The sequence below is a fragment of the Prevotella sp. P6B1 genome, from assembly GCF_000702825.1.
In the GTDB taxonomy this organism is placed as follows: domain Bacteria; phylum Bacteroidota; class Bacteroidia; order Bacteroidales; family Bacteroidaceae; genus Prevotella.
The window spans coordinates 1-57,671 of record NZ_JNKF01000001.1 but is presented as its reverse complement, the minus strand read 5'-3'; the positions used below and the strand labels follow the sequence as shown (position 1 = coordinate 57,671).

The window sequence follows — 57,671 nt, the reverse complement described above, 5'->3', positions numbered from 1 at the left end:
ACAGGCCACACTTAAATACCAACTCACTGATGCACAGTCGATAAAACTCAATTATACCACCAGTATCAATCGTCCTGGCATCTCTTATCTGAATCCAGCTGTAAATGTGTCACCTGCATTCATCAGTCAGGGCAATCCACAACTCTCCAGCTCGCACACGCAGCGCATCAGTTTTATCTATACTTATATCATGCCTAACCTAACGTTGCAGTTGGCTCCCGGTTATAACGCCTATAGCAGCGGCATCAGCCAGATAGTTACGGTTAAGGATGATATTCGCTATTCTACTTACAACAATATCCTGACTTATCGACGTTTTTCGGTTGAACAATATGTGCAGTGGAAACCCTTTGATGCCACCACATTTGTATTCAACAATAACGCGCGCTACGAACATTACGAGAATCCGAATCCAGGCTATCGCAATCACGGTTGGAGCGATAACTATAGCCTCAGTTTGCAGCAGCGCCTCCCCCTCAAACTGCGCCTCAGTTTAAGCGCCTATGGCAAATTAGGGCATAGCCCATCCAGTGTCTATAGCGTAGAGCACAGCTATTTCGACTATTATGCCTCGCTACAGCGCTCATTCCTCAAGGGCGATCGCCTTACCGTTCGCTTCACTGCTAATGCACCATTCAATAAGTATTGGTATATGGAGGCCGAAACTGTAAATGGCGACTTCACAGGCATCGAACGTTCGTGGAATCGAAATCGTTCGTTCTCTATCTCAGCCTCTTGGCGTTTCGGTTCGCTCAAATCAAGTGTTAAGAAGACCGAGCATTCCATCGAAAACAGCGACGTAGTTGGTGGCATTAGCAAAAGTAACTAACTGATTATGAAGAAGTTCCTGTTCTTATCATTTGGAGCGTTTGTGGCGTTGATGGTATACATGTCGAACTGTAGCGGCTGCGATGACCAACCATTGGCCGAAAAGCTGGAACGAGCGATGACACTGACCCGGATGGTGGTATATCATGATGATGATTACGATTATACCATCAAGTATCCGATGTTTTTCGAACCAACCGACGATTCACTGATGGAGAAAGGCAGCTGCAGGTTCAGCTTCTGGCAGGACAGCATTGAGATTGTGCAGTCGGCCTTCGTTCAACCTAATACCGATTCGCTCAGCATTGATCAAGCAACCAGCAAATACGCCGCCGAACTCTATGCCACTCACCAACATAAAGGCAAGAACTTCTTTATTCTTTCCGGCTCGTTGCATAGCGATACAGGCCAGATTACCGGGCGGCGCTTTTATGCTAAGTTTGTGCGCCACCGTAAACTCTGGTTTGTACAAACCCTTACGTATCCTGAAGATTGCGAGCGCTCTCTAAACAGACTGCTGAAAGAGATAGATGCCTGGCAGGTTTGGGAATGAGAATACAAAAAAATCCCGAGGAAATAAATCCTCGGGACACTGATGTCATAATAAATAATGATGCCTTACAGCAGTTATTAATTGTTATGATTTAAATGCTTGCATTGTTGATTATGCCTCAGCAGGAGTTTCCTCCTCTGCCTCAACCTCAGCCTCAACAGCCTCAGCCTGATCAGCAGCAGCCTTCTTGGCGTCAGCAGCAGCCTTGATAGCAGCCTCTGCATCAGCAGCAGCCTGCAACTCAGCAGCGTTCTCAGCAACTACCTTTACAGGGAGCTCAACGATTACCTCCTTGTGGAAGTGTACCAGAGCTACATAGTCACCAATCTTCTTGGCGTCCTTCATGGTGATGATCTTACGATCAACCTCCTTACCGAGCTTAGCGAGCTCCTCAGCTACCTGAGCAGCACCTACAGAACCATAGAGCTGACCTGTAACACTAACCTTAGCAGCAATCTCGAGGGCAACACCATTCAACTGAGCAGCCTTCTCCTCAGCAGCGGCCTTCTGGGCAGCCAGCTTGTGAGCCTGCTGCTTCAGGTTCTCTGCGAGAATCTTCTTAGCTGAAGGACTGGCGATAACACCCTTACCCTGAGGGATGAGGTAGTTACGGCCATAGCCTGACTTTACATTCACGATATCGTTCTTGAATCCCAGACCGATAATATCTTCTTTCAGTATAATTTCCATAATCTTGCGTCCTCCTCTTTAATTATTTCATCAAATCGGTTACGTAAGGCAGCAGTGCGATCTGGCGGGCACGCTTAACGGCCTGAGCCACACGACGCTGATACTTCAGAGATGTTCCAGTGATGCGGCGGGGAAGAATCTTACCCTGCTCGTTGAGGAACTTCTTCAGGAACTCGGGATCCTTGTAGTCGATGTACTTGATACCGCTCTTCTTGAAACGGCAATACTTCTTCTTCTTTGTATCGATAGAAGGAGCTGTCAAATAACGGATTTCACTCTGTTCTGCCATAGTTTAAGCCTCCTCTTTTTTACCAAGCTTTGCACGACGCTTCTCGGCGTACTCAACTGCATACTTGTCAAGTTTAACTGTCTGGAAACGAATCACCTTCTCGTCACGACGGAAAGCAGTCTCCAATGTCTTAATCACTTCTGGCTCAGCCTTGAACTCTACCAGGCAGTAGAAACCTGTAGACTTCTTCTGAATAGCATAAGCCATCTTCTTCAATCCCCAGGCCTCTTCATTGATGATCTCTGCACCCTTATCGGTCAGGACCTTCTTGAATTTTGCGGCCGTTTCCTTCATCTGTTCATCAGACAAAACGGGAGTTAAAATGAAAACGGTTTCGTATTGATTCATACTACGTTAAAAAATAAATTATTAATTAATATTTTGCTTAAAGCGGGTGCAAAGGTACAAATATTAATTGAGAATTGTCAATTCGGAATTGACAGCCACCAGTTATTTAAGAATATTTAATACTTTTCACCTTTTTTCTGCTGTCTAACATGAAAAACCGCTCCTAAAATAATGATTATCAGTCCAGTAAGTAACACCAGATTATAGCGTGTAAAACCTATCAGGAAACTGACAATCAAAAGGAGAGCACCAGTTAAAACCAGTGCTACTCCCAAATATGTATTAATCAGACTTTTCTTCACAGCTATGATTTACTCGTCTTCTACCTCAGGGGTAATCAGCTTGTAACCCTTACCGTGAATGTTAATAATCTCAATCTGAGGATCGTCCTTGAGATGCTTACGCAACTTGGTGATATAAACATCCATTGAGCGTGCATTAAAGTAGTTGTCGTCGATCCAAATGGTCTTCAAAGCAAAGTCGCGCTGCAGAATCTCATTTGAATGACTACAGAGCAGAGCCAGCAATTCATTCTCCTTGGTAGTAAGCTTAGTCTGTTTCTCACCAATCTGGAGCAACTGCTTCTGCGTATCGAATGTAAACTGCCCCAGACGATATACCGTAGACTCACGACTCTTCTTACCCTTAGTACGGCGCAGAATAGCCTCAATACGGAATACGAGCTCCTCCATAGAGAAGGGTTTGGTGATATAATCATCGGCACCCAGTTTGAAGCCCTCAAGAATATCCTCTTTGAGTGTTTTAGCAGTCAGGAAGATAATGGGCACATCGGTATTAGCGGCACGAATCTCCTGAGCAAGTGTGAATCCATCCTTCTTAGGCATCATCACATCGAGCACACAGATGTCGAATTTTGTCTTGAGGAAAGCCTTGAAACCAGCTTCACCATCAGCACAAAGTTCTGCAACAAAGCCCTTGGCCTGCAAATACTCACGAAGCAGCATTCCGAGGTTCTCATCGTCCTCGCAAAGCAAGATTTTCAGTTTGTCGTCGTTCATCATAATTCTGTTTTTATGAGTTAAAAAATAATTTTATTGTTCGTCTTCTTTTAATATGGGTAGCGACACTGTAAAAGTGGTTCCCTTACCCAATTCGCTTTCGCATTTGATTTCGCCCTCGTGCAGAGTGATAATCTTCTTAACGTAAGCCAAACCTAAGCCAAAGCCCTTGACATCGTGGACATTTCCCGTATGAACACGATAGAACTTGTCGAAGATCTTCTTTACATTCTCCTTTTTAATACCCAGGCCTGTGTCGCGAATAGAGAAACACAAACGGTCCTTATCGTTCCAAGTCTTAATATAGATATCTATCGGCTCTTCGGGTTTGCGATACTTCACTGCATTATCCATCAGATTGGTAATCGCATTCTGGAAATGAACCTCGTCCACATAGATTGCCGAATCAACAGCCTCAATTTCGGTATAGATCTTACCCCCAGTATGCTCTACACGCAGCGAGAAACTGGATGCAATATTCTCTATCATCTCGTTCAGATCGAGTTCCTTTTTCTTGAAAACGATACTCTTCTTATCAAACATCGACATCTGGAGCACTTTCTCTACAAGGAAGCGTAGACGCTTTGATTCATCTGTAATGACACCACTCAGGTGTTTGGTCATCTGCTCCGACTTAGTCACGCTCTCGTCGTTCATCATCTGGGCTGCCAGTGAAATAGACGCAATAGGTGTCTTCAGTTCGTGGGTCATATTGTTAATGAAATCGTTCTTAATCTCAGTGAGGCGCTTCTGGCGGAAGATTACCACAATAGTAAAGAGGAACGTGAGCAACAATACCACCGTAAATACCATAGCTGGTATCATGAAACGCACACTCGAGAAGATATAAGAGCTCATATCCGGGAAGTGGATTTTCACCACGCCCATCTTAGACGATGGGTCATTGCGGAATAAAGTCTGTTTGTAAACATACTCCTCGCCCTCGGCCGAATATTCTGGACAGCGATATACCTCTCGTCCGTCAGATGTCTCAACACGAAAATGATAAGGTATATTGATACCGTTATTGAGCAATTCAGTACGAATATCCTGATCGAGCAACTTGAAGTTAATTCGCTCTTTCAGTGGCTTATCACTGGCGGTATATAGGATATTGTAAACTACTTCGTCGAGCAACGCCTTCTGATATACATAGCGATTACGCACGATTTCCTGCAATGACTTAGAGGCTTCGGAGATACTGTTCTTGTCAGTACGGAGAATCATGGCCTTAGGCACATTGGCCGGACGAATAGCAAAGGTCTTCAGCTCAAAACTGGAATAAACAGTACCATCATCGGCTGCCACAGCAAACTGATGCGCATGTTTAATAGTTCCATCAAGACCATCAACCATCACAGAATCCTGTCGAATAGCCTTACGTTCTGTCTCCTTGACATCCTTCTCAAGATAGCGTAACGTCTCATTCATCTCAAGATTTCGCGATGCTTGATAGAGGCTTCGATTAACCGACTCATCAAACTGTTCTTTCTTCATTTTCGCCATCTCTTCGATATACGAAATCTGAAGGTAGAGCAGCCCTACAAATGAGAGTCCCATTATAATTGCTATAATCCAAATCGTTCTTTTCTTCATAACAACTGCAAAGATAAGCGATTTCTTAATACAGAGGTCCAAATGTGTTAATTATTTGTTGTGTATTTCACAAAATTAACAAGTTTGCGATTTTTTAGTTGCGACATTTTAACTAAGACAAAAGAATCCCCACTATCAAAATAGCGGGGATTCCAACTTAAAATATGGCGTGAAGATTAATCCTCATCCTTCATCTCTTCCTCATGCTGCTTGATGAGTGCCTGCTGGATATCGTTTGGCACGAGCTCGTAGCTGGAGAAGCTGGTAGAGAACGAAGCACGACCACCAGTGAGCGAGCTCAGGGCGATAGAATAGCTTGACAGCTCCTTGAGAGGAATCTTGGCACTGAGCTTCTGATAGCCAGCCTCTGAGTCCATACCCATGATGATGGCACGACGGCCCTGGAGGTCGCTCATCACATCACCCATATAGTCGCCAGGAACGAGCACTTCAAGATCATAGATTGGCTCAAGCACCTTTGGACCAGCCTCCTTGAAGGCTGCAGAGAAGGCATTACGTGCAGCCAGCATGAACGAGAGCTCGTTAGAGTCAACGGGGTGCATCTTACCATCATAGACGATGACACGCACGTCGCGGGCATACGAGCCAGTGAGCGGACCCTGCTCCATGCGCTCCATCACACCCTTGAGGATGGCTGGCATGAAACGCATATCGATAGCGCCACCAACCACTGAGTTGATGAAGACCAATTTGCCACCCCAGTCGAGGTTGATCTCCTCCTTACCCTTGATATTCATCTTGAACTCCTGACCGTTGATCTTGAACGATGTAGGATCGGGCATGCCCTCGGTATAAGGCTCGACGATGAGGTGCACCTCACCGAACTGACCGGCACCACCCGACTGTTTCTTATGACGATAGTCTGCACGGGCCATCTTGGTGATGGTTTCACGATAAGGAATCTTTGGCTCGATATATTCAATCTGGATCTTCTCGTTGTTCTCCATACGCCACTTCAAGGTACGCAGGTGGAACTCTCCCTGACCATGAACAATAATCTGGCGCAATTCCTTAGACTGCTCAACAACCCATGTAGGATCCTCCTGACGCATCTTCTGAAGAGCGGTCATCATCTTCTCTGTCTCACTCTCGTTGACAGCCTTAATGGCACGAGAGAACTTAGAGTTAGGATACTTAATGAAGTTGAACTTATTCTCTACATCCTTGCCATTCAGAGTGTTTCCAGTCTTTACATCCTTCAGCTTAACAGTACAGCCAATATCACCAGCTACGAGCTGATCAACCTGAATACGGTTAGCGCCAGCACAAGCGTAGATAGTACCCATACGCTCCTTAGAACCACGATCAGCATTGGTAAGATCGTCACCGCTCTTAACCACACCACTCATAACCTTAAAGTAAGATACCTCACCAATATGTGGCTCAACACCTGTCTTGAAGAAATAGAGCGATGTAGGCGCACTTGCATCAGCAGGTACATCCTGACCGGCAGCATTCTGAATAACAGGCATGTCGCTTACGAATGGAACCACATTACCCAGGAACTCCATCAGACGGCGAACACCCATATCCTTACCTGCACAAACACAGAACACTGGATAAATGCTACGAGTAACCATACCCTTGCGGATACCCTCACGCATCTCGTCTTCGCTCAGATCCTCGCTCTCGAAGAATTTCTCCATCAAGGTATCGTCACCAGCGGCAGCGGCCTCAACCAGCTTCGCCTTCATTTCCTTAGCCTTCTCCAACTGGTCAGCTGGAATATCCTCAATGATGGGAGCACCACCCTCGGGCTTCCAAGAGTACTTCTTCATCAGAAGCACATCAATCACAGCATTGAAACCAGGACCTGTGGCTATTGGATACTGAACTGGGACACAGTTAGGACCATAGATATCCTTGAGCTGATTCAGAATCTGATCAAAGTCGCAATTCTCGCGATCCAACTGGTTTACCAGGAAGATAACGGGTTTCTTCAACTTCTCTGTATTGCGGAAAGCATTCATCGTTCCTACCTCTGGACCATACTGGCCATTAATAAGAATAACAGCCTGGTCTGTGACGTTCATTGCAGTGATTGAGCCACCTACGAAGTCGTCAGAACCTGGACAGTCAATGATGTTGAGCTTCTTATTGTTCCATTCAACGTGAAAAACTGTCGAGAACACTGAGTAACCATATTCCTGTTCTACTGGGAAATAGTCGCTAACAGTGTTTTTCTGCTCTACTGAGCCACGACGTTTGATAATACCTGCTTCATAAAGCATACTTTCGGCAAGAGTGGTCTTGCCGCTACCCGCACTGCCAATAAGTGCAATGTTTTTGATTTCGTTAGTCTGATATACCTTCATATCTTTTTTGGTTTTTAGGTGAATACTTATTATCGGGCACTAAATTAGGTATTTTTTGAGAAAACACCAAAAGAATCTTTCAAATATTAAACTAAATTAGTATTTTTGCAAGCAAAATAACCCAAAAATGGCAGGATTATACATTCATATTCCTTTTTGTAGCAGTCGGTGCATCTATTGCGGCTTCTATTCTACCACGGGGCTGGATCTCCGCGAAGCATATACACAAGCCGTATGCAAGGAGATTGAGATGAGAAAAACGAGTACTCCTATCAGTACGATATATATTGGCGGAGGCACTCCCAGCCAGTTATCAATTGACCAATTGAAGAAGATTCTTGATACAATATATATATATAATAAGGTGGAACCTGATGCCGAAGTAACTATCGAGATGAATCCCGACGACGTAAAAGCAGAGACAATTACAGGATTACAACAGCTCCCCATCAACCGTATCAGTATGGGGGCACAGACATTCAACAACGAACGACTCAAATTTCTGTGCCGCCGCCACACAGCCTCGCAGGTTCGACAAGCCGTCGAAACACTTCGCCAGGCAGGAGAGCGGAATATCAGTATCGACTTGATGTACGGTTTTCCCCATCAAACCATCAATGAGTGGGAAAATGACATAGAACAAGCTTTAGAACTTGGCGTTGAGCATATATCTACCTATTGTCTGATGTACGAAGAAGGCACCCCACTCTACCGGCTACTGGAGCAAGGCAAAGTCTCAGAGATTGACGAGGAACTTGAACGACAGATGTATTATATGCTATTAGAGAAACTGGAAGTTGCGGGCTATGAGCATTACGAGATTTCCAACTTTGCCCGTCCTGGGTATCGTTCACGTCACAATAGCAGCTATTGGCAAGGTGTCCCCTATATCGGCATAGGAGCAGCTGCACATTCGTACGATATCCAGACACGTAGTTGGAACGTGGCTGATATCCATAAGTATATCGAAGGTATAGAGCAAGGCAAACGCGTATTTGAAATGGAGACACTCGATGAAGATACGCAATATAACGATACTATCACGGTAGCACTACGAACAAGCGACGGTTTAGATATCAGCACCTTATCCGATGGCCAAAGAGAATTTTGTCTCACCAACGCCCAACGCCATTTAGATGCAGGACTGCTCAAGCTCATCGACAAAAAGTTATCGCTCACAAAAGAGGGACTCTTTGTAAGCGATATGATTATGAGTGACTTGATGATCGTCTAATGCTTATAACACTTAATTGTAAAATAGTAATAGGCCACAAGCAATGGATAACCTATATAATACAAGGTGGTTATGCTGAATACGACATAGAGTACAGCACATACTGCTGCTAGTCCCACCAAATAGAGGATAGCCTCACCAAGTGAGAGGATTCGCGTTACATCATCCACTGTAGCTATCGAAACAATAACCAGCGCCCAGACCGACGAGATAAACACCCCCAGCCAGAATGGTAGTGCAAAGGGATTTAGCGATGGATGATAGTAGAAGTGCCGCCACGTTTCCGGTCCAAAAAGTTGTATACTACTATAGAGCACAGCCGATGAAGCTATTAGCAGACACAATAGCGAAGGATAGAATGACGGTATATCATTGAAATGTACAATCTTACATCCCTTTCTCATTAAGCGACGCAAGCCATAAGCTGCACCTGTGAGAACACAGAAGGCCATAAACACCAAGAGGTGGATATTAGAGAAAGTATCGATAAACTGACTGATAGGATCATCAGGCGAAACCTTGGCAAGCAGCTCGTTCTCATGCACCCATCCGAAGGTCAATTGATCACGTGCTACTTTCACCCACACAGAGTCAATGGTATCAGAAGGAACAGTCTTGATATCTGCTACCACCAGATGCTCATGGCGACGCAACGTGATTGAGTCTTTCTTCATCTCTTCGCCAATTGACTCAATTTCAATGCTCACAACATCTGGTACCGACATATCCTCTGGCTGTTGTTCAACAACCACCAGTGAATCACCCGTCACCACAAAATTATAGTTCTGCGTATAATGATGGGTGGTATAGAACGATATGGAGTCGAGCTGTTTTTCTGTGAGATCCCAAGCATCGGGCGTAATAGGTCCACGATTATAGCAGGAAGTTGTGAATAATGAATAGTTAACAGCAAATAGTGACAAGAGCAATACTCTCATCAATCTTCGCAGAATCGTATTATAATTTCTCAAACTATTCACTATTCTTTATTCACTAGCAATGACGTTCATCTGGCAACGCTTACAATCAAATTCCAAACGGAATCGACGACCATCACCCAATACCAAAGAAAGAGGTTCGCGCCATGTAGGACGCTTACCACCACGTTTCACACAGTAACCCAATGAGTAGCGAATACAATGACGACACTGCATAATAGGTCCATCGCCACCTTTCAGTTCATAAGCAGACAATTCATTAGTACCATAGAACATGGCACTTTGGTGATTGGATATATTATTAAGATAACTCAATTCTTTCACACCAGGATTTACACGGACTACTGGACGCTTCACCTTATGGTGTGGCTGTACAAGAGCCTCGATCAACTGACGACGCATATTAGCCAATTGACTGTTAGGAATGAAATAATTGAAATCATCAGGCACTATCACCTCTTTGCAATCGTAGATAGTATCACCTAACTTAGAGAGTTGACGAACCAGATTCTCACGAGGCGATTTCTGTGCCAACTGATGCTCTGCCGGGAAACGCAACGTTATCTTATCTGCACTCAGCTCATAGCCATCATCCACAGCATGCAAAGTGATGCTGATAGGCTGTTTACGTGTAGCACTGGGTTTAGAAAGAATACGTTCAAACTCCTGGTCGTTATTACGATAAAGCGACATTCCTGGGCGCAATCCTGCAGGCATCTTGAAAGGATAGATTCTATTACCAACCACCCGGTTAGCACGAAAACCTTCAAATTGTCTGTTTTGATTCAAGAAACATAAGCCATCGCCGTTGGCAAAGCTGGCAGTTCCTGCTACATTAAAACTATCGTGACGGATTTCCTTCACCTTCCCCACAAACTCACCGACAGCTTTAGGCGTATCAAACGAGGCTATATCTGGCTGTCGTCCATTCATAAAGTATGTGGTGTAGCCGCGATTAAACGTACGATTTAGATTTGGTGTAAACGTATATTCGCAATGTCCCTTCGACGCACGACAATACTGATCGGCATGCTTACGGATATAGGTATTAAGGCGTTCGCTATAGGCAGCGGTTACGTTCTTCACATAAGCCACATCCTTCAGGCGTCCTTCGATTTTGAACGACACTGCACCTGCCTCAATGAGTTTATCAAGATTCTCGCTCTGATTCATATCCTTGAGCGAAAGCAGGTAACGCTCATGTTCAATCTCTATTCCATCAGCATCGACGAGCGAGAAACGCATACGGCAAAACTGAGCGCACTCACCACGATTGGCGCTACGCTGGAAACAATACTGCGAAGCATAACAAATGCCCGAATAGCTGACACATAATGCACCATGTACAAATACTTCGAGTTCCATATCAGGAACCTCACGATGGATGTCCGCTATCTCTTCTGCGGAAAGCTCACGCGCAAGGACAGCACGCGAGAACCCTACTTGTTGCAACCAGCGTACCTTGTCGGCTGTGCGGTTATCGGTCTGCGTAGAGGCATGAATCTCAAAAGGCTTATCCTGCATAAACTGCAGCAAGCCCATATCCTGAACCAAGATGGCATCAACACCAATCTCAGCCAACTGGTTAATCAGTTTTTGTGCCTCATCAAGTTCATGATCATAGACAATGGTATTGAGCGTTACATAGATTTTGGCACCAAACTGATGCGCATAATCACATAATTCCCGGATGTCATCAACGCTATTACCCACAGCCGCACGGGCACCGAATTTAGGTGCACCAATATAAACAGCATCGGCACCATGATCGATGGCAGCGATACCACATGCCAGATTTTTGGCAGGAGCTAACAATTCTAATGCTGTCACTTAGCTTACTTGATTTCTTCGATATTATACGGTGTTTCCTGATAAACATAGTAGTTTATCCAGTTGTTATACAACAGATTGGCATGTGCACGCCAGGTTACTACTGGGGCATTATCAGGATTATCATCGCGATAGTAATTCTTAGGCATATCCACATCGTCGCGGATACCACGGTCGCGCTTATACTCGTTATCGAGTGTATTTGGCGCATATTCCAAGTGTCCGGTAATATAGAACTCACGACCACCACGCGCCATCACCATGCTGACACCACTCTCAGGCGATTCGGCCAAAAGTGTAAGTTCTGGATTTGCCAATACGTCCTCACGATGAATCTCGGTATGACGGCTATGAGGCATCATAAACACATCGTCGAACCCACGGAAGATGGGCAGTTTTGTATCAACAGGTGTTTGTGGGAAGATGCCGAACATCTTCTTTTCTAAAGGGTACTTGGGCACACCATAATGGTAATAAAGGCCAGCCTGAGCAGCCCAACAGATATATAAGGTACTGGTGACGTGGGTTTTGGCCCATGTAAAGATATCGGTAATCTCGTCCCAATAGGTTACGTCTTCAAAGTCCATCGTCTCTACTGGCGCACCTGTAATAATCATACCATCAAACTTCTCGTTACGCATTGATTCAAAGTCACGATAGAACATCATCATGTGCTCTATCGGCGTATTCTTGGGGGTATGACTTTTTAATTTCATAAAGTTTATTTCCATCTGCAAAGGTGTATTCGACAGCAGTCGCACCAAATCTGTCTCCGTAGTAATCTTCAGAGGCATCAGATTCAATATAACAATCTTAAGCGGACGGATATCCTGAGTTGTGGCCCGCGAGTTATCCATAACAAAGATATTCTCGTTCTTAAGAATATCTATGGCGGGCAGTCTGTCTGGTAATCTTAGTGGCATTTCTTTTTCTTCCTATTCAACATTTTAAAATTGCACAATACAACATGACACATTATCCAAGCCTCCTGCAGCAACAGCAGCATCACATAGGTTGTTGGCATCAGAACCAGTAGAAAGGAGCGTGGTAATGATTGAATCCGGCAACATATCGGTCAATCCGTCACTACACAACAGATACAAATCCCCTTCCTTTACATCCGCAGTCATCTTCACAATATCCATGAAAGAAGTTGAACAACCTCCTCCGATACAATTCGTGATAACATTAGAATGATGACTTGAACCCAACATATTACTCAGTGAGTGGTCGGTTGTAAGTTGGGTAAGCTCACCATCCCGAAAACGGTACAAGCGGCTATCGCCACAATTCAGCGAATAGAATTCACCTTCATAGAACACCAGTCCCACCAAGGTTGTACCCATACCTTTATACTGTTCGTCAGAACGTCCCTTCGAAGCAACGATATTATTGATGTGATCCAACCATCCAATAAACATCTGATTGATAGCCTCTGGATTCAGGCCAATAGGCAGATCATGGAAAAAGAACTGCAGATTGTGCAAAGCATCACTGCTGGCAACATCACCACGATTATGACCACCCATACCATCAGCAACAGCCACAATATACCTATCACCATTTGTCAAATCAACACGAGTCTCGAATTTATCATTCCTTACAAAATGATTTCCTAACAGCACCATGTCTTCGTTCTGACTACGTACGCAACCCACTTTACTGGCTGCAGTCATGTGTATTGTTATCATCTTACTATATTACTTACTATTTTATTATCACTTGGAGACTTATATTGGCAATCATCAGCACATCACCATTCTTCAACATCGTTTCAACATCAGGCTGGATGGGTTGTTGATTAACCCTTGTTCCATTAGATGAATTCTTATCAATGACGCACCAACCAGTCCCCGACTTATACTTCAGCTGAGCATGAATGCCCGACACATAAGAATGCTGCTCAAAGAACTGGACATACGGTCCTTTACGGCGCCCAATGATAGCGCCATTCATGGCAACAATTCGTATATTGAGGCTATCATTAGTTAATGTCATGACAGGAATACCTCCACGTGAAGGACCTACCTGAGAAATGGAGAATCCTGGTGTCACCGATATGTTTGACGATACGCTGGGTGATATGTTTGACGAAACGCTGGACGAAACATTAGACGAAACATTAGACGATATATTAGCCATACTAACAACCGCCTCGGGCTGCTTTTCAACGACAACACGATCATGACGCAAGGCCATCAAGCCGCCACAACGAGTGCAACGTCTTCCTAACCCTACATGACCGCATTGCTTACAGAACAACAGCTCCTGCCCACATTGGTCACAGAAATGGGAATCGTCATCTATTCCTTCCCTACATGCTGGACAAATAATCATCTTTCTTTAAATATCTTCTGGTAGTATAATCTGATATGTTTCCTTTGTAACCTGATCAGGCGGCAGCATGGATACACGCTCCGACAAATTCTGGATAGTAGAATCGAGCAGGTTACGCATTTCACGGGCATTACCCCAAGAATCCGACTTCATAAGAACCATCTTATAGATCTTATCGAGGGCCTTAAGCTCTGACTCCGGTGTAAGCTTGTATTGCTCCTTCTGAGCCATATGCTTGTATATAGCAAGCAGCTCGTCGGCATCATAGTCATCGATATGTAACTTGTGGGAGAATCTGCTGGCCAGTCCGGCGTTCATCATCAGGAATTCATCCATCTTATCCTTGTAACCAGCTGCGATTACCACAAACTTGCCACGATCGTCTTCCATACGTTTCATCAGGGTATCGATAGCCTCCTTGCCATACATATCGCCGCCATCGCTCAGGGTGTATGCCTCGTCGATAAACAGGATACCGCCCATAGCCTTGTCACACATATTGTTCACAATCTTCGGTGTCTCACCCATGTATTTTCCTACAAGAGTTGCACGACTGGCCTCTATCACATGTGAGGTTGGCAGGATATCCATTGCCTGAAGTATCTCACCCATCTTACGGGCTATTGATGTCTTACCTGTTCCAGGATTACCTGTCAGGATAAAGTTCATCGCCATCTGCTGTACATTACCTGCACCCATAGCAGCACGCTGCTTCATGAACATACTTTGAACAGCCAACCTGCGAATAGAATCCTTGACGCTGCGCATACCAATGAACTCCTCGATTTCGTTGAGTACCACATCGAGCGGACGTGCAGCCTCTGCCTGAGACATTGGCAGGTCTTCCTTCGTAAGAGCGAACATATCGCTCTCCTTGAAACCTGGAACAGACATTTGCTTGACAAGACGCTGACTCTGACGCTCAATGGCTTCGTTGAAGATGCGACGTGCCTCACGGGCATTACCGAAGTTCTTGTCACGACGCAGATAGAGCTGTTCGAACAGACGATGAATAGCAGCTCTGGTATCCTCGTCGACAGTGAAGTTCTTGCCAGCAGCCAAATGAAGGAATATCTCAGTCAGCTCGTCTGGTGTATAGTCATCAAAGTGGATAGTCTGTGTGAAGCGACTCTTCAGACCTGGATTAGTATCGATAAAGTCGTGCATTTGGTCGGTATAACCCGCCACGATACAAATAAACTTACCACGATCATCTTCCAGACGCTTCAACAATGTATCAATGGCTTCTGATCCAAAGGTATCATTATCACTCGACTTCAATGTATATGCTTCATCGATAAACAGTATACCACCCATAGCCTGATCTACCAGTTGATTAGTTTTGATAGCTGTTTGACCAGCAAATCCTGCTACCAGTTTAGAGCGATCGGCTTCAACAAGCTGTCCCCTCGACACTACACCGAGTGTCTTGAATATATCGGCCATGATACGAGCCACAGTAGTCTTACCTGTTCCTGGATTACCTGTAAATACATAATGCTTACCTTGGAAGGTATTGGTATCTCCGCGAGCAATCTGCAAATTGAGATAGGCGGTGAGATTCGCGATTTCTTTCTTTACGCCAGAAAGTCCAACAAGTCCATCGAGTTTCTTCAGACAGTCGTCGGCGCTGACGCTTTGTGGAGCCTCGTATGGCACATCCTCTGGTTTGATGGTCATGAGTTCCTCGTTGCTCATCAGCGAGATGTTTGCGCCCTGCAGGCGCTGTGCCTGCTTCTTGCATATCTGGTCGAAGAGAGTACGCATTGTACGACCGTTGGCAAAGTCTTTATCGCGAGAGTCGTACAACTCCTTAATCATCTTCTGTGTAAGTGCTTCAGCCTCTGACGAGAAGATATACTTCTTCTGTTTAGCAAATACCTGCATAATCTGATAGAGCTCTGCAGGCGAGTAGTCCTTGATGTCAAGGAAGTAATTGAATCGACTACGGAAGCCTGGGTTCACACGGAACAGATTTTCCATCTCCGTGCGATAGCCAGCAGCAATCACGATAAACTGTCCGCGATCATCCTCCATACGCTTCATCAGTTTTTCCAGCGCCTGTGCCCCCTGAGCGTCTCTATCGCCCGAAGCACTTACAGGAGCCAACGTATAAGCCTCATCAACAAACAGGATTCCACCCTTAGCCTTGTCGCATAATGCATCAACAACCTTAGGCGTCTCACCCTGATACTGACTCACCATCTTGGCACGGTCCACTTCTACAACGTGACCGCTATCAAGATAGCCTATAGATGCCAATATCTCACCAAGTTTACGGGCGATAGTAGTCTTACCTGTACCAGGATTACCTGTAAGAATAATGTGCATCGACATTTTCTCCTGTTCACCAAGTCCACGTTCTGCACGTTGCATGGCATTCTGTACAGAGTAAGCCATTTCCTTCACGGCGGCCTTTACCTCGTCCATGCCAATGTAGGTATCCAGATCCTTCAGGATATCCTCTACCGAACGCTCCTCAGGTACATATCCCTTGATATCGCCGACCTCCACTCTGGTAGCATTGGCACCACGACTGATATATTGTGTGAAGATGTCTTCTGCCGTCTTGTTGGCCAAATGTCCATATCCAAAAGTTTCGTCTTTAATCTTTACCTGATACTTAAAGAAACGGGCCAACTGCTTTTCTGCCTCAGGCGAGAACTCCGTAATACCATACTTCAGTCTCAGGTTCAACTTACAGATCTGAGTCAGTTCCTGGAAACCAGGCGTTGTCATACGGAACGTGTACTTGAATCGGTTCGCTACAGCTGGATTGCTCTCCAGGAAGTCTTCCAATCCCTTCGAGAGTCCTGAGATAATTACGATAGGATTATCTTCCCACTTATCCATTTCGACAAATAGCTTGTCGAGCGGGTTCACCTGATTGGAATACTTATCTGGCAGCAGTTTCTGTACATTATCGAAGAACAATATTCCGTTCTTTGCATTCTTAATATTATCATCCCACTTATCTACAAAACGCTGGTAATCTACAGCATCCACCATCATCAACTTGGGTTTCTCAATGATTTTATGCTGATAGAAGTAATCACGCAGAATTTCGGCTAAAGCAGTCTTACCCGTACCTGTTTCGCCGATAACCACAGCATTAAGGGATATACGGGCATTTGCGATATCTTTGCGAGAACGCAGAAACGTATAAGTCTCCACAATGGTTTTCAACTGGTTTTTGACCTCATCAAGTCCTACCAGTTTATCAAGCAAATCAGTACTTGCAAGGGGCTGTCCGCACCACTTGCAAAACTTAGCTATGCTTCTATTTTCTTTATGACAATTCTCACAAACCATTATTATACGTCTCTATCGATTTTCTTAATAATACTTGCAGGGGCTTTCTTCATATGGCTATTTGGATTAGCTATGTTCAGCATCGATGGACTGAATATGATAAATGACATCACAAATACCAGCATTAGTAAACTCCACAGCACATAGTGCAAGATACTTTCTCCACTGATAGAGCGGACCTGATCTGTCACATCGTTCAGCAAGCCGAACTTAGAACCTTTAAACTTATAAGTTCTTGCCTTAAATGTATAATACAACGGTTCTATCAGATTCGACTTAACGTCATTCTCCAAAACCTCCGAAATCAATTTGCTGTCAGCCTTCTCATCACCACGGAAATCAGTCAGATGGCACACCAACATGTAAATCAGTGTAATCACAATAACTGCGATATTGAATAGTGTGGGATGCGATGCACCTATATACTTTAATATTATAATAGGTATAAAGCAGGTAAATGCGCCAACCAATCCCCACAGGAACGAGAACATGAAATCGTATCCTTTGAAGAACGAGCGTGTACCCACAATCAGACCTGTCATACCACCCAACGGCATGCCGATACTGATGAAGGTATGCGTCAGGATATACTCAGGATTAGTAACACCGAATAGCAGGACAAATAACAGCCAGACACCGCTCAGCCCATAGAATACCATACGCCAAACGTTCTCCTTGGTCTTGGCTCTCTGCCAGTGATCCTTAACGTTCTTCACGCGTTTCTGGGTTTCATCGCGGGCCTCTACAAAACGTTTGTAATAACGCTGTGATGGATCAATCTTTCCGAGAGCCATCAGCCAGTCTTCAATAGCATGCTCATACGAATACTCCTGCATGAAGTCAGCATTGGGATCTTCGTGATAGAATACCGACATCCACTGAGCCATCGAACCGTTTCTGACTTCATTGCGGAACACCTGCATCTTCTTGGACTGCAGATTACGGCCGTCAGCATACTCAATGCCATCGGGCATCTGATAAGTCGGGGTTACCCCCAGAATACGGCAGAATCGATAGACAGCTGTCTTTGCATCGTAAGCGCCCAAACGTTCTTTGTTCTCATCGCTCTTAAAATCGAAACAACGGTTATGCTCATTATACATCTCACTCCATCCATGCAGCTGGGCATAATAGGCAAATCGTCCATCAAGCTCTGTTATATCCTTCATGGCAGCCTCGAACTCCTTGTCGCTCAGATTCTGTGCCTTATGTAGACGTTCGTTCAGATATTCGCCTACCTGCATCGGCGTGAACGCCTTGGCCAGATCGTAAGCCGATTCACGATTCAGGTTGTACAGCACCTTATATGCAAGGTTCATTGAGAAATTCTGCCCCTGAGTCATTATGCGCAAACTCTCGCAAGCCATCTGATCTTCGTGACTATACATCCACGCCAATAGTCGACCATCAATCAGACTGTGCCACTCATCCTCAGTAATATCATCGTTGCTAAAGGCGGAAACAATCTCGTTAATGGTTGACGACGGATGCTTCACCATAAAAGGTATCTCAGGATCTACCTCGAGCACAATTCGCATAATGGCTATGCGTACTTCTTCCTTATTCGTGTGGTCCACGCCCTTGAAGTAAGAACGCAAACGCTCAACATCACAACTGGTATGAGTCTCAATATAGAGGTAGAAGTTATCGTTAGGATTTCCCAATGCCAAAGCATAATCATCCTGATTGCTCAACAATGAAATGCAGATACTATGAATATCATCACACAAGTTGCCTCGCAAATCCTTATACGCATAAGTTGGCTCCATTGCATAGAGTGAAGCCATCAATCCTGCACGTTGATCAATAGGATAGCGTTTGGATATGATATCCTTTACGATGGTACTGAGCTTACTGTTTCCGCATGCTTCCAGCCATTGGGTGATACGACCATTATACAGATAACCGATAGCCACTTTCTCGTTGGCCAACAACATCGGAATCAGCTCGTGAATATTCTCGGCAACCAAATTACGCTCTGGGTCAACAATAAAGCTCTGATACTTGAGGAATGGCGAAGAAAGATCAACCTTAGGGCTCTCGCCTAAGAACCATTGTTCTACCTGTTCGTATCCCCAACGGTTAATAGGATTGACAACCGTCAGTCCCATCACAAGCAGTTTGATACGCTCAGGAAGTTCGTTGACATGTGGGATACGGCCTTCGTTCTTCTGGCGCATCATGACGCGCTCATTGGTACTCATAGGACTCTCGCCCAACCAAAGTGTCATCAGACTGATACCTAACGAATAATAATCGGCCTTAGGCGAAATTTCAACCACGCCATCAATCACGTCTGCATACATTTCCGGAGCAGCATAGATGGGGGTACGAGCCTGAGTTGTCTTATGAGCTTTACCATCGTCCTCCAGCATACTTGAGATACCGAAATCCCCCAGTACCAACTCTGTATGATCCGTATCACGGAAGAAAAAGTTGCCTGGTTTGATATCCTTATGTAATATCTTACACTGGTGGCAATATGCCAAGGCTGCTGCACCCTGCAAGGCAATACGACGGAATTTGTCCATATCGCCCTCCAGCTTGAAGTCTGCCATAGAGCCGCCGCGAAGATACTCCATCAGCTCATAATAACGATGCTTTCCGTCAACGTAGGTTTTACCGAAGTCGTAAACCTTCACCACCATTTCGAAATCGAAATTCAGCACTGTCTGCAGAATCTTACGATTCACATCGAAATTGGGATAGTATATCTTCAGAACATACTCCTGATGATCTTTCTCAACCAAGTACACCTGCGCCTCACCTGTATTCTCACTTAATACCGAGACGCGCTTATAGTTCTGACCTTTCAGTACAAAGATGTTCTCATCAAGCACTACACGCTGCTGTCGGATTTTGTTAACTCGACTTGCGCTCTCGGCAGAAGATACAATCGAGATATTGACATTAGGGCGCGCCTGTGACTGTACCTGAGGCTGAACGCCACGTGTCGTACCACTTAACGATGGAGCAGCAGGAGAGTCCGACGATACCGGTGATACCGGTGCTATAGGCTGGTCGAAGCCGGGAGCTCGGACTGTGCCATCAAGTGGTTTCTCGTCAGTCACCGACTTGGCCGATGGAACAACCTCTATCGTTGGTTTAACAGAAGGCACAACGTCAATCTTCGGTTTAACTGACGGAATGACATCGATCTTCGGTTTGGCAGAAGGAACGACATCAATCTTGGGTTTTCCGGACGGGATGACATCAATTGGTGGCATTTGCGGACTTCTGATTGTACCATCCAAAGGCTTATCCTCAGGCTCTTCCAGAGGAGTCTGCGGCATAAAATCGAAAGCGGTAGCTCTTCTCGTTTTATCGAGATTCACATCTTCGTTATCGTTGACCGTATTTTGTGGAGTTCGAACCGTACTCATTTAGATATCGTCTTTAATTTCTTTTCTAGTACCCTTACCAAGAACTATCCATTTGCCACCCATCTGCGGCTTAGCACATCCACAGGGGCTGGAATGCAATGCATGTTTAAAATTGCACTCCCAGGCCAAGCGCACACCCTGAGGCTTACAAGCCATGGCATAATTGCGCACCTGAGCAGGCTTGGTTTGAGGCAATTGTGCCATCTGGTCAAGCAGTCTTGACAGCATCTCCATACGCTCCTGTTTTTTCTTATCGTATTCGTCCTTGCTCATAATCTTATGATCGGCCAGATTGGCATCCACACGATCCAGACCACGATCCTGAGCCAACAACATCAATACACGCTGACGTAACTCCTGACTCTTACGATCACGCTCTCTATCTTGCTCTGTCACATAAGGTATCTGCTGATCAAGTTTCTGTATCTCATCAGCCAGACGCTGCATCTGCTGATACTCTGGCATTTCTAGTACCTTCTCCTTCAATAGGCGTGCCTCTTCTGTGAGAGGGGTACCACACTGTTTGCAGAACGAGAAATCATTATGGGTTCTACAAACGGGACAAACGATTCCGCCTATCGGGTTACCACATTCCGGACAGTAGGCTTCGGCACCATGCAGATGGGCGCCACAGAAAGAGCACACGTCCTTACGGATATAGTGACGACAGGATTCGCAAAAATCGGCATCGGCATCTACAGCAGCTCCACAATAGGGGCAGGTAGTTGTACCGATAGCGTTACCACACGATGCACAGAATAGTGCATCCGGTTCGTTGATAGTGCCACAATGAGGACAAGGCACGCCGCTGGCAGTATTCATCTGCACGGCCTGCTGATATTGAGGCTGCTGAACGGCACGTTCGCGATAAAGCGGCTCTGCACCTCGGTTTGTTCGATCTTGGTTTTGTGTAATATCGTTCATCGTTTGTTGGAATTTTAACTTAAGTTAGGTGCAAAGATAGATAAAAAAATGAATTAAACAAAAAAAACCGCCGTAAATTTACATTTACGACGGCAAAAAACATATTTTTTTGATATAGATTACCACAATTCGAGGCGTTCAGACTTAGGAATGAACATCTTATCACCCTCCTTAATACCAAATGCTTCATACCAGGCATCGATATGAGGTAGGGCGCCATTCACACGCCAACGACCCAGTGAGTGAGGATCACTTTTAGTACGATTTCGGATTTCTGCTTCTGTAATATTACCAGCCCATACACCAGCATATGCATGGAAGAATCGCTGATCGGCAGTCAGTCCATCCTTCTCACCAAGAGGATTGCGCTTAGTTGCATTTTTATAGGCAGCCCAAGCCACCTGCAGACCACCATGGTCGGCCAGGTTTTCACCGAGTGTCAGGCGACCATTACCATTCAGGTCGGGCAGTACCTTGATAGCGCTGAAGAAGTCGGCATATTTATCCGTACGTTCTGTAAAGTTCTTTCCATCAGCTTCTTTCCACCAGTCGTGCATATTTCCATCCTTATCAAACTGGCGGCCCTGATCATCAAATCCATGAGTCATCTCGTGACCGATTACTACGCCGATAGCACCATAGTTGAAGGCATCGTCAGCACTCATATCAAAGAATGGATACTGAAGGATTCCTGCGGGGAAGCAGATTTCGTTGGTGGTTGGATTATAATAGGCATTCACAGTCTGTGGTGTCATGTGCCAATCATCGCGATCAACGGGCTTGCCAACGGTATGCTGAATATTCCAAGCATGCCAGAACTTTGCGCAAGCCTGCATGTTATCGTAATAAGATTTCGCAGGATCAATCTCAAGTCCCGAGATATCTGTCCACTTATCAGGATAACCCACCTTTACATAGAAAGAATTCAGCTTCAGCAAGGCGTTCACCTTGGTCGAATCGTCCATCCAGCTTTGGGCAGCAATGCGCTCACCAAGAGCAATCTGCAGGTTCTTAATTAGGGTAAGCATGCGCTGCTTGGCAGCCTCTGGGAAGTATTTCTCTGCATAGATCTTACCAAGAGCCTCGCCCATCACGCGCTCCACCTGAGCTGTACTACGCTTCCACAGAGGATGGTTCTGCTTACGACCAGAACGGATTTTACCATTGAAGTCGAAGCTCTCTGCTACAGTAGCATCGTTCAGATAGTTAGCGGCACCTGAAATAAAGCCCCACTCCATCACATCGCGGTACTCTGCAGGTTTAATGTTACCCACCAGTTTGTTGGCGCCTGCCAGGAAGTCGGGCTGACCAACTACCATCTCCTGCAGATACTTGGTTTCGATGCCCATGGCATTCATCACCTTTACCAACGGCAGGTTAGGATACTTAGCCTCAAACTCCTTCAGCGTCATCTTATTGTAGTTAGCCTCTGGATCACGCAACTCGGTACGGCTCTTGCTCACCTTTGCCAACTCGGTTTCCACCTTCATAATGTTCTGCATCTTCTTGGTTGCAGCGCTCTTGCTGAACCCGAACAACTGGAACATTTTCACTACATGCTTCTTGAAAGCTTCACGGATATCAGCAGTAGCCTTATCATTATCGAGATAATACTCCTTCTGACCTAATGAGAGCCCACCCTGATACACGTTCAGGATATTCTGAGTTGCATTCTTCTCGTCGGCGCCAAAGCCTGCAAAGAAGAACTCCTGCTCACCGTAAGGAGCAAGTTCCAACTGAATGGCTAACAACTGCTTGTTGCTTTTAGCAGCCTCCAGACGCTTAATCAGAGGCATCAATGGAGCAACACCTTCCTGGTTACGACGTGTAGAGTCCATAGCCAGCTTATACAGATCGCTCAGCTTCTGCTCGATAGTACCCTTAGCATAGGAATTCGACTGCAACTCCTTCAGGATACCATTGATACGCTTGTCGTTTTCTTCCTGCAAGCGGTCGAAACTGCCATAACGCGAATAGGCAGCAGGCAGTGGATTGTTTTTCATCCAACCACCACACGCATACTCATAAAAGTCATCGCCAGGACGCACAGCCTTGTTGAAATCAGCCTGATGCAGACCAGACCCCAACTCCGACTGAGCCATCATCATCATCGATACTGATGCCATTGTCATCATTGTTAAAAATCTTTTCATTGCTTTTTAGTGTTTATTGTGTTAATGATTCTAATTCTTCACTTGTCTTCTCCCAACGCTCCACCTCTTCATCGAGACTTTGCTTGATAGAAGTATATTCTGTCACCAGCGTCATGTCCGACGCATTCTCAGGCACCATCAACAGTTCATCGAGCTCCTTCAGTCGCTGTTCCATCTGCTCAATCTTGGCTTCCGACTGTTTCACAGCCTTCTCCAGACGGTTCTTGCGTTTCTGTAGTTCTTTACGCTCGGCATAATTCAGCACCTTGTTCAAGGCTTCCTGATTAACAGCCTGCTGCTCGCCAGATTTTCCCACGTTGGGAATATTTTGTTCCCTCACTGGGAAGGAATTATTCCCTCGTTGGGAATTATTTGTATCCTTACCAAGCTGGTTCAAATCGCTGATCTTTTTCGAACGCAGGAAGTCATAGATACCACCCAGATGTTCACGTACCTTTCCACCGCCGAACTCATACACCTTAGTCACCAGTCCGTCAAGGAACTCACGGTCGTGACTCACGATAATAGCGGTACCGTCGAAAGCCTTGATGGCTTCCTTCAGCACATCCTTCGATGGCATATCCAAATGGTTGGTAGGCTCGTCGAGAATCAACAGATTTACTGGCTCCAACAGCAGTCTGATCATAGCCAGTCGGCTACGTTCGCCACCACTCAGCACCTTCACTTTCTTGTCACTCTCCTCGCCGCCAAACATAAAGGCACCCAATATATCGTTAATCTTCAGACGAATCTCGCCCTTGGCCACATTATCGATGGTCTGGAACACGGTCAGATTCTCATCCAGCAATTGAGCCTGATTCTGGGCAAAATAGCCTATCTGTATGTTATGCCCCACCTTCAGTTCGCCAGAATAAGAAATCTCATCCATGATACATTTCACCAAAGTCGATTTTCCTTCTCCATTCTTACCTACGAAAGCTACCTTTTCGCCACGTTTGATAGTCAGGGTCACATGGTCAAAGACCGTATGGGCCCCATAATCCTTACGCACCTCATCACAAATTACAGGGTAATCACCGCTTCTTAGACAAGGTGGGAACTTCAGGTGCATAGCCGAATTATCCACCTCATCAATCTCGATGGGCACTATTTTTTCCAGCTGTTTCACCTTCTGCTGTACCTGTACAGCCTTGGTAGCCTGATAGCGGAACCGCTCAATAAATGCCTTCATCTCAGACACTTCCTTCTGTTGGTTCTCGTAAGCCCTCAACTGCTGTTCACGGCGTTCCTTACGCAGCACCACATATTCATCATACTTGACTTTATAGTCGATAACCTTACCACATGAAATCTCGAGTGTCCGATTCGAGACATTGTTAATAAAAGCACGGTCATGACTGACCAGTACCACAGCACTTGAGCTCTGTGACAGGAATTGCTCCAGCCATTGGATGGATTCGATATCCAGATGGTTAGTAGGCTCGTCGAGTAACAACACATCAGGTTTCTGCAACAGAATCTTTGCCAACTCTATTCGCATACGCCATCCGCCCGAGAATTCTGATGTAGGACGGTCGAAATCCGAACGTTCAAAGCCAAGTCCTACGAGTGTACGCTCTATCTCAGCCTCATAGTTCTCAGCACCCATCATCATATACCGTTCATGCTCGGTAGTATATCGCTCGATGAGTGCCAGGTAACTCTCACTCTCATAGTCAGTACGCTCAGCCAGTTCCTGATTCATCTGTTCCAGCCGTTCCTTCATCCGCGTATTATCGGCAAAGGCCTTCTGAGCTTCCTCACGCACAGTGGTATCGTCCTGCAGAATCATCACCTGCGGCAGATAGCCTATTTTGGTATCGTTAGGCACACTCACGTTGCCTGCTGTAGGTTTTTGCTGCCCACAAAGTATTTTGAGCATGGTTGATTTGCCAGCTCCATTCTTGCCCACCAGGGCTATGCGATCTCTGTCGTTGATGACGAAACTCGCACCATCGAACAAAGGTTTGATGCCAAATTCTACTTTCAGTCCTTCTACCGATATCATCGCTTGTCTACAAATTTATAATTCTTAAATTGCTCTTTGGGAAAACGCAGCATCTCATCAGTAATGCTACCGCTCTGGAAATCGCTAATCTTAATGGTGGTCCATATGAAAGCGATTTTGATGCGGACGCTTATCGGATGATAGGTCTTGTGTTCCAGCAAGGCGTGAATCTCCTTCATACCTTTGCGCCCCTTGATCAACTTCAATGTCACCAGCAGTCCTTTGTCTGCCTCCGCGATGCTGTAGGTATAGTTCTCCGGATCGAACTTGAACTTCTGCGAGTACTTGTCACTCTTATTGTTCTTGGCATTATGTATCTCCACCTCGCCCTTTTTCTTCTTGAAGGTGAATACTGTTGTGCCATCATTCCACGAGGTCATTCTTGCTTCGTCGAACTTGCTCTTCTTTCCCTTATACCAGATGGTGCCACGGGTTTTATAGATGCCTGTGATGTTTACATCGTAATGCAATGTAGCACCCTGTTCACCAAATACTTGCTGGTAGGCGTTGTTAAAAATGCGGCGTGCCTGTCGGCTGTTGGCTGATTCTTGCGCTCCGATGTTGCAAATAACGCCAAACAACATGATAACCGCTAAAATTATCCTATTTCTCATTAATCTTTTTATTTTCGGAGTGCAAAAATACATATTTCTCGTGATTTATTACTATTTTTGCACACAAATTAACGTAATTACTACTTATATTTATGCAAAAGAACGTTTTTCCCTTACTTATTGCCACACAGTTGGGCATCAGTGAGAAATATGTCGCCGGCACACTGGCGCTCATCGACGAAGGGTGCACCATTCCCTTCATCGCCCGTTATCGCAAGGAACGAACAGGCGGACTCGACGAGATACAGATTGCAGCCATCAGCGATCGATATGAAAAATTGCTCGATATACAGAAACGCAAGGAAACAGTTGTCAAAACAATTACCGAACTCGACAAGATGACTCCTCAGTTACAGGAACGTATCGACAAATGCTGGGACGCCACCGAACTCGAGGACATCTACCTGCCATACAAACCCAAACGCCGTACGCGTGCCCAAGTGGCTCGCGAACAAGGTCTGGAGCCGTTAGCCCTTCTGATTATGAAACAGCGCGAACGTGATCCAGAACATGCAGCCGAGCGCTATGTAGGCCAGCAGGTCGCTTCAGTCGAAGAAGCAATCAAGGGAGCACAAGACATCATTGCCGAAACGGTGAGCGAGGACGAGCGCTCACGCCAGCAACTGCGTAACGCCTTCACCCGCCAGGCCATCATCTCCTCAAAAGTAGTAAAAGCCAAAGCCGATACGGAAGAAGCCTCAAAATACAGCGATTACTTTGATTGGAGCGAACCGTTGAAACGCTGTTCATCCCACCGTCTGCTCGCCATGCGTCGAGGCGAGGCCGAAGGCTTTTTGCGCATCAGCATATCGCCCGACGACCAAGAGGCTTGCGAACGTCTGAAACGCCACTATGTCTATGGCAACACAGCTTGCGGAAAATTAGTAGCCGAAGCCATCGACGATGGGTATAAGCGTTTGCTCAAACCCGCCATCGAGACAGAGTTTACCACCCTTAGTAAGGAAAAGGCCGATGAAGAAGCCATCCGGGTCTTTGCTGAGAACCTACGTCAACTGCTGCTCAGTGCGCCATTAGGTCAGAAACGCGTCATGGGTATTGATCCTGGTTTTCGCACAGGCTGCAAGGTGGTTTGTTTAGACGCCCAAGGCAATCTGCTGCACCACGATGTCATCATGCCTCACCCGCCTGTGAACAAGCGTACCGAGGCAGCCATCACCCTGCAGCGCCTGATACAGAAATTTCAGATTGAGGCCATCTCTATAGGAAATGGTACTGCCAGTCGCGAAACCGACACCTTCGTAAAGGATGTGCTCGCTCATAAATACAATGTCGGCACGGATTTGAAAGCCACGACAGCTAAATCAGGAGCCCCAGAAGTCCCTACCCCACAGGTCTTTGTCGTTTCCGAAGCCGGTGCCTCAGTTTATTCAGCCTCGAAAGTGGCCCGCGACGAGTTTCCCAACGAGGATGTAACCGTACGTGGCGCCGTCTCCATCGGCCGCAGACTGATGGACCCGCTGGCCGAACTCGTCAAAATCGACCCAAAGAGCATCGGCGTTGGCCAATACCAGCACGATGTTGATCAATCCAAACTTAAGCATTCGCTCGACCAGACTGTCGAGAGTTGTGTCAACTCTGTCGGTGTCGACCTCAACACCGCTTCACAACATCTGCTGATGTACGTCAGCGGACTGGGCGCTACACTGGCAAAGAACATTGTAGATTACCGTCGCGAACATGGTGCATTCACCTCACGTGCCCAACTGCTCAAAGTGCCGCGTCTTGGGCCTTCAGCCTATCAACAATGTGCCGGATTTCTGCGCATCCGCAACGCTAAGGACCCGCTCGACAATTCTGCTGTACACCCCGAACGCTATCAGTTAGTAGAACAGATGGCCAAAGACCAAGGCTGTACAGTGGCCGACCTGATTAGCCACAAGGAGAAACGTGAGGCAATCCAACTGTCACGTTACGTCACACCCGATGTCGGCATGCCAACCCTCAACGACATCTTAGCCGAATTAGAAAAGCCTGGTCGTGATCCACGCGAAGCCCTCGAAGCCTTCGAATTCGACAAGAATGTCTCAACCATCGACGACCTTGTCGAGGGTATGATACTGCCAGGCATCGTTACCAACATCACCAACTTTGGAGCCTTTGTTGATATCGGTGTCCATCACGATGGTCTTGTCCACATCTCACAAATGGCCAACCGGCGCATCGCCCACCCACTCGATGTAGTCAAACTCCATCAGCACGTTCAGGTACGGGTCATCGAAGTCGACCATCGGCGCCAACGTATCTCTTTGTCCATGAAAGGGGTTTAAGGCCCATATAGTTGCATACATAAGTTTTTTTTCAAAAAAGCACAAAGTATTAGAAGTTTTTTTGTATCTTTGTGCCCGTAAATACAAACTATCTACAAAACGATGGTAAAGAAGACGTTAGCATACAAGCTGAGTATGATTATCATGGTGGTTCTGCTGGTTATGTGGGCCACCATTATGACCATCGTTTTTGTCATTACCCGCAACTCAACAACCAACGAAGTAGAATCACGGTATGAGGGTATCATGATGCATACCAACGAGAAGATTCGTGGTGTGCTGTCTGACGTTTACGTGGCTGCCATCAACAATATCAGCGTGATTGAGAACGATCTCGACAACACCGACAAACTCCAGGCACATCTGGAACAGATGATAAAGCTGAACAAATATATGTCGAGTTGCCGCCTGATTTTCGAACCAGACTATTACCCACAGAAAGGCCACTACTTCGAGATCTATGCCTGGCGCGATTCCGCAGGTACCATCAGGGGCAAGCAGATGAACGAGGACCATCCTGACTTCCTGACGCATCCTTGGTATAAAACGGCTTACGAGAAGAAAGAGGGCGACTGGACGCCTCCCTATTTCGACCAAGCAGCTTCACAGCAGCTGACAACCACCTACATGACGCACATTCACGATGGCAACGGACGTAAAGTGGGCATGTTGGGAGCCGACGTATCGCTGGAATGGCTACGCCAACGCCACAAGCGTATTGATGCCGAGAACCACCAGCGTTTCGAAAAGGGGTATAAAGAACAGTCATACAGTTTTGTTATCGATAACGATGGCACTTACTTGATTCATCCCGATGAGAACCGCATTCTGAAAAAGAAATTCCAGGATATAGCAGCAACCTCTCCCGACACTATCGACGACGGCATAGCCCGCCGTATGATGCACCATGAGAGCGGCATCTGCAAGATGATGAACGACAGCATCAAATCGGTCTTATTCTATTCATTTGTAAAATATGCCGATTGGACTGTAGTCATCGTTGTACCCGAGGCCATCATTAATCATCAGGGCAATCTGCTTGGTACCATCATTCTGGCCGTTATGTTCTTCGGACTTATCGTCATATTCATCCTCAGCAGAGCACTGTTCAAGAATATCGACCGACTGAGGAAGACCACAGCCCAGAAAGCAGCCATCGAACAGGAACTGAAAATTGCCAGCCATATCCAGCAGCAAATGCTGCCTAAGAAATATCCCCCCTACCCTGAGCGTACCGATATCGATATCTATGGCGAAATCGTAACAGCCAAAGAAGTTGGTGGCGACCTGTTCGACTTTCTGCTACGCGACGAGAAACTGTTCTTCTGCATCGGCGATGTGAGCGGCAAAGGTGTACCAGCAGCATTGATGATGGCTGAGACTATATCGCTGTTCCGCAATGCATCGATGTTACACACCCATCCCCAACAGATTGTGAGCCGCATGAACCAGACGATTTGTGAGAACAACGACTCGTTCATGTTCGTCACCTTGTTCATGGGCGTACTCGATCTGCCAACAGGTCAGCTTAACTACACCAACGCAGGGCACGAACCGCCTATCATGATTGGCCAACAGGCACAATTCATGAACGTGGACAACAACATCCCACTCGGTCTTCGCACCGACTGGAATTACTCCGAACAAACAGTATCTATGGATTGCAACACCATGCTGTTCCTCTATACCGACGGCTATACCGAGGCCGAGACATCAGAGCACGAGCAGTTGGGCAGAGAGCGCCTACGCGAGGAAACAAACAAATGCGCACAGCAGCATCTCAGCGCACGCGACCTTGTGAAGCATATTAGCCTGGCAGAACACGCCTTTGTGGGCGAGATCCCACAGGGCGATGACATCTCCCTGCTGGCTATTCAATACAAAGACGTAGATACCGATGTGGTTTTGCGTCGAACCCTGACAATAGCCAACGACCTAAGCGAGGTCAAGCAACTGACCGACTTCATGAACAGCATTACCAGCGACATGGATATCGACATGGCTACAGCCTCACACATCACCCTGGCCGTGGAAGAGGCAGTTGTCAACATCATAAAATACGCCTATACCGATGGTGAACAAGCCGACATTCTGTTGGAGGCTATAGCCGACGACCGTTTTCTGACATTCATACTTCGCGACAAGGGTATTCCCTTTGATGCCACCAAGGCTACAGAGTACGACGTAAAGCAGAAAGTCAAGCAGCTCAGCGAAGGCGGTCTGGGCATACACCTGATGTGTCACTATATGGACAGCATAAGCTACGAAAGGAAAAATAATGAAAATGTGCTAATCATGAGAAAGGAATTGAAAACAAAAAAAGTAAGAATATAAGAATGGATATTAAGATTGAAAAAACTGACGAGCGTCAGGTGACCCTGACATTGGACGGACGCTTGGATACCTTAGTGTCTCAAGTGGCAGAGAGAGAAGTACAACCCCTGTACAACTACTTTGATTGCGAGGTCGTCATAGATTGCAGCAAACTTGAATACATCTCATCCAGCGGCTTACGATTGCTGATGCACATCGTACAGCATTGCTGGACGAATCACAATGAGCCCTACATACAAGGACTGCAACCTCAAGTTTACGACGTGTTTAAGACAACAGGATTTGTACACTTGTTCAAATTTAAATGATACCAAAAGCAAATGAGGAACCTCGGTGAGGCTCCTCATTTGCTTATTGTTTCTTGATGGCTATTGGAATCATCTTGACGCTCATATTGGTGTCGCGCTTGCGGCATTTTGCCAACCACTTCTGAAACTCATCCCCCTTCAGTTCGCGTAGCTGTCCCTTGCCAACGGCATCGGCAGCCTTCACAAAAGGCTGAGTTGAGAAGACGATATAGATCTGATTCTGCTCCACAGGGAACAGGGTGGTCATCCGATAAAGGTCGACAATGGGTTTCTCTGTTGGCAGAGCCTCATCCACATTGAAGAACACATAGCGCTGATTGGCCTTTACACTATAGATACCATCCTGCTGAGCCTGATAGGGCAACAGGCAACAAGCCATGTTACCTACATCCACCAGATAGATGGCAACATAGCCGGCAACAGGCGACGTGAAGCTGACATAGAAGTTATCGCCCGAAAAGAAAGTCTCTGACTCCGAACGGTCATCGGTACCGTTACGTAGCACCTTCGCCTGAAAATCAACACCATTGGCAACAATCTCACGAATACGCCCCTTACATTTGGCCGTCACCACCAGTGTTTCGCCATCGTAATTAATCTGATACTGAGGCTGACCAATGGTCTCAATCCACTCTCCCTTGACATCGCTTCCTGAAATTGACAGGAAATCAATATCACTACGCCCGTTCTTATTCGACATGCGCATTGAGTTCGTCTCACTGACAATGGTACCAAAGGCATCGGCAATAGCCTGAATTTTAGCACGTTCGAGGGCTGTCTGCTTAGCTTGGCCCAAAGATACATCTTCAGAGGCGCGATAGGTGTACTCTGCATCCACCGTAAGCGACTTCTGGGCAAAAGCACCACAGAAAGCAACTAAAGACAAAACGACTGAGATGATACTTCTATTCATGATAAAACCACATTTTTTATATAAATACGCTGCAAAAATAAAGAAATTTCGCCAATAGTGCAAATTTTTTCTATTAAATGTTTGTTTTTAACAATTTCTTTGTATATTTGTCGCGATAATAAATAAAAACTTAGAACCTATAAATGTTATAAGCGATGAAAAAGATTATCTCACTATTCGTTTTGACCCTCCTATCTGGAGGCATGTGTATGGCACAGGACAATCTGCGCGAGTTGAAACAAAAGCAATACCCACAGGGATTCGACAACCACGCGTTTGGAGTTTTCTATTACAATGGTAAGGCTGTATATGCCAATCGCGGCATCGAATTGTATAGTGCCAGCGATACCGTTAAGTCTGTGCGTATCAATCCAGCTTATAGCTCTATTATCAGTCTGCAGAAGACTAAGAAAGGCTATACTTATGCTGAAATCTACAACTTGAGCGAACAAGAAACACCTATTGGAAAAATCAAGTTGAAGGACATCAACATCACGGCATTAGCCTATACTCCCGATGCCAAGCAACTGGCTGTTGCAGCAAACGACAGACAAATCCGATTCTATGATCCACGTGGCAAACAGGTCATCAAGACCTTCGGCTCATCCATCGTGCCACAGAAGATGTTATTCAGCGGCAATAACTATTTCTTAGCATGTAGCAATGGCAAGACTTTAGAGGTATGGAATGCAGAGAGAGGCACTGTACGCAAGACTATTACCTGCAATAGTCCCATCAATGATTTTGCATTCGGCGATAATAACAGCAAGCTGATGGTGCTGACCGCCGATGGCAAATTGGCCATTTACGAGACCACCACATTCAACCAAAAGGCTACGATTGATGATTTGGGTAGCGCACTGGCCGTACAGGCTAACCACGATGGTAAATACGCCTTGGTACTGAACAGCGACAAACGCATCTCGGCAATCAATTTGCTTGATCCCACAGAGCGCATTTTCCTGGAGAATGCAGAAGGTGGCACCAGCGATCTACGATTTGTGTTCAACCAGAACGACAATAAGCCGTTTATTATCTACAACTCCAACAATGCACTGGTTTACCGTGAAGTTGAAGGCATGAAGCCCTATCTGAACAAGATGATGAGCATTGAGCTGAACGAAAAGCTGAATCAGTGGATGAAGCAGATGCCAGGCGAGACACTCGAGGCTTACAACGAGCGTGTAAACGATGAGACACGCGCCAAGATGGCAAGCGAGATTGAGCGCGAATTTGCCACCAAGATGGCAGCAGGACTTCTGGAGACCAGCGATTTCCAGGTAGGCGATTATAACACCACCACCAAGAAACTGACCCTGCACTCCAGCTCAATGCCCGACATATTCCTCGATGTACCGTTCAACGAGCTGGGCGAGTTCGATCCCAATGCCAAGCTGCAGTTCAAGAACGTTAAGTACGGTCTGAACCCTGACGATAAGTTTGAGATGGTATATGCCGAGATCTATAACCCCACCAACGGCAAGACCTATATCTTCGATAACCTGGAGCGCCAGAATCTGGCCAAGATGAACGAGAATGCCAACTTTGTACCACTGGAGGTAATCCGTGCCACAAATATGGAGGAGACCGCACTTGAAGGTATCAAGGAAGACATTATCAGTCAGGCTATTCAGGAGCAGACCATCTCTGACAAGACCCACATCTCTGTAAATGCTAACGCAGAGCCTGCTGTGGATGCCGATGGTAAGAACATTATCAACTACAACGTACAGTTTACCTACGAGGTGGAAGAGGCATTCTCGGCTCGCGACGACTTCAAGCCCGGTCGCTACAACACCGAGGAATCGGGTGCTGCCATGTCGATGCTGAAGATTATGAAGAAAGCCTTTGAGAACGACTTTGCCAAGTACGCTGTCGAAGGCAAGCGCGTCAAGATTGCCATCAAGGGTACAGCCGACGCCTCTCCTATCGCTCGTGCCATTGCCTACGACGGTCGCTACGGAGAGTTCGACCAGGAGCCTGTTTACAAAGACGGCGAGCTGAACAATGTCAGCCTGAACAAGAAGGAAGGTATCGCTACCAACGACCAGTTGGCATTTGCCCGTGCAATCGGCGTAAAGCACTATATGGAGAAGGAGCTCTCCTCGTTCGAGAAGATGAACCGCGATTATGAATATCACATCGAGGTATCTAAGCAGGAAGGCAGTAAGTATCGCCGCATCAGCGTACTCTGCACCTTCATCGATGCCTTCTAAACAAAACAAAACCAAACCAGAACTGTTTATTGAACTATTGTATGAAAAAGAAAGTATTCATAGCAACGATCCTGATGGCCATGGCAGCAAATGCCATGGCTCAGGATGCAAGCCAACTGCAGTCGTATCACTTCATCGAAGCCCAAGGTGGTGTTCGTACTACTTTTGGTGACTATAAACTATTCAAGCTCACCTCACCCACGGTAGCATTGTCCTATGGTTATATGTCACAGCCTATTGGTTTCCGCCTGCATTTCAGCGGTTGGAAAGCCAAGTCAAATCCATCATACGACTTCAATTACGTGAACACCAACGCCGATATGTTGCTGAATGTCACCCACATTTTTTCACGCAATACCGTTCGCCCACTGAATCTCTACTTGATTGGCGGCCTCGGTATGGCTTATACCTTCGACCGCGAAACACCTGAAGACAAATGGAAGCACAACGCCTCGCTGAACCTGCGCGTAGGTCTGCGTGCCGACCAGCCACTCTCTGAGCGCATCGGTCTCTCACTTGAAGTGAGCGCCAACAATATGGCAAGCCACTCCAAAGGCACATGCTACCAGGACGAGAAGGGACTTGTAGCCCTGTTGGGTATCAACTATCGTTTCGGCCACAAGTATAACGCGCCAGCCACCAAGATTGTTGAAGCCGTTCAACCCACGCTGACCAACTATCAGATGATGACCAACACCCTGAAAGAACAGTTGGACACCTGGCTCCAGCAGATGCCTAACGAGACTTTGGAGGAATACCAATTGCGTACCAGCGATGAGGCGCGTGCCGCTCAGGCCCGTCTATTGGAGTACGAGATCTCTACCAAGATGGCAACCAACATGCTGCAGCCTACCGAGATCAGCTTCGGCGACTATAACCCCGTACTGAAGAAACTGGCTGTTCACGCCACATCCATGCCCGACTTCTTCCTGGATATGGATGAGAAAGAGGCTGCATCGCTCTATGGCGCCAGCAATCTCCAATTGCGCAACCCCAAATACACGCTGCATCCCGATGATAGCTTCGAGCTCGTATATGCCGAGGTGTACAACCCTGCCACAGGCAAGTCCTACACCTTTGATAATCTGCAGAAGATGTCGCTTAATGAGATTAGGAACGACACGAACTACCTGCCTCTGAATGTACTGAGCGAGACACAGATGAAGGAAACCAATCTTGCAGCCATCATGGACAACATGGTTAATCTGGCCAAGGACGATAAGGTGATCACCGATCACACCCACATCTCTGTCAACTCAAATGTAGAACCAGCCAAAGACGCTGCCGGTCACAGCATCATCAACTATAACGTAGGTCTGACCTACGAGGTAGAAGAGCAGTTCTCTGCCCGCGATGACTTCAAGCCCGGTCACTATGTAACCACAGAGTCGAAGGCAGCCGTTCTGATGCTACAGATCATGAAGAAGGCTTTCGAACAGGACTTCAGCCAATATCTGGCCGAGGGCAAACAGGTCATCGTCAAGATTACCGGTACAGCCGATGCCTCCCCCATCGTACGTCCGATAGCCTACAACGCACAGTATGGCGAATATCATGATCAGACCGTTTACAAGAACGGCCAACCCATGAAGCTGTCGCTGACTCGCGAGGAAGGCATAGCCACCAACGAGCAGCTGGCTTTCGCCCGTGCACTCGGCGTCAAGGACTGGATTGAGAAGGAGATTACTGCCATCAAGAAGATGCAGCGCGACTATAACTACCTGATCGAGGTATCCACTCAGAAAGGAAGTAAGTTCCGTCGCATCCATGTGCAGTACACATTTATCGATGCATTCTAACAAATCACATTGATTATGAGAAAAAGAATCTTTTATATCGCGATGCTAACCATCTGTTCATGGTCTGCCCGAGCGCAGACGATGACAGATGCTGACGCGATGTACAAACAATTTATGTTTATGCGTGCCGACACGTCGTTCACGAAAGAGCAGATCTACGTGAAGGCGTTGGAGTGCACTAAGGTGTACAAGACCATTCTGACAGCTACCCCCAGCGGTGTGGATGGTTACGACAAGTGCAAATCGGTTCTGACGTCACTCTACCCCTTTCTGAAAGGTGGAGCAGGCCACTGCTCACAGGTGCATAAGGATTCGCTGGCTATGGCATTCGCCAAGACAGCTATCGGCGTGGCCATGATGAAGGAGATGCAGACCGAGGGCCTGCGCAAGGACAGCTACTATCCGCAGTTAGTGTACTTCGTAGCCGCCCGTACCTACAATGCCGAACAGTACGATGACGCCATCCTATACCTGAAGGAGTATATGGACGTGACGGATGTATCTAAGCATCCACGCGTACTTCAGTTCCTGAAAGAAGCTGAGGGTATCGTCGCTCAACGCAAGAAGAGCGAGGAGGAGTTTGTTGATATCTATAAAGGTGTGCCCGACTTCGATGTGTTTGCCAAGGCATCCATCGAAAAGAGCATGAACGAGTGGAAGGTGAAAGACCCCTACGAGACTATTGATGAATACAAACTCCGCGTGAATGAGACGACCGCCAAGAAAAAGCAGGAAGACCTGCAGAAAATCCTGATGGACGAATACGTGCAGCGTTTTGCCAAGCAGATGGGCGTACAGGACCTGAAGATCAAGCCCTACGACGCCGAGAACCAGTCGTTCCTCATCGAGAGCCCCTACGGCGATATCGTGCTGAACGTACCACGCAGCAACAACGAGGCACGCGACTTTGCCGATAACTGGAACAATGTGAAAGTGTACAATCAGAACTTCGTCATCTCCAACCGAAAGCTGGCGTTGGCAGGTCTCACCTTCTCTACCCCCGCAGGTAAGATCTACACCTACAGCAACCAGAAGGCGCTGGCCTACAACGAGACACAGATCAATGCCAACTTCACCGAAATCGACTATAGCATGCTGGCTAATTCGAAAGGCAGTGAGAACAAGACCAAGATCGGTAAGAAGGAAGTGGTTGTCGGTGTGTCTGATGTCGATGTGAACATTCCTAAGAGCAAGGGCAATAATGATAAGACGTTTGCTGTCATCATTGCCAACGAGGACTACACCGCCGTGCCTCCTGTGCCCATGGCTGGCAATGACGGCAAAGTTTTCGCTCAGTACTGCGAACAGACTCTGGGTCTGCCCAAGGAGAATATCCGCCAGTATCCTAATGCCACCTATGGTGTCATGATCCGTGCGATACAGGACATCACCAATATCGCCAGTGCCTATAATGATATCCGCGTGATATTCTATTATGCCGGCCATGGTATTCCTAACGAGTCAAGTCGTGATGCCTTCCTGTTACCTATCGATGCCGACGGCTCTCAGACCGAAGCTTGCTATCCGCTGAAGAAGCTCTACGGTGAACTTTCTGCTTTGGGCGCCAAACAGGTAGTCGTATTCCTGGATGCCTGCTTTAGCGGCTCTACAGGCGAAGGCGGCACCCTGATGGCCAATGCCCGTGGTGTGGCACTCGTAGCCCGCCAGGAGCGTCCTACCGGCAACCTGATTGTATTCAGTGCAGCCAGTGATGACCAGACTGCATTCCCTTACAAGGATCAGGGCCACGGTATGTTTACCTACTATCTGCTGAAGAAGTTGCAGAGCACGAAGGGTAATGTATCCTTAGGCGATTTGGGACAGTATATCATCGACAATGTCAAACAGAAGTCGGTTGTGCTGAACCGCAAGCTTCAAACGCCTACCGTTACCTGTTCTTCCGATCTGACAGGCGATTGGCGAAACATCAAACTCAACAAATAAACTAAGAAATAAGCAGGCACATCAGCCTGCTTATTTCATGATAAATCCCGTAATTTGTTTTTTTTGCAAAGTACCTAAAGAATTATTGCGTGCTAACTACTTTGCAAGTGAAAAGTACTTAGAAAAAAAGAGCGGTCTGCTAGTGGCAGATCGCTCTATTCTTAAGACTGGTAAGTCGTTATTTACTTCACCTTCTCTACGATGGCCTTGAAAGCCTCGGGATTGTTCATAGCGAGGTCAGCGAGAACCTTACGGTTGATCTCGATACCTGCCTTGGCGAGGTTACCCATCAGAACTGAGTAGCTCATACCCTCCTGGCGAGCGGCAGCGTTGATACGCTGGATCCACAGGCTGCGGAAGTTACGCTTCTTGTTACGACGATCACGATAGGCATAGGTCAAACCCTTCTCCCATGTGTTCTTAGCTACTGTCCAAACATTCTTGCGAGCTCCGAAGTAGCCGCGGGTAAGCTTCAAAATTCTCTTACGCTTTGCTCTTGATGCAACGTGATTTACTGATCTTGGCATAATTCTTCTTACTTTAAAATGTTAGACAATAGGTTTAACGGAGACACAACAGATCGCGAACCTGCTTCATGTTGCTGTTGTCAACGATAGTTGTACCTACCAAGTTGCGCTTCTGCTTCTTGGTCTTCTTAGTCAGAATGTGACTGTGGAAGGCATGACGTCTCTTTACCTTACCTGTTCCGGTGAAAGTGAATCTCTTCTTAGCACCAGAGTTTGTCTTTACTTTTGGCATTGTTTTAAAAATTTAAATTGTTATTAATATCCAGCGGCAACGCATATACCGGGCGCGCCACCTTCTTTTTTTACTCTTTATCAGTATCCTGCAACTTCTGCAGCGCCTCTGCACTGATTTTGGCATTGGCAAACAGACCTCCATTAGCTGGAACCTGCTGCTCTTCGGCCTCCTTCTGCTGTTTAGCCTGCTCCTTTGCTTCGGCCTGAGCAGCCTCACGGTCGCGGGCCTGCTGCGACTTCTTGGCTGAACCAGCCTTCTTGGGAGCCAGATAGAGGAACATCTTCTTGCCTTCGAGCGATGGCATACCCTCTACCTTTCCTACCTCTTCGAGGTCGTTGGCAAAACGGAGCAGCAGAACCTCGCCCTGCTCCTTGAACAGGATGGAGCGACCACGAAAGAATACGTAGGCACGTACCTTGTTGCCCTCCTCGAGGAATTCGCGAGCGTGCTTCAGTTTGAACTGATAGTCGTGCTCATCGGTCTGAGGTCCGAATCGGATTTCCTTTACCTCCACCTTTACCTGCTTGGCCTTCATTTCCTTCTGGCGCTTCTTCTGCTGGTAGAGGAACTTAGAGTAGTCGATGAGACGACATACAGGCGGATTGGCATTGGGCGAGATTTCCACGAGATCTACTCCCATGTCACGGGCCTGGTTGAGTGCATCACGCGTAGACATTACCGACGATCCCTCGTCGCCTACGATGCGGACTTCACGTACTCGAATCTGTTCGTTGATACGGTACTGATTCTTCAATTTGTCATTCTTCATTAACTACTTTTTATGAAAATCGGCTGCAAAATTACTAATTTTCCTTGAACTTTGACCTCCGAAATATTAACTTTATGATATCTTTTATAAATATTTAACATTAGAAGTCTTTTGTCATCTCGGCCACACGAGCGTTCACCTCATCGATGAACTCCTGAATGGTCTTCACGCTCTGCTCGCCACCGCCCTGAGGACGAACAGCTACAGTACCCTCGGCAGCTTCCTTCTCGCCTACGATAACCATGTAAGGAATACGCTTCAGCTCGTTATCGCGAATCTTACGACCCAGCTTTTCGTTACGCATATCGACAGTAGCACGGACGCCACCCATATCGAACTTCTTGGCAACCTCCTGAGCATAGTCGTTGTACTTCTCCGACAGAGGCAGGATAGCCACCTGATCAGGTGTCAGCCACAGGGGGAAGTGACCACTGGTGTGCTCGATCAGCACAGCGCAGAAACGCTCCATTGATCCAAATGGTGCACGGTGAATCATAACAGGTGTCTTCTTCTGGTTGTCCTCATCGGTGTACTCGAGGTTGAAGCGCTTAGGCAGGTTGTAGTCAACCTGAATAGTACCCAGCTGCCAGCGACGACCGATAGCGTCCTTAATCATGAAGTCGAGCTTTGGACCATAGAAAGCAGCCTCGCCGTATTCTACCTTTGCGGGCAGGCCCTTCTCCTGACAAGCCTCAACAATAGCCTTCTCAGCCAGTGCCCAGTCCTCATCAGTACCAACGTACTTCTCGTGGTCGTTAGGATCGCGCAGAGAAATCTGAGCCTCGAAGTTGAATCCGAAGGCAGTGAGCACGATGCCGATGATATCCATCACGTTGAGGAACTCCTGCTTAACCTGGTCGGGACGACAGAACAGGTGGGCATCATCCTGTGTGAACGAACGTACACGAGTCAGTCCGTGCAACTCACCACTCTGCTCGTAGCGATATACAGTACCGAACTCAGCTATACGCAGAGGCAGGTCACGGTATGAACGGGGCTTCCAAGCGAAAATCTCGCAGTGATGAGGACAGTTCATGGGCTTCAGCATGTACTCCTCGTCCTCCTCAGGGGTATGGATAGGCTGGAATGAATCCTTGCCATAGTGTGCATAGTGACCAGAGGTAACGTAGAGGTTCTTAGAACCGATATGTGGAGTGATAACCTCCTGATAACCGAAACGCTTCTGAACCTTGCGCAGGTGATCCTGCAGGCGCAGACGGAGCTCGGTACCCTTTGGCAACCAGATGGGCAGACCCTTACCTACCTTCTCTGAGAACATAAAGAGTTCCATCTCCTTACCAATCTTACGGTGGTCGCGCTTCTTAGCCTCCTCCAGCATCTCGAGATACTCGTCGAGCATCTTCTTCTTGGGGAATGAGATACCGTACAAGCGCTGCATCTGCTCGCGGTTAGCATCGCCACGCCAGAAAGCACCGGCAACGCTTGTCAGCTTAACAGCCTTGATCTCGCCTGTATCCACGAGGTGTGGACCACGGCACAGGTCGGTGAAATTACCCTGGGTATAGGTGGTGATAGAACCGTCTTCAAGATCCTGCTCGATGTGCTCGCACTTATAGGTCTGTCCCCACTCAGCAAACTGCTTCAGGGCCTCGGCCTTGGGTACCTCACGACGAACAACAGGCTCTTTCTTACCAGCCAGTTCCTTCATCTTAGCCTCAATCTTGGGGAAATCGCTCTCCTTGATGCTCTCGCCATCCTTCAGCAGCACATCATAGAAGAAACCATTCTCGACAGCAGGTCCGAAACCGAACTGAATGCCAGGATACAACTCCTGTAGAGCCTCGGCCAGCAAGTGGGCCGATGTGTGCCAGAAGGTATGCTTACCCTGCTCGTCGTCAAACTTGTAGAGCGCGATAGTGGCGTCCTCGTTAATAGGACGGTTCAGCTCTACTGTCTCACCGTTTACTCCACAGCTTACAACGCTGCGTGCGAGAGCTGGAGAGATGCTCTCTGCAATCTGGAAACCAGTTACGCCCTGCTCATACGAACGAACAGATCCGTCTGGGAATGTAATGTTAATCATCATATCTACAATATATGTTTGAATTTTGAAATTGCGTGCAAAGATAGTGTTTTTATTCCTAAATATAGCATATTTAGCCAAAAATTTACTTTTCGCGATACTTTTTGATGACACTATAAGCCTGATAGAGGCCTAACTCGCCTGCTTTCGACAAATCCTCGATACCTTCAGCCACATGTTTAGCATAAATCTTAACCAAACCGCGATTGAACCACGCCTCAGCCAGATCCTGATTCATATCTATAGCTTTAGAGTAATCGGCAATGGCGCGCTGATAATCGCGACGCATAGCATACAGATTACCTCTATTATAATATAGGTAGGCATTCCGGGGCGTCAAGGCGATGGCATCGGAAAGGTCGCCAAGTACATTAGCCGACTTGAGGTCGATATTAGTACCCTCAGAGGCATTGAATTCATTGATCTTTGCCTGACAAACGGCGCGCTGCCAGTAGGCTAACGACGAGGTGGAATCGATCTGCAAGCAGATGCTCAGGTCGTCGATGGCATTGTCAAAGTTCTGGATTGAGCCATAGGCCACGGCACGCAGCAACAACAAGGGTGCCACCTTGGCTGTAATCTTGGTCTGATCGATCAGATTACTTAGCGAGTCGATATACTCGAAAGTCTGCTTCATGCTGCTCTCGCTCAGATTACGCTGCTCGCACGAGAGATAGACGGTATGCGAACCCGAGGTCTGATTGAAGGCATCGACAGAGTTCTCGAAAGGCGTTTCCACCTTGACATTGTTTTGTGGCTGGACGAATGTGAGACCATACATAGGCAGCAGGTTTACCTCAGCCTTGCGGTTCTGCACGCGTCCACGATAGTCGCTCTTATACTCGTGCTCCACTTCCTGCTCGTCGGCCACCACCAACTGGTTATACTTGTCAGGATCGATATCGCTACGCTTACGCATCTGCTTCTTGGTGAGTCGCGGCTGTTTGCCATAGCGCTTGTCGATCTGGGCTTTCAGGATGCGGAACTCATCCAGCTCTGCCTGTTTGGTGTTTCCCAAACGGCGATAACAAGAGGCACGATGCTGGAGTCCGAACCAGAAGTTGGGATATTCCTCAATCACCTTGGAATAGTCGCGGATGGCAGCCCGTAAATTGCCCGTCTGTTCCAACAGCAAGGCACGATTAAAGAGTGCCATCAGGTTGTCGGGCTCCAGTTTCAAAACGAAATCGAAGTCCTCAATACCGCGGTTGTCATCACCCACCTGGGCACGCAGCAGTCCACGGTTATAATGACCTAAGAAATTATTGGGGTCGAGATCGAGGGCTGTATCGTAATCCGCCATCGCCCCACGCAGGTTGTTCTGATTGAATCGCGCCAGAGCACGGTTGATATAGTTGCCGGATTGTTTGGGCAACAGGTGGATACTCTTGGTGAGGAACTCCTCGCCTTCCTTCCACTTCTGGCGTGCCAGACTGATCACAGCCCTCTCGGCCCAGATGCCGCCATCGTAAGGATCAAGTTCCAGACTCTTGTCGAGCGATCTCACAGCCTTAGTAGTATCCTGCTGCAACAAATAAATTTCGGCCTGCATCGAGTAGGCACGCGCATATTTCGACCAACGGGCTGAAATAGTATCAATCTGCGCCAAAGCCAAATCGTATTTCTTATCCTGAATCAGACAGAGCACACGGTTATGCCAGAGTCCCTGGTTGTCAGGATCATAGCGAAGCGCACGGTCATAATCATGCACAGCCTCACTGTATTTCTTCTGATTGATGCGACAGAGGCCACGCAACTCATAGGCGCTCACCACATAGGGATTGCGCTCTATCGCCTCAGAGCAGTCGCTCTCCGCCCCACGGAAATCATCCAAATAAAACTTGGCCACCCCACGAAAGAACCAAGGCTCATAGAGCCAGGGCTTCATGCTGATGGCCTGATTAAAGTACTGGATAGACAGTACATAGTCCTCGTAATAAAGTGCCGACCGCCCTATCATCACCAGGCGATCGGTATTAAACTGCGCAAATGCAGTGAATAGTGAACAGTGAATAGTGAATAACAACACCAGCAATCTGTTCCATCCTCTCAAACGTCTCATATTACCCTCCACTTTTCACTATTCACTCTTTTACTTTCTCACCACTTTGGTCTTATAACCACAGCGGAATCGTCCCTGAGTCAGAGCGCGCAACTTACTCTTGATGAGCTGTTTGCGAAGCTGTGAAATGCGGTCAACAAACATCTTACCGTCCAGATGATCGAACTCATGCTGCATCACACGGGCCAGATAGCCTTCAACCCATTCGTCGTGGTGCTCAAAGTTCTCATCATCCCACTCCACATGGATGCGGGTTGGACGAGTCACCTTCTCATGGATGGCAGGAATAGAGAGACATCCCTCTTCCGACACATCGGTATTCGACTCATCATACTCTACGATATGAGCATTGATATACACCTGCTTAAAACCTTTATACTCAGGCATATCGTCGGCAAGTACATCGAGGTCGATAACCACCAGACGGATGGGCTTACCAATCTGTGGGGCAGCCAATCCAATACCCTCCGATTCGGCCAGAGTCTCCCACATATCACCAATCAGATCCTTCAGCTGGGGATAATCGGGCGTAATATCTTCAGCCACCTTACGAAGTACAGGCTGACCAAATATATAAATAGGAAGTACCATTTACAACTATATTATATTAAGTGTTTATAAATTATTTCTTAGAGCGAAGATAATCTTCGAGGATGATGGTTGCCGAAATCTCGTCCACCAGTCCTTTGTTCTGACGGGCTTTCTTCTTCAAACCTCCATCCAGCATGACCTGATGGGCCAACACAGAGGTGAAGCGCTCGTCGTAATACTGAATGGGCACCTGCGGTACAGCCTTGCGCCAACGGTTCACGAACTGCTGGACGCGCGCCAGATTCTCACTGGGCTCACCATTAGGCTGACGAGGTTCGCCAATCACTATCAACTCTACCTGTTCGCGGGCGATATAGGCCGTCAGGTAGTCAAAGAGCTCAGATGTAGCAACAGTCGCCAATCCTCCAGCGATGATCTGCAGAGGATCGGTGACTGCTAATCCGGTGCGCTTCTTACCGTAATCGATAGAAAGAATACGAGCCAAAGTTGCTAATTAACGAGCGTTATAAAGCAACCAAGCATCAGGATATGATGCACGAATCTGATCGCGGCTTGAAACTGCTGAAGCCTTATCGGCAAAGGTAGAGGCAACAACGCGGAACATATTCTTCTCCTCGTTCTTAACCACCTGAGCATCATAGCCAGCATTCTTCAGGCGCTGCATCAAGCCCTCAGCATTAGCACGAACGCCAAACGAGCCTACAACCACGCTGAAAGCCTTCAGACCGCTACCGCTAACCAGCGATACGCTCTCCTGACGCACAGACACATTATCGAGATTGTCAACCACCTGAGTATCAGTAGCAGGCTTAGCCTGTACAGGAGCCACAACAGGAGCAGTCTCAACAGTTGTCTGAGCTGCTGGCTGAGCGGTGTCATACTGCTTTGCCTTCTCGTAAGCCTTCTTATAGGCGCTCTCACTTGTCTTACAACTTGTCATTGCGAATGCGAGGCAGAGACCTGCGCATAATACCGTGTACTTCTTCATTTTTCCTAAGTTTTTATTTCAAATAAATTATTAATTCTATATTTTGTGTGCGAAATTACTAATTATTGCGCTAAATCAAGACAAAATACAGCATAAAGTTTGTTAAATCAAGGAAAACACAACTTTTTTATAAAAAAATTGGCAGTTTTTTGCACTACAACCGAAAACTTTTGTATATTTGCAAAAGAATATATTATCAATACACATTATTAATAACTTAAAAGGAAGATTATGAAAAGTTTAGGTTACATTAGCGCATTTATTGGTGGTGCACTCGCTGGTGCAGTTATTGGTATCCTGGTAGCTCCTGAGAAAGGACAGGACACGCGTGTAAGAATCACTGATGCTGTGGACGACTTCATGAAGAAGCACAATATCAAACTGAGCCGCAAAGAAGTAGTCGACCTTGTTGACGATATTCAGGACGCAGCTGCAGAGGAGGAGTAACCCATGCTATCCAGCGATAAGAACGTTGAGAACATAGCACAGCTGATAGAGGTGCTTAAACACTATCTCGGGCTCCAGACTGAATACGTGAAGCTCGATATGATAGACAAGGTGGTACGCCTGTTAACAGCTGCCGCCTTGGCTATCGTGTTTATACTGGTGCTGGCTGCAGTACTGACCTACCTGTCGTTTGCCATCGCCTTCTGGCTGGCCACATTTACAGGTACGGCCCTCGCCTTCCTCATCATCTCGCTACTCTATCTGCTGCTCTTCATCCTCTTTTTCTTCTTCCGCAAACCCTGGATCGAGAAACCGCTGGTCAAATTCCTGGCCAGATTGCTACTCAGTAAATAACGACTATGCAGAATCATAAGAAGACGACTAACGACTTTGGTACGCTCGATGAGATTCGCGAGCGTAAAGATGCACTGCTGGAGGAGATTCAGCACGACAAAGACAAGGTGGCCTCACTCTGGAATGAGACTTTCCGTAAGCGCGAGGAATCCTCAAAGGGCGACTATATTGCCAGCTTGGTAAGCAATGGTTTTATGGCTGTAGATGCTATTCTGCTGATACGCAAACTCATGAAAGGCTACAGCTCGCTGTTTGGAAAAGAAAAAGGCAAACGCAGAAGATGGCTATAAAAAAAGGGTCACCGCTGTGACCCAAACCTTTTGTTAACCTTAAATCTAATACTATGAAAAACACACGGTGCAAAGGTACGATTTTTTTCGATACCAGCAAAACATTCCCTAAAATAGCGTTTATTATTAACGTATTTTAATGAATAATCTTTGCATTTTACATAATTACAGATATATTTCTTGTCCATCGTAAGCCAGATCTATTCCCTCTGGCAAACGCTGATTCACCTCTTCGTGAAGCCCTACATCATGACACACGTGGATGATGAGTGTACGCTTAGCCCCCACCCTACGGGCAAAGGCAATGGCATCATCCATCAGCTGGTGGGAATGATGCGGTTTTTCAAAACGGAGTGCATTGACCACCAATAATTCCGTACCTTCCAGATAGGGCAGTTCCCCCTCATCAATGGTCTTCATGTCCGTGATATAAGCCAGTTTACCAATCCTGTAACCCAAGATAGGCAACTTGCCATGCATCACCTGGATGGGCATCACCTCCATATCACCTATCTGCAAGGGGTGATGGGGAAGAATCTCATGCAGTCCGATAGCAGGCACACCAGGATAGCGGTTCTCTGCAAAGCAGTAAGGCAGCATCTCCAGCATCCCCTTTTTAGCAATCGGATCGGCATATACATTAATGGCTCCGAACTGGCAGTACGGACGAATATCGTCCATGCCTCCCATGTGGTCGTAATGCGAATGGGTAATCAATATACCGTCAATCTTACGGAAGGGCTGTGGCAATATCTGCTGACGGAAATCCGGTCCGCAATCAATCAGAATACGCGTCGACTCGGTTTCGACAAGCGCCGAACAGCGTGTACGCTTATCCTTAGGGTCGACACTCTGGCAGACCTTGCACTGGCACCCTATAACAGGTACACCACACGAAGTTCCTGTGCCTAAAAACGTCAGTTTCATATCACGTTCACCTCCGGATAGATATCAATACCATATTTTGCTTTTACGTCGGTCTGAATCTTACGACACAGCGCCACCACCTCCTCGCCTGTAGCACCACCTCTGTTCACCAGCACCAAGGCCTGTTTGTCGTGAACGCCTGCCCTGCCTAACGATTTACCTTTCCAGCCGCACTGGTCGATCATCCAGCCTGCAGGAATCTTTACGTGATCGGCATCGATATCATAGTGAGGCATACCTGCATATTGAGCAGCTAAGCTTTCGTATTTTTCGCGGTTCACAATGGGGTTCATGAAGAAACTGCCCGCATTGCCCAGCACCTTAGGATCGGGCAATTTGGCCTCACGGATACGGATAATCGTATCACGTAGCTGCTGAGCAGATGGCTGGCCGATGCCCGCCTTCTCCAACTCCGCACGGATATTACCATAATCCAAACGAGGCTCAAAAGTCTCAGAGAACTCGTATTCCACGCTCAGTATCAGATACTGGTTCTTCCAGTCGTGCTTGAAACGGCTCTGACGATAGCCATATTCGCATTCGGCATTCTCGATGACACACACGTTTCCTGTGGCAATCTCGACAGCCCGGATGCTGCGAATCAGGTCCTTGGCCTCAGCACCATAGGCGCCGATATTCTGAACAGCACTTGCACCCACATCGCCAGGAATCAGCGACAGGTTCTCTGCACCATACAGGCCCATCTCGATGCTCTGGGCCACCACATCATCAAACACCTCGCCGCTTCCGCACTCCAGACGATTGCCTTTGCGAACAATTCCTTTGCAGGCAGAGTGGACCACGATACCCTCGTAGTCGCGAGTCAGCAGCAGGTTGCTACCTCCACCTATAATAATAAAAGGTACGCGCGAAGTGCGGAGCCATTCAGCCACCTCCTTGGCCTCAGCCTCAGAGCTGTACTCCACAAACTGTGCACACTTAGCCTCTATGCCAAATGTGTTATGCTGTTTCAGACTATAATTGTTTTCTCTCTTCACTATTCACTAATCACTATTCACTCCTACGTCATCATTTTCTTGAGCAGCCATCTGCCGCCCACTTTCTTGAAGCGTAACTCCATTTCAAATCCATTGGCCACACCTCTCAACAGGTATATCTTCTGATTACCCTCAGTCTGCGGCTTACCATAGATGATATTATAGAGTGTTTTCTGTGGTAGCGTGGGTGCAAAAGCCTCCCACGTCTCAGGTGTAATCACACCCTCCATCATATTGAAATCATCATCAGGATCAGGTCCTACAAAGTCAACGGTCTCGCTCAGGCTCTTCACCTGGAAGGCGCTATCAGTCACAAAACGCTGGTAGAAAGCCAGGAACGACGCATTGGCATCCCCCTGCATGGGCGTCACCTTGATTTCGCGCAACAGCCATGCCCCTTTGATACGCTGGAAGATATAATTCTTTATTTGCTTCTTAGCCAGCAGTATCTTCTCCACAATGGCCTCGTTCACGGCGGTATCCTTCATCAGCTGCATCTGCTTATCGTCATTAAATAATAAGGTGTAATACCCCTGACGCATAAACAAGTGCTCCATTTTCCAGTCGTCCTTTTCGATTCTGGTGATCTTATCTCCCTCAGTCACACGGAGTGGAAACACCACACGCTCTTTTTGTAACTTCTTATTGGCCAAGAAGTTGAACAAGAAATCGTCAAACATGGCATCAGCAGCCCTTGGCATCGGAGTCTCTGTAATCAGCAACTCCATCGAGTCAACATCCGTGGTGTCAGTTGAGTCAGCCACACTATCGGCTGGCACTCCTTCCGTCTGATTGGCTTTGTTCCCTGTGCATGAGAACATCATCAGCACCGTTGCGAAAATCGCGATAAAAAACCTTTTCATCTACTTAATGTAGTACCCTAATCTTTCTAATTTCTCTCAAAATTTCGGCAAAGGTACAAAATATTCTCAATTCTTCATCCTTTTTCTCATTTTTTTTGTACCTTTGCACGCAAAATTGCAATTTTAATAGTTTATGATACTTGATAAGATAGACGAACTTCTGAAAGAAGTACAGAATTTGAGCGCTAAAAACGCTGAGGAAGTTGAGCAGCTCCGACTGAAATATCTGAGCAAGAAGGGCGAGATTACTGCCCTGATGAACGACTTCCGCGAGGTACCTGCCGACCAGAAGAAGGCTGTAGGCATGAAGATTAACGAACTGAAAACATTGGCTACCGAGCGCATCAATCTGCTGCGCGAAGAGTGCGAGACCCAAGAGTCGAGCGACGAGACTCTCGACCTGACCCGCACCCCCTACCCCATTGAGTTGGGTACCCGCCATCCGCTGACAATCGTTACCAACGAGATTATCGATATTTTCTCGCGCATGGGTTTTGTGCTCGCCGATGGTCCTGAGGTTGAGGACGATAACCATATCTTCACCAAGATGAACTTCGCTGCCGATCACCCCGCACGCGATATGCAGGATACTTTCTTCGTATCGCAGCATCCCAACGATGTCACCAAGAATATCCTGTTGCGTTCGCACACATCAAGTGTTCAGGCTCGCGTCATGGAACACATGCACGACGAGAACGGCAAGCTTACCGCTCCTATCCGTGTCATCTGTCCAGGTCGCGTATATCGTAACGAGGCCATCACCGCCCGTGCACACTGCTTCTTCCATCAGGTTGAGGGACTGTATATCGACAAGAACGTATCGTTTACCGATCTGAAGCAGGTGCTGCTTTCGTTCGCTAAGGAGATGTTTGGTGCCGACACCAAGATCCGTCTGCGCCCATCTTACTTCCCATTCACAGAGCCCAGTGCCGAGATGGATATCTCATGCTTTATCTGTGGCGGCGAGGGCTGCGGCTTCTGTAAGCACACCGGCTGGGTAGAGATTCTGGGTTGCGGTATGGTTGATCCTAACGTGCTCGAGCTCTGCGGCATCGACTCTAAGGAATATACAGGTTACGCCTTCGGTATGGGGGTTGAGCGTATCACCAACCTGAAGTATCGCGTCAGCGACCTCCGTATGTTCTCTGAGAACGACACCCGATTCCTCGAAGAATTCGAATCAGCAAACTAAGGTTTACACCTAAATAACTATATTAAAGCCTCACCAATCGGTGAGGCTTTATCGTTAAATGAGCTTTTTTTACAAAAAAAACTCGTTTCTTTTTGAAGTTCACACAAAAAACACTATCTTTGCAAAATCAATTTAAACTAGTTTCAGTCAATGAAAAACGTATTCTTTCCAGAAGATGAAATCAGCACAGACGATCTCTATTTCGTGTGCTATATGATTGAGAGAACAGCTCGCCAACTTAAACAGCCCAATAAATACGTTGCAAATATGATGGGGCACGACGAACTTGCTAAGAAACTATCTCTTGCAGATGTTTTACATTCTGAGAATCCATTAGCAGTTGCTTCTGATTGGATTGAAGAATACGGATTGCAGCCAGGTAATTTCGATGTTACTCAAGTAGATGCTGAACTCTGTCCTGAAATCCCCACAGCAACTCAGATGGGTAAAGTATATAAGCGTCTGATTTTAAACACCATGCAGTCGAATGAAGACTATGCTGATGCCATCATCCGCGTTTACAACAATCCCATCTGCGAAGTTATCGACAATTACAACACAAGCGCCTATTACGAGCCCTCACCATATATCGCCCGCAGCTACTATGCCGGCGGGTTTATGTAGTTTTATATAGTGACCGTTTAGGTGCTGTTAGATTTCTAGTGTTTGCAAATATGTATCATTCTTTCTAATACACATATAGAATTGTTAACTTGCTGTTCAACGAATATATCCTCAAAAATCGGGAAGTAGGACTGCAAGATAATATCTGTTCCATTTATGATGTATCTACCAGCAATAACTCTTTCATCTATTGAATTGACTGAACTATCTATATCTTTAACATCATGCAAAGCATATTCAAGACAAATATATTGGCATACTGAATCTTTAAATAGATATACACCAAACGTATAATCTTGATATACCATAGTTCCTAAGAAACTGCCGTTAGCATTCTCTTCAAATCGTGCAACCTTTAAGTTTTTAAGGATTGATAAAATTACTTTTATTTCCATACATAATTCATATTTTAAAATACAATATTTATTCTCCCTCAGGAAACCAAGTTGAGGTAAGTCCATAGAGATGCAACACATTATCAGGCCAATCTAAGCCGTAGTGTTCACTCTTCCACTTATCTATTTGCTGAATAATCAACATGTCAAGTTCTGGAAATTTCTCTTTAACATGTTTGGAGAAATTAAAACAGAACTCATACCTTTCCATTTTACCTTTTCCAACGCTATCACATATCCTTTGGTAGAGTTCTATTGGAATCTCTATCCAAAGTTCTATTTCTTCAGTATACCCTAACGAAACTCTGAACTTAAACACATTCTCCTCCATATCAGTCACGAATTACGATTTTCCCACTTTGTTCTCCAAAAATATAATCACCAATCACCTTAATGCTCCTTGGGGCTGACAGCAATACTCCACCACAAAAGCCAAAAGCACCATCACATATAGTCAGTACCCCATCAGGCACATAGTATTCCTCGCCTATCAGTTCTGGTTTCGTTGCCGAAATCAGTCGCCTTCCCTCATTTGCATACTTCACCCCATATTCATCCGTCATCGTATGCTCCTCGTCATACCAGAATTCGTTTGTGTCATAAACATCATCCACGTAAGGTGTAGTCCAATGGTGTAAACAATCTACAGAAACTGGCATGATGCAAAATACATCCTCAGCAGCCTTATCGCTAAACGATTGGGGCAAATATAGTCCTTCCAGAATCTCACAACCCTCAAAGGCATCCTTATCTACTTCTTCGCACTCCTCTGCAATCTTATACCGCTTAACATTTGGCACTCGAAGCAATTTTTTCTTATCAGCAGTATATACACCACCAAATTCATCTGTCCATTTTTCCTTTTTCTCCATCATAACAAATACTATTATAGTTTTTTTATCATCTTTTTCAACCAATCATCATGGTTGAATTATTACATTCATCTCAATTATTTCTCAGTAGTATTTAATAGCAACTTTCTTACTAATGGTACTATGACTTCACGTAATACTGCATTTGTCATACGATGACCTCCATGAATTACATCATGATGCTCTCCTAGTTTTGCATATTCTTCGATTGTTTTCATTTCTTCTTATTACTATTTGTATGCAAAAATATTGTTTTTCTTTAATAGATACACCAGATTCTATACATATAGATTCAGGACTTATATCGCAGGAAAAACTATCTTTATGCTGCGAAACATATAAATTACAGTACAATGACAGCAAGACAAACAAACAGAAAAGGTACCTACATCCGTGAGACACGAGAGATGGCAGAAAAAGCAGCAAAGTTAAGTCCAAAGTCTTATTTCATTGGGTTGGAAGACTATCTTCCATTTCTTTATCCTGGACGGACTTGGATTCATGATAAGCCATTTGGTAAAAGAGGGGGAAAGAGTTATCGCATTCGTCCTGACTATCTTTGTGAAGAAGAGAAACTGATTATTGAGTTCGATGGCCTTCAGCACTATACAAATCCCATGAATATCAGGAAGGACCGTGCGAACCAAGCCGTTTACGAGAGCTTTGGCTATAAGGTAATACGCATACCTTATTTTATTAACCTTACAACTGACGTGGTTAGAGAGATGTTCGGCATTAGCATTCATGGAAATCTTTTTGATCCCACACTTCCTTCCATGTCTGTTAAATGGCAGAATACTCCAGCTTTCTGCTGCTACGAAGGGATTCTGCGCATGACAGAGGAATTCAAACGTTATCCACAGCAGTATGAAGTGAACATTCGTCAACTTGAAGCTGACAATGATGAAGCATTGTCAGGTGCAGATCTTCTCAAAGCTGCTATGGCAGGAAAACTGTAACAAAACGTCAGCGCACAAGGACTCCTTTATGGGCATTCATGACTGCCCAATATTTCTCTTCATCAAAACAATAAAGCTCAGGTGGCCTGTTGGATGTCCCTCTCACGATTTCGCCAGTCTTCTTGACATATCCCAACGCCAACATCTTTTTCATGAAATTACGTCTGTCATTCGCGACATTCGAACCCTCTGGCGGCATGAGAATAGCTTTATAAATATTATGCAATTGCGGCATGGTAAATGACTCCTTGTTGAGCAGATGAAAGACGATCGGCTCAAAATGTATTATCTGTTGTAACCGTTCAAATGCCACTTCAATAATCTCCTGATGGTCGAAGGCTAACTTCGGCAGATGCCCCATCGAAAACCATTGTGCGTTTCTGGCATCATCGCCTCCTTTGATCTGATAGATATCTTTGACTACAAGAGCCAGAAAAGCGATGGTTATGACACGTTCGTCTTGACGGGGATCTCGATCAACCTTCGAAAAGGTCTTAAACTCTTTCAGGTAAATACCCTCCACATTAGTCTCCTCATGAAGTTCTCTGTATACAGCTGCCTCGGCTGATTCATCCTTTTGGGTAATGAAACCACCTGGCAGAGCCCAAGATCCCTTAAAGGGCTCTTCGCCTCGTTCTATTAATAAGACAGACAAACCTCTCTCTTCTTCGTCATATCCAAAAACCACCGCATCGACAGTCACTGCAGGATGCCAGTAGTCAGACTCCCATTTATGGGTTTCAGCGTTCAATACCATACCTTATTTATATATTAGGTAAAAAATATGCTGCAAAATTACAAACTATTTTCCTTCTGAAAAAGAAAAAAATGAAAAAAAAGGAGCTTTGTGTATTTTTAACGCAATTTATTTGTACATATAAAATAAAACTTCTACCTTTGCGTCAAAATTACACAAAGTATGAATGACAAAATCCAAGAACAAATCGAAAAGATGACGGTTGAGGAGCTGAGAGCTCGCTTGACCAAGTACATGAAGAACGACATCAGCCTCCTTCCACCGATAGTTGCGGTTGAAGTCAGACCAAGCAACATCAATAACGTTAGGTGTCGATACGACGTGCTGCTTATTGCTGAGAACGGACAAGAGACTCAGGTAAAGTTTCGTGATCGCTATTCGCGTCTCGTTTACATCTACACCTTACTCCATCCACAGGGCTATCAGCGTCGTCTTGCAGCTGCCAACAACTATAAGGCACTGCAACAGCTCTACACTTTGCTCTATTTCAAGGAGGGTGATGCACTGGTTAAGACTATCGAGAGCACAGACTTCGATCACTTCTTCAGTCATTACATTGCCCAATCGCGCAACGCCATACGTCAGGCTACACCTCATGCCTCTGACTTTGCCATTGACCGTCCGCAGTCGCACGACGGTAAGGTGCTTATCCCATTCGTGGCACAGGGTGGTACAGTCATCCTTGACAATTTACTTCGTAACCAAATGTCTCACCTTTAAATATTTACACATCATGTATAAGAATGGCAAATATATCTCTTTCATAGACCGTAGCAATAGTTGCGTCAATATGTTTTTACGCGATATCAGAAAGTCGGAACCACTATCTTCAATAGAAGAGAATGAACTTTGGCGTATGATGCGCCAAGGATGTGAGCAAGCGAGAAGCAAGTTCATCTATGCCAATCTACGCTATGTGGTGACTATTGCCAAGAAGTATATTGCCTCTGGCACAGCCTTTGAAGACCTCATCATGGCTGGTTCATTGGGTATTACAAGGGCAGCAGATATGTTTGATGCCCGTCTGGGGTTTCGTTTCATATCCTTTGCCACTTGGTACATCGAGAGCGAGGTTCAGAAGGCTGCATACGACCACCTAAAGCACAAGCGCACTACCATGTCTTTGGATGAACCGATATATTCTGACGAAGATGACTCTGATACCATGATGAACTATATGCTCTCATCTACAGATGTCTCACCGGACTGGCAAGTTCGCTATGATGATACGCTCAATGTACTGAAGAAGGGGCTCGACAAGCAGTATTGGCATGGCATAGGTGAGATGCTGGACGATTACCTTTCCATGATGGATAAGGGACTTACCACCTCTGACTTTGCTCGTAAGTACCGATTGAACGAGCAACAAATGAGACGTTTCCTTGATATGGTGCGTACTGAGAGTCGCCATTATCTAAAGGCTACAGCATAAGACAACTTCCTGTCGGTAATCGTATAAATGGAAGTTGGAACTGAATTTTTTTCTAATTTTATAATCGAAATCAAAAATATATAATTATTATGAATATAAGAAAGAGACCAGTACGAAGACTTAATTTTGGAGTCGAAGAGTTTGAAGACTGCCCTAGTAAGACTAAAGATGAGTTCAAGGAACCTGCCACTTGGACTATCATCACTGCGCTTGATAGAATCCTTGATATGGCGCAGGATTCTCAATTGTCTGACGAGTTTTGGGAGTCGGTCAAGAATCCTTTGGCTTTCCTCAATAAGGAACTAGGCTTAACCAACGTCCAGATTGTCGCTCTTGCCATGCTAGTTGAGGCTGGTGAACCTATGTCTTGGAAGGGCATGGGCAACTATCTCGACTGTTCACGTCTTTCTATCATGGTATATTCTGAGGAAATTGAGGAATTGGTAACCAAACGCTGGGCTATTCACAAAGGGGTCCATGAGATTGGTGGCATCTCTGAAGGGATGGTCTTGGTACGCGATGTCATCACAGCACTCCGACATAATAAGCCCTTTGTTCCAGAGAAGATCGACGGTCTTAACGAGCAGCAGTTCGTTGACAAATTGGAGAGACATATTGAAAAGAATATGAATGACCACAATGCAGTTTTTGACGATGATGAGGAATGGATGCTTCAGATTGCCAAGGCGAATCCGCATCTGCCTCTTTGCCATGAGGTTTTGAGGTTTGATAACATTCATGTTCAGTCGCTCCTGCTGTTGATAGTTGTCGATTATGCCCAGTGGGAGGGTTCTGACGGTGAAGGGCTTACTTTCCAGACCATTGATCGCCTTTATCCTGATGAATATGAATGTGAATTCATGCGTGAAAGATTAAGAGACGGTAGTCACCCACTTATTCAATGTGGATATATTGAGTATAAGTGTGTGGAAGGTCAGGCTGATGCTGAGCAGTATATGCTTACGCGTAAGGCCAAAGTAGAACTGCTTTCCGCCTATAAGCCCAGTCACTCAAAGTGTAGAAGTAGGAGACCTGATGACCGTTGTCTGAAGAGCCATAAGGCCATCAAGGAGAAATCGCTGTTCTTCAATATATCTGAGCAAGAGCAGATAGACCGACTCACCTGTCTGCTTAGTACCGAGACTCTGCCCTCTATTCAGAAACGTCTGGAGGAGCAGAGTATGCGTAAGGGGTTTGCCTGTTTGTTCTATGGTGCCCCTGGCACAGGCAAGACGGAGACTGTCCTTCAGATAGCTCGTCAGACGGGACGTGACCTTATGCAGGTAGATATAGCTGGCCTGCGTGACAAGTGGGTAGGTGAAAGCGAGAAGAACATCAAGGAGGTGTTTGCTCGTTATCGCAGGCTGTGTAAGAACAGCGAGGTGATGCCTATTCTGTTCTTCAACGAGGCTGATGCAATCATCAACAAACGTACAGAGAACGTTGAACACTCTGTCGACAAGATGGACAATGCTATGCAGAATATTATTTTGCAGGAAATTGAAGATCTCGACGGAATACTTATTGCCACCACCAACCTGACGAGTAACCTCGACAAGGCCTTTGAGCGTCGTTTCCTATACAAGGTTGAGTTTCACAAACCCGATACGGATGTAAAGACCAAGATTTGGTGCTCGATGTTGAAGGATATCAGTGTAGATGATGCTCGTCGACTGGCCTTACGTTTTGATTTCTCTGGTGGTCAGATAGAGAATATCGCCCGCAAGCGCACTGTTGACTACATCCTCTCTGGCAAATTCGCCTCGTTGGATGAAATCGAGGAATATTGTCATGCCGAACTCCTGAGTGGCAAGGAAAGAAGAAGCATAGGTTTTATTTCATAAGCGTATCATTTGATAATATCGGCGAAACGGTACCATCGTAGCGCTTGAATCGGTACCACCGTAGCGCACCAATCGGTACCACCATAGCACTCCAACCGGTACCAGCGTAGCGCACCAATCGGTACCGCTGTAGCGCTCGAATCGGTACCAAAAGTTCATTTCGGTTCTGCCATTGAAGTTAAATTACTATCTTTGCCGAAGGAAATACAAAACCTTTAGCGAGATATGGCAAACCAAAATGTAACAATGAGCAAGTTAAAAAGAGCATTTCAAATGCTGGCGGCAAGCATCCCACACCGCGAAATCTGTGGACAACTGCACATGGGACGTGGCGTACTTGCCAAGT

At 46.3% G+C, this 57,671-nt stretch carries 54 protein-coding genes (1 of these 54 running past the window's edge); 18 read left to right on the top strand and 36 right to left on the bottom strand.

From position 1 onward, the window contains the following. A protein-coding gene (locus T495_RS0100255) for a TonB-dependent receptor domain-containing protein (RefSeq protein WP_033147205.1) crosses the window boundary here: on the top strand, nucleotides 1-829 show its end. 1,379 nt of this gene lie to the left of the window's left edge; the window shows 829 of its 2,208 coding nt (coding positions 1,380-2,208); the start codon falls outside the window, past its left edge; its stop codon occupies nucleotides 827-829. Between the two features lie 6 nt (nucleotides 830-835). Then, nucleotides 836-1,381: a hypothetical protein gene (locus T495_RS0100250; RefSeq protein WP_033147224.1), complete on the top strand. Its 546-nt coding sequence runs from the start codon at nucleotides 836-838 to the stop codon at nucleotides 1,379-1,381. Nucleotides 1,382-1,492: 111 nt separating this feature from the next. Here T495_RS0100250 and rplI read toward each other — a convergent pair whose 3' ends face one another. From rplI to T495_RS0100220, 7 genes are all read right to left on the bottom strand, one after another. Next, nucleotides 1,493-2,071, bottom strand: a complete 579-nt coding sequence (gene rplI / locus T495_RS0100245) for a 50S ribosomal protein L9 (RefSeq protein ID WP_028903926.1) — start codon at nucleotides 2,069-2,071, stop codon at nucleotides 1,493-1,495. A 22-nt stretch (nucleotides 2,072-2,093) separates the two neighbouring features. Beyond that, nucleotides 2,094-2,360: a 30S ribosomal protein S18 gene (gene rpsR / locus T495_RS0100240; RefSeq protein WP_013064765.1), complete on the bottom strand. Its 267-nt coding sequence runs from the start codon at nucleotides 2,358-2,360 to the stop codon at nucleotides 2,094-2,096. A 3-nt stretch (nucleotides 2,361-2,363) separates the two neighbouring features. Then, on the bottom strand, nucleotides 2,364-2,708 hold the full coding sequence (gene rpsF / locus T495_RS0100235) for a 30S ribosomal protein S6 (RefSeq protein ID WP_013063574.1): 345 nt from the start codon (nucleotides 2,706-2,708) through the stop codon (nucleotides 2,364-2,366). A 116-nt stretch (nucleotides 2,709-2,824) separates the two neighbouring features. Then, entirely contained in the window at nucleotides 2,825-3,010 is a 186-nt protein-coding gene (locus T495_RS15665) for a hypothetical protein (protein WP_155950117.1), read from the bottom strand. A 9-nt stretch (nucleotides 3,011-3,019) separates the two neighbouring features. Continuing rightward, nucleotides 3,020-3,727, bottom strand: a complete 708-nt coding sequence (locus T495_RS0100230) for a response regulator transcription factor (RefSeq protein ID WP_033147223.1) — start codon at nucleotides 3,725-3,727, stop codon at nucleotides 3,020-3,022. A gap of 33 nt (nucleotides 3,728-3,760) precedes the next feature. Beyond that, nucleotides 3,761-5,323 (bottom strand): sensor histidine kinase KdpD, encoded by a 1,563-nt coding sequence (locus T495_RS0100225; RefSeq protein WP_028903928.1) that lies wholly within the window; start codon nucleotides 5,321-5,323, stop codon nucleotides 3,761-3,763. Nucleotides 5,324-5,499: 176 nt separating this feature from the next. Beyond that, the gene (locus T495_RS0100220; RefSeq protein WP_028903929.1) at nucleotides 5,500-7,659 is read right to left on the bottom strand and encodes a translation factor GTPase family protein; all 2,160 of its coding nucleotides are present in this window, start codon (nucleotides 7,657-7,659) and stop codon (nucleotides 5,500-5,502) included. Between the two features lie 127 nt (nucleotides 7,660-7,786). Here T495_RS0100220 and hemW point away from each other — a divergent pair, with 127 nt between their 5' ends. Beyond that, entirely contained in the window at nucleotides 7,787-8,893 is a 1,107-nt protein-coding gene (gene hemW, locus T495_RS0100215; protein WP_033147204.1) for a radical SAM family heme chaperone HemW, read from the top strand. Here the strand turns inward: hemW and T495_RS0100210 are convergent. From T495_RS0100210 to T495_RS0100160, 11 genes are all read right to left on the bottom strand, one after another. Beyond that, nucleotides 8,890-9,831 carry a hypothetical protein gene (locus tag T495_RS0100210; RefSeq protein WP_028903931.1) on the bottom strand — a complete coding sequence of 314 codons (942 nt, stop codon included), beginning with the start codon at nucleotides 9,829-9,831 and terminating at the stop codon, nucleotides 8,890-8,892. The genes hemW and T495_RS0100210 overlap by 4 nt on opposite strands. 48 nt (nucleotides 9,832-9,879) lie before the next feature. After that, the gene (locus T495_RS0100205; protein WP_033147203.1) at nucleotides 9,880-11,661 is read right to left on the bottom strand and encodes a U32 family peptidase; all 1,782 of its coding nucleotides are present in this window, start codon (nucleotides 11,659-11,661) and stop codon (nucleotides 9,880-9,882) included. Nucleotides 11,662-11,666: 5 nt separating this feature from the next. Further along, a complete protein-coding gene (gene metA, locus T495_RS0100200) occupies nucleotides 11,667-12,584 on the bottom strand; it encodes a homoserine O-succinyltransferase (protein ID WP_028903933.1) in 918 nt (305 codons plus the stop codon). Between the two features lie 24 nt (nucleotides 12,585-12,608). Continuing rightward, entirely contained in the window at nucleotides 12,609-13,352 is a 744-nt protein-coding gene (locus T495_RS0100195; RefSeq protein WP_028903934.1) for a PP2C family serine/threonine-protein phosphatase, read from the bottom strand. Between the two features lie 16 nt (nucleotides 13,353-13,368). Continuing rightward, the gene (locus tag T495_RS15435) at nucleotides 13,369-13,923 is read right to left on the bottom strand and encodes an FHA domain-containing protein (RefSeq protein ID WP_197020314.1); all 555 of its coding nucleotides are present in this window, start codon (nucleotides 13,921-13,923) and stop codon (nucleotides 13,369-13,371) included. 81 nt (nucleotides 13,924-14,004) lie between these two features. After that, on the bottom strand, nucleotides 14,005-17,310 hold the full coding sequence (locus T495_RS0100185; RefSeq protein ID WP_081831945.1) for an AAA family ATPase: 3,306 nt from the start codon (nucleotides 17,308-17,310) through the stop codon (nucleotides 14,005-14,007). Nucleotides 17,311-17,312: 2 nt separating this feature from the next. After that, complete coding sequence (locus T495_RS0100180) at nucleotides 17,313-20,693, bottom strand: protein kinase (RefSeq protein ID WP_081831944.1); 3,381 nt, start codon at nucleotides 20,691-20,693, stop codon at nucleotides 17,313-17,315. Then, nucleotides 20,694-21,617, bottom strand: a complete 924-nt coding sequence (locus tag T495_RS0100175) for a zinc ribbon domain-containing protein (RefSeq protein WP_028903937.1) — start codon at nucleotides 21,615-21,617, stop codon at nucleotides 20,694-20,696. Nucleotides 21,618-21,736: 119 nt separating this feature from the next. Beyond that, nucleotides 21,737-23,770 carry a M13 family metallopeptidase gene (locus tag T495_RS0100170; RefSeq protein WP_033147199.1) on the bottom strand — a complete coding sequence of 678 codons (2,034 nt, stop codon included), beginning with the start codon at nucleotides 23,768-23,770 and terminating at the stop codon, nucleotides 21,737-21,739. A gap of 13 nt (nucleotides 23,771-23,783) precedes the next feature. Continuing rightward, entirely contained in the window at nucleotides 23,784-25,778 is a 1,995-nt protein-coding gene (locus T495_RS0100165) for an ABC-F family ATP-binding cassette domain-containing protein (protein ID WP_028903939.1), read from the bottom strand. Then, nucleotides 25,775-26,392 carry a LolA-like putative outer membrane lipoprotein chaperone gene (locus tag T495_RS0100160; protein WP_197018859.1) on the bottom strand — a complete coding sequence of 206 codons (618 nt, stop codon included), beginning with the start codon at nucleotides 26,390-26,392 and terminating at the stop codon, nucleotides 25,775-25,777. The genes T495_RS0100165 and T495_RS0100160 overlap by 4 nt, the downstream gene beginning before the upstream one ends. Nucleotides 26,393-26,484: 92 nt before the next feature. On the opposite strand from T495_RS0100160, the gene T495_RS0100155 reads away from it, so the two are divergent. From T495_RS0100155 to T495_RS16310, 3 genes are all read left to right on the top strand, one after another. Then, nucleotides 26,485-28,680: a Tex family protein gene (locus T495_RS0100155; protein WP_033147198.1), complete on the top strand. Its 2,196-nt coding sequence runs from the start codon at nucleotides 26,485-26,487 to the stop codon at nucleotides 28,678-28,680. Nucleotides 28,681-28,782: 102 nt separating this feature from the next. Continuing rightward, nucleotides 28,783-31,014 carry a SpoIIE family protein phosphatase gene (locus T495_RS0100150; protein ID WP_028903942.1) on the top strand — a complete coding sequence of 744 codons (2,232 nt, stop codon included), beginning with the start codon at nucleotides 28,783-28,785 and terminating at the stop codon, nucleotides 31,012-31,014. A gap of 2 nt (nucleotides 31,015-31,016) precedes the next feature. Continuing rightward, nucleotides 31,017-31,322, top strand: coding sequence for an STAS domain-containing protein (locus tag T495_RS16310; protein ID WP_028903943.1), 306 nt, complete (start codon nucleotides 31,017-31,019; stop codon nucleotides 31,320-31,322). A gap of 43 nt (nucleotides 31,323-31,365) precedes the next feature. Here T495_RS16310 and T495_RS0100140 read toward each other — a convergent pair whose 3' ends face one another. Then, nucleotides 31,366-32,235: a hypothetical protein gene (locus T495_RS0100140; RefSeq protein ID WP_028903944.1), complete on the bottom strand. Its 870-nt coding sequence runs from the start codon at nucleotides 32,233-32,235 to the stop codon at nucleotides 31,366-31,368. A 155-nt stretch (nucleotides 32,236-32,390) separates the two neighbouring features. On the opposite strand from T495_RS0100140, the gene T495_RS0100135 reads away from it, so the two are divergent. Genes T495_RS0100135 through T495_RS0100125 form a run of 3 tightly spaced genes read left to right on the top strand, consistent with a single transcriptional unit; the run spans nucleotide 32,391 to nucleotide 38,194 of the window. Then, nucleotides 32,391-34,451, top strand: a complete 2,061-nt coding sequence (locus tag T495_RS0100135; protein ID WP_155993348.1) for a WD40 repeat domain-containing protein — start codon at nucleotides 32,391-32,393, stop codon at nucleotides 34,449-34,451. 41 nt (nucleotides 34,452-34,492) lie between these two features. Next, nucleotides 34,493-36,250, top strand: a complete 1,758-nt coding sequence (locus T495_RS0100130) for a hypothetical protein (protein ID WP_033147197.1) — start codon at nucleotides 34,493-34,495, stop codon at nucleotides 36,248-36,250. Nucleotides 36,251-36,265: 15 nt separating this feature from the next. Beyond that, nucleotides 36,266-38,194 (top strand): caspase family protein, encoded by a 1,929-nt coding sequence (locus T495_RS0100125; protein ID WP_081773352.1) that lies wholly within the window; start codon nucleotides 36,266-36,268, stop codon nucleotides 38,192-38,194. A 182-nt stretch (nucleotides 38,195-38,376) separates the two neighbouring features. On the opposite strand, the gene rplT is transcribed toward T495_RS0100125, so the two are convergent. The 8 genes from rplT to T495_RS0100085 all read right to left on the bottom strand — a co-directional run bounded on the left by rplT (nucleotide 38,377) and on the right by T495_RS0100085 (nucleotide 45,371). Then, on the bottom strand, nucleotides 38,377-38,721 hold the full coding sequence (gene rplT / locus T495_RS0100120; RefSeq protein ID WP_013064385.1) for a 50S ribosomal protein L20: 345 nt from the start codon (nucleotides 38,719-38,721) through the stop codon (nucleotides 38,377-38,379). A gap of 34 nt (nucleotides 38,722-38,755) precedes the next feature. Then, nucleotides 38,756-38,953 (bottom strand): 50S ribosomal protein L35, encoded by a 198-nt coding sequence (rpmI, locus tag T495_RS0100115; protein ID WP_028903946.1) that lies wholly within the window; start codon nucleotides 38,951-38,953, stop codon nucleotides 38,756-38,758. 70 nt (nucleotides 38,954-39,023) lie between these two features. Then, complete coding sequence (infC, locus tag T495_RS0100110) at nucleotides 39,024-39,725, bottom strand: translation initiation factor IF-3 (protein WP_028903947.1); 702 nt, start codon at nucleotides 39,723-39,725, stop codon at nucleotides 39,024-39,026. A gap of 100 nt (nucleotides 39,726-39,825) precedes the next feature. Continuing rightward, the gene (gene thrS / locus T495_RS0100105; RefSeq protein ID WP_028903948.1) at nucleotides 39,826-41,769 is read right to left on the bottom strand and encodes a threonine--tRNA ligase; all 1,944 of its coding nucleotides are present in this window, start codon (nucleotides 41,767-41,769) and stop codon (nucleotides 39,826-39,828) included. A gap of 85 nt (nucleotides 41,770-41,854) precedes the next feature. Then, nucleotides 41,855-43,831 (bottom strand): tetratricopeptide repeat protein, encoded by a 1,977-nt coding sequence (locus tag T495_RS0100100; RefSeq protein ID WP_033147196.1) that lies wholly within the window; start codon nucleotides 43,829-43,831, stop codon nucleotides 41,855-41,857. A gap of 30 nt (nucleotides 43,832-43,861) precedes the next feature. Further along, nucleotides 43,862-44,422: a peptide deformylase gene (gene def / locus T495_RS0100095; protein ID WP_028903950.1), complete on the bottom strand. Its 561-nt coding sequence runs from the start codon at nucleotides 44,420-44,422 to the stop codon at nucleotides 43,862-43,864. Between the two features lie 31 nt (nucleotides 44,423-44,453). After that, nucleotides 44,454-44,867 carry a Holliday junction resolvase RuvX gene (ruvX, locus tag T495_RS0100090; RefSeq protein WP_028903951.1) on the bottom strand — a complete coding sequence of 138 codons (414 nt, stop codon included), beginning with the start codon at nucleotides 44,865-44,867 and terminating at the stop codon, nucleotides 44,454-44,456. Nucleotides 44,868-44,876: 9 nt separating this feature from the next. Next, entirely contained in the window at nucleotides 44,877-45,371 is a 495-nt protein-coding gene (locus T495_RS0100085; protein ID WP_028903952.1) for an SPOR domain-containing protein, read from the bottom strand. 231 nt (nucleotides 45,372-45,602) lie between these two features. Here T495_RS0100085 and T495_RS0100080 point away from each other — a divergent pair, with 231 nt between their 5' ends. The 3 genes from T495_RS0100080 to T495_RS0100070 are packed head-to-tail and all read left to right on the top strand — an operon-like array spanning nucleotide 45,603 to nucleotide 46,462. After that, a complete protein-coding gene (locus tag T495_RS0100080) occupies nucleotides 45,603-45,818 on the top strand; it encodes a YtxH domain-containing protein (RefSeq protein WP_028903953.1) in 216 nt (71 codons plus the stop codon). 3 nt (nucleotides 45,819-45,821) lie between these two features. Further along, nucleotides 45,822-46,172, top strand: a complete 351-nt coding sequence (locus T495_RS0100075) for a phage holin family protein (RefSeq protein WP_028903954.1) — start codon at nucleotides 45,822-45,824, stop codon at nucleotides 46,170-46,172. A 5-nt stretch (nucleotides 46,173-46,177) separates the two neighbouring features. Then, the gene (locus T495_RS0100070; RefSeq protein WP_028903955.1) at nucleotides 46,178-46,462 is read left to right on the top strand and encodes a hypothetical protein; all 285 of its coding nucleotides are present in this window, start codon (nucleotides 46,178-46,180) and stop codon (nucleotides 46,460-46,462) included. Nucleotides 46,463-46,627: 165 nt separating this feature from the next. Here the strand turns inward: T495_RS0100070 and T495_RS0100065 are convergent, their stop codons facing one another. The 3 genes from T495_RS0100065 to T495_RS0100055 are packed head-to-tail and all read right to left on the bottom strand — an operon-like array spanning nucleotide 46,628 to nucleotide 49,250. Then, complete coding sequence (locus T495_RS0100065; protein WP_028903956.1) at nucleotides 46,628-47,389, bottom strand: MBL fold metallo-hydrolase; 762 nt, start codon at nucleotides 47,387-47,389, stop codon at nucleotides 46,628-46,630. After that, nucleotides 47,386-48,387: a UDP-N-acetylmuramate dehydrogenase gene (murB, locus tag T495_RS0100060; RefSeq protein WP_033147195.1), complete on the bottom strand. Its 1,002-nt coding sequence runs from the start codon at nucleotides 48,385-48,387 to the stop codon at nucleotides 47,386-47,388. The genes T495_RS0100065 and murB overlap by 4 nt, the downstream gene beginning before the upstream one ends. Nucleotides 48,388-48,410: 23 nt before the next feature. Continuing rightward, a complete protein-coding gene (locus tag T495_RS0100055) occupies nucleotides 48,411-49,250 on the bottom strand; it encodes a DUF4348 domain-containing protein (RefSeq protein ID WP_028903958.1) in 840 nt (279 codons plus the stop codon). A gap of 133 nt (nucleotides 49,251-49,383) precedes the next feature. Here T495_RS0100055 and pheS point away from each other — a divergent pair, with 133 nt between their 5' ends. Both pheS and T495_RS0100045 read left to right on the top strand, forming a co-directional pair. Beyond that, nucleotides 49,384-50,442, top strand: a complete 1,059-nt coding sequence (gene pheS / locus T495_RS0100050) for a phenylalanine--tRNA ligase subunit alpha (RefSeq protein WP_033147194.1) — start codon at nucleotides 49,384-49,386, stop codon at nucleotides 50,440-50,442. Nucleotides 50,443-50,592: 150 nt separating this feature from the next. Further along, entirely contained in the window at nucleotides 50,593-51,066 is a 474-nt protein-coding gene (locus T495_RS0100045) for a hypothetical protein (protein WP_033147193.1), read from the top strand. A gap of 35 nt (nucleotides 51,067-51,101) precedes the next feature. On the opposite strand, the gene T495_RS0100040 is transcribed toward T495_RS0100045, so the two are convergent. From T495_RS0100040 to T495_RS15660, 4 genes are all read right to left on the bottom strand, one after another. After that, entirely contained in the window at nucleotides 51,102-51,461 is a 360-nt protein-coding gene (locus tag T495_RS0100040) for a hypothetical protein (protein WP_033147192.1), read from the bottom strand. A 28-nt stretch (nucleotides 51,462-51,489) separates the two neighbouring features. Next, entirely contained in the window at nucleotides 51,490-51,792 is a 303-nt protein-coding gene (locus T495_RS0100035) for a hypothetical protein (RefSeq protein WP_033147191.1), read from the bottom strand. 1 nt (nucleotide 51,793) lies between these two features. After that, complete coding sequence (locus T495_RS0100030) at nucleotides 51,794-52,336, bottom strand: hypothetical protein (RefSeq protein WP_155993347.1); 543 nt, start codon at nucleotides 52,334-52,336, stop codon at nucleotides 51,794-51,796. A gap of 74 nt (nucleotides 52,337-52,410) precedes the next feature. Next, on the bottom strand, nucleotides 52,411-52,551 hold the full coding sequence (locus T495_RS15660; RefSeq protein WP_155993346.1) for a hypothetical protein: 141 nt from the start codon (nucleotides 52,549-52,551) through the stop codon (nucleotides 52,411-52,413). A gap of 135 nt (nucleotides 52,552-52,686) precedes the next feature. On the opposite strand from T495_RS15660, the gene T495_RS0100025 reads away from it, so the two are divergent. Beyond that, entirely contained in the window at nucleotides 52,687-53,292 is a 606-nt protein-coding gene (locus tag T495_RS0100025; protein ID WP_033147189.1) for a DUF559 domain-containing protein, read from the top strand. Nucleotides 53,293-53,299: 7 nt separating this feature from the next. Here the strand turns inward: T495_RS0100025 and T495_RS0100020 are convergent, their stop codons facing one another. Continuing rightward, nucleotides 53,300-54,049 (bottom strand): NUDIX domain-containing protein, encoded by a 750-nt coding sequence (locus T495_RS0100020; RefSeq protein ID WP_051651779.1) that lies wholly within the window; start codon nucleotides 54,047-54,049, stop codon nucleotides 53,300-53,302. A 162-nt stretch (nucleotides 54,050-54,211) separates the two neighbouring features. On the opposite strand from T495_RS0100020, the gene T495_RS15980 reads away from it, so the two are divergent. The 3 genes from T495_RS15980 (at nucleotide 54,212) to T495_RS14970 (ending at nucleotide 57,325) form a co-directional block, all read left to right on the top strand. Then, the gene (locus tag T495_RS15980) at nucleotides 54,212-54,769 is read left to right on the top strand and encodes a hypothetical protein (RefSeq protein ID WP_033147188.1); all 558 of its coding nucleotides are present in this window, start codon (nucleotides 54,212-54,214) and stop codon (nucleotides 54,767-54,769) included. Nucleotides 54,770-54,839: 70 nt separating this feature from the next. Next, entirely contained in the window at nucleotides 54,840-55,481 is a 642-nt protein-coding gene (locus T495_RS14975; RefSeq protein WP_197020313.1) for a sigma factor, read from the top strand. Between the two features lie 89 nt (nucleotides 55,482-55,570). Continuing rightward, on the top strand, nucleotides 55,571-57,325 hold the full coding sequence (locus tag T495_RS14970; protein WP_081831941.1) for an ATP-binding protein: 1,755 nt from the start codon (nucleotides 55,571-55,573) through the stop codon (nucleotides 57,323-57,325). Here the strand turns inward: T495_RS14970 and T495_RS15655 are convergent. Further along, nucleotides 57,320-57,484: a hypothetical protein gene (locus tag T495_RS15655; RefSeq protein WP_155993345.1), complete on the bottom strand. Its 165-nt coding sequence runs from the start codon at nucleotides 57,482-57,484 to the stop codon at nucleotides 57,320-57,322. The two genes, T495_RS14970 and T495_RS15655, sit on opposite strands and share 6 nt — an antisense overlap. Nucleotides 57,485-57,671 lie beyond the last annotated feature (187 nt).

Bases quoted from the DNA above. Each gene is read 5' to 3' on its own strand.
- T495_RS0100250 (WP_033147224.1), top strand. From the start codon at position 836: ATGAAGAAGTTCCTGTTCTTATCATTTGGAGCGTTTGTGGCGTTGATG.
- rplI (WP_028903926.1), bottom strand. From the start codon at position 2,071: ATGGAAATTATACTGAAAGAAGATATTATCGGTCTGGGATTCAAGAAC.
- rpsR (WP_013064765.1), bottom strand. From the start codon at position 2,360: ATGGCAGAACAGAGTGAAATCCGTTATTTGACAGCTCCTTCTATCGAT.
- rpsF (WP_013063574.1), bottom strand. From the start codon at position 2,708: ATGAATCAATACGAAACCGTTTTCATTTTAACTCCCGTTTTGTCTGAT.
- T495_RS0100230 (WP_033147223.1), bottom strand. From the start codon at position 3,727: ATGAACGACGACAAACTGAAAATCTTGCTTTGCGAGGACGATGAGAAC.
- T495_RS0100225 (WP_028903928.1), bottom strand. From the start codon at position 5,323: ATGAAGAAAAGAACGATTTGGATTATAGCAATTATAATGGGACTCTCA.
- T495_RS0100220 (WP_028903929.1), bottom strand. From the start codon at position 7,659: ATGAAGGTATATCAGACTAACGAAATCAAAAACATTGCACTTATTGGC.
- hemW (WP_033147204.1), top strand. From the start codon at position 7,787: ATGGCAGGATTATACATTCATATTCCTTTTTGTAGCAGTCGGTGCATC.
- T495_RS0100210 (WP_028903931.1), bottom strand. From the start codon at position 9,831: ATGAGAGTATTGCTCTTGTCACTATTTGCTGTTAACTATTCATTATTC.
- metA (WP_028903933.1), bottom strand. From the start codon at position 12,584: ATGCCACTAAGATTACCAGACAGACTGCCCGCCATAGATATTCTTAAG.
- T495_RS0100195 (WP_028903934.1), bottom strand. From the start codon at position 13,352: ATGATAACAATACACATGACTGCAGCCAGTAAAGTGGGTTGCGTACGT.
- T495_RS0100185 (WP_081831945.1), bottom strand. From the start codon at position 17,310: ATGGTTTGTGAGAATTGTCATAAAGAAAATAGAAGCATAGCTAAGTTT.
- T495_RS0100180 (WP_081831944.1), bottom strand. From the start codon at position 20,693: ATGAGTACGGTTCGAACTCCACAAAATACGGTCAACGATAACGAAGAT.
- T495_RS0100175 (WP_028903937.1), bottom strand. From the start codon at position 21,617: ATGAACGATATTACACAAAACCAAGATCGAACAAACCGAGGTGCAGAG.
- T495_RS0100170 (WP_033147199.1), bottom strand. From the start codon at position 23,770: ATGAAAAGATTTTTAACAATGATGACAATGGCATCAGTATCGATGATG.
- T495_RS0100165 (WP_028903939.1), bottom strand. From the start codon at position 25,778: ATGATATCGGTAGAAGGACTGAAAGTAGAATTTGGCATCAAACCTTTG.
- T495_RS0100160 (WP_197018859.1), bottom strand. From the start codon at position 26,392: ATGAGAAATAGGATAATTTTAGCGGTTATCATGTTGTTTGGCGTTATT.
- T495_RS0100155 (WP_033147198.1), top strand. From the start codon at position 26,485: ATGCAAAAGAACGTTTTTCCCTTACTTATTGCCACACAGTTGGGCATC.
- T495_RS0100150 (WP_028903942.1), top strand. From the start codon at position 28,783: ATGGTAAAGAAGACGTTAGCATACAAGCTGAGTATGATTATCATGGTG.
- T495_RS16310 (WP_028903943.1), top strand. From the start codon at position 31,017: ATGGATATTAAGATTGAAAAAACTGACGAGCGTCAGGTGACCCTGACA.
- T495_RS0100140 (WP_028903944.1), bottom strand. From the start codon at position 32,235: ATGAATAGAAGTATCATCTCAGTCGTTTTGTCTTTAGTTGCTTTCTGT.
- T495_RS0100135 (WP_155993348.1), top strand. From the start codon at position 32,391: ATGAAAAAGATTATCTCACTATTCGTTTTGACCCTCCTATCTGGAGGC.
- T495_RS0100130 (WP_033147197.1), top strand. From the start codon at position 34,493: ATGAAAAAGAAAGTATTCATAGCAACGATCCTGATGGCCATGGCAGCA.
- T495_RS0100125 (WP_081773352.1), top strand. From the start codon at position 36,266: ATGAGAAAAAGAATCTTTTATATCGCGATGCTAACCATCTGTTCATGG.
- rplT (WP_013064385.1), bottom strand. From the start codon at position 38,721: ATGCCAAGATCAGTAAATCACGTTGCATCAAGAGCAAAGCGTAAGAGA.
- rpmI (WP_028903946.1), bottom strand. From the start codon at position 38,953: ATGCCAAAAGTAAAGACAAACTCTGGTGCTAAGAAGAGATTCACTTTC.
- infC (WP_028903947.1), bottom strand. From the start codon at position 39,725: ATGAAGAATGACAAATTGAAGAATCAGTACCGTATCAACGAACAGATT.
- thrS (WP_028903948.1), bottom strand. From the start codon at position 41,769: ATGATTAACATTACATTCCCAGACGGATCTGTTCGTTCGTATGAGCAG.
- T495_RS0100100 (WP_033147196.1), bottom strand. From the start codon at position 43,831: ATGAGACGTTTGAGAGGATGGAACAGATTGCTGGTGTTGTTATTCACT.
- def (WP_028903950.1), bottom strand. From the start codon at position 44,422: ATGGTACTTCCTATTTATATATTTGGTCAGCCTGTACTTCGTAAGGTG.
- T495_RS0100085 (WP_028903952.1), bottom strand. From the start codon at position 45,371: ATGAAGAAGTACACGGTATTATGCGCAGGTCTCTGCCTCGCATTCGCA.
- T495_RS0100080 (WP_028903953.1), top strand. From the start codon at position 45,603: ATGAAAAGTTTAGGTTACATTAGCGCATTTATTGGTGGTGCACTCGCT.
- T495_RS0100075 (WP_028903954.1), top strand. From the start codon at position 45,822: ATGCTATCCAGCGATAAGAACGTTGAGAACATAGCACAGCTGATAGAG.
- T495_RS0100070 (WP_028903955.1), top strand. From the start codon at position 46,178: ATGCAGAATCATAAGAAGACGACTAACGACTTTGGTACGCTCGATGAG.
- T495_RS0100065 (WP_028903956.1), bottom strand. From the start codon at position 47,389: ATGAAACTGACGTTTTTAGGCACAGGAACTTCGTGTGGTGTACCTGTT.
- T495_RS0100055 (WP_028903958.1), bottom strand. From the start codon at position 49,250: ATGAAAAGGTTTTTTATCGCGATTTTCGCAACGGTGCTGATGATGTTC.
- pheS (WP_033147194.1), top strand. From the start codon at position 49,384: ATGATACTTGATAAGATAGACGAACTTCTGAAAGAAGTACAGAATTTG.
- T495_RS0100045 (WP_033147193.1), top strand. From the start codon at position 50,593: ATGAAAAACGTATTCTTTCCAGAAGATGAAATCAGCACAGACGATCTC.
- T495_RS0100040 (WP_033147192.1), bottom strand. From the start codon at position 51,461: ATGGAAATAAAAGTAATTTTATCAATCCTTAAAAACTTAAAGGTTGCA.
- T495_RS0100035 (WP_033147191.1), bottom strand. From the start codon at position 51,792: ATGGAGGAGAATGTGTTTAAGTTCAGAGTTTCGTTAGGGTATACTGAA.
- T495_RS0100030 (WP_155993347.1), bottom strand. From the start codon at position 52,336: ATGATGGAGAAAAAGGAAAAATGGACAGATGAATTTGGTGGTGTATAT.
- T495_RS15660 (WP_155993346.1), bottom strand. From the start codon at position 52,551: ATGAAAACAATCGAAGAATATGCAAAACTAGGAGAGCATCATGATGTA.
- T495_RS0100025 (WP_033147189.1), top strand. From the start codon at position 52,687: ATGACAGCAAGACAAACAAACAGAAAAGGTACCTACATCCGTGAGACA.
- T495_RS0100020 (WP_051651779.1), bottom strand. From the start codon at position 54,049: ATGGTATTGAACGCTGAAACCCATAAATGGGAGTCTGACTACTGGCAT.
- T495_RS15980 (WP_033147188.1), top strand. From the start codon at position 54,212: ATGAATGACAAAATCCAAGAACAAATCGAAAAGATGACGGTTGAGGAG.
- T495_RS14975 (WP_197020313.1), top strand. From the start codon at position 54,840: ATGTTTTTACGCGATATCAGAAAGTCGGAACCACTATCTTCAATAGAA.
- T495_RS14970 (WP_081831941.1), top strand. From the start codon at position 55,571: ATGAATATAAGAAAGAGACCAGTACGAAGACTTAATTTTGGAGTCGAA.
- T495_RS15655 (WP_155993345.1), bottom strand. From the start codon at position 57,484: ATGAACTTTTGGTACCGATTCGAGCGCTACAGCGGTACCGATTGGTGC.